The organism is Lysobacter sp. F60174L2, from assembly GCF_052547135.1.
Window position 1 is genome coordinate 225,670 of sequence record NZ_JBQWRA010000001.1, and the last position, 56,295, is coordinate 281,964.

The 56,295-nt window shown below is 69.6% G+C and carries 51 protein-coding genes (1 of these 51 only partly in view); 21 read left to right on the top strand and 30 right to left on the bottom strand.

The genetic code is table 11. From position 1 onward, the window contains the following. A protein-coding gene (gene cls / locus ACT9AS_RS01030; RefSeq protein ID WP_445098258.1) for a cardiolipin synthase crosses the window boundary here: on the bottom strand, positions 1-640 show its beginning. 797 nt of this gene lie to the left of the window's left edge; only the first 640 of its 1,437 coding nucleotides appear in the window; the start codon lies at positions 638-640; the stop codon falls past the left edge of the window. A 70-nt stretch (positions 641-710) separates the two neighbouring features. Here cls and ACT9AS_RS01035 point away from each other — a divergent pair, with 70 nt between their 5' ends. Further along, positions 711-1,799 (top strand): PA0069 family radical SAM protein, encoded by a 1,089-nt coding sequence (locus tag ACT9AS_RS01035; protein ID WP_445098259.1) that lies wholly within the window; start codon positions 711-713, stop codon positions 1,797-1,799. A 204-nt stretch (positions 1,800-2,003) separates the two neighbouring features. On the opposite strand, the gene ACT9AS_RS01040 is transcribed toward ACT9AS_RS01035, so the two are convergent. Beyond that, the gene (locus ACT9AS_RS01040; RefSeq protein WP_445098260.1) at positions 2,004-3,845 is read right to left on the bottom strand and encodes an SLC13 family permease; all 1,842 of its coding nucleotides are present in this window, start codon (positions 3,843-3,845) and stop codon (positions 2,004-2,006) included. Between the two features lie 95 nt (positions 3,846-3,940). Here ACT9AS_RS01040 and ACT9AS_RS01045 point away from each other — a divergent pair, with 95 nt between their 5' ends. Both ACT9AS_RS01045 and ACT9AS_RS01050 read left to right on the top strand, forming a co-directional pair. Further along, on the top strand, positions 3,941-5,104 hold the full coding sequence (locus tag ACT9AS_RS01045) for a PAS domain S-box protein (RefSeq protein ID WP_445098261.1): 1,164 nt from the start codon (positions 3,941-3,943) through the stop codon (positions 5,102-5,104). After that, complete coding sequence (locus ACT9AS_RS01050; RefSeq protein WP_445098262.1) at positions 5,104-5,538, top strand: response regulator; 435 nt, start codon at positions 5,104-5,106, stop codon at positions 5,536-5,538. The genes ACT9AS_RS01045 and ACT9AS_RS01050 overlap by 1 nt, the downstream gene beginning before the upstream one ends. Before the next feature lie 17 nt (positions 5,539-5,555). Here the strand turns inward: ACT9AS_RS01050 and ACT9AS_RS01055 are convergent, their stop codons facing one another. The 6 genes from ACT9AS_RS01055 to ACT9AS_RS01080 all read right to left on the bottom strand — a co-directional run bounded on the left by ACT9AS_RS01055 (position 5,556) and on the right by ACT9AS_RS01080 (position 11,597). Next, positions 5,556-6,296: a 2OG-Fe(II) oxygenase gene (locus tag ACT9AS_RS01055; RefSeq protein ID WP_445098263.1), complete on the bottom strand. Its 741-nt coding sequence runs from the start codon at positions 6,294-6,296 to the stop codon at positions 5,556-5,558. 389 nt (positions 6,297-6,685) lie between these two features. Beyond that, a complete protein-coding gene (locus ACT9AS_RS01060; protein ID WP_445098264.1) occupies positions 6,686-8,041 on the bottom strand; it encodes a sigma 54-interacting transcriptional regulator in 1,356 nt (451 codons plus the stop codon). 90 nt (positions 8,042-8,131) lie between these two features. Next, entirely contained in the window at positions 8,132-9,199 is a 1,068-nt protein-coding gene (locus ACT9AS_RS01065) for a class 1 fructose-bisphosphatase (protein ID WP_445098265.1), read from the bottom strand. A 95-nt stretch (positions 9,200-9,294) separates the two neighbouring features. Further along, the gene (locus ACT9AS_RS01070; RefSeq protein WP_445098266.1) at positions 9,295-9,600 is read right to left on the bottom strand and encodes a hypothetical protein; all 306 of its coding nucleotides are present in this window, start codon (positions 9,598-9,600) and stop codon (positions 9,295-9,297) included. A 123-nt stretch (positions 9,601-9,723) separates the two neighbouring features. Further along, positions 9,724-10,368: a response regulator gene (locus ACT9AS_RS01075; protein WP_445098267.1), complete on the bottom strand. Its 645-nt coding sequence runs from the start codon at positions 10,366-10,368 to the stop codon at positions 9,724-9,726. Beyond that, a complete protein-coding gene (locus ACT9AS_RS01080; protein ID WP_445098268.1) occupies positions 10,365-11,597 on the bottom strand; it encodes a histidine kinase in 1,233 nt (410 codons plus the stop codon). The genes ACT9AS_RS01075 and ACT9AS_RS01080 overlap by 4 nt, the downstream gene beginning before the upstream one ends. 20 nt (positions 11,598-11,617) lie before the next feature. Here ACT9AS_RS01080 and ACT9AS_RS01085 point away from each other — a divergent pair, with 20 nt between their 5' ends. The 3 genes from ACT9AS_RS01085 to ACT9AS_RS01095 all read left to right on the top strand — a co-directional run bounded on the left by ACT9AS_RS01085 (position 11,618) and on the right by ACT9AS_RS01095 (position 15,528). After that, positions 11,618-12,331 (top strand): hypothetical protein, encoded by a 714-nt coding sequence (locus tag ACT9AS_RS01085; protein ID WP_445098269.1) that lies wholly within the window; start codon positions 11,618-11,620, stop codon positions 12,329-12,331. Positions 12,332-12,535: 204 nt separating this feature from the next. Further along, positions 12,536-13,321: an outer membrane protein OmpK gene (locus ACT9AS_RS01090; RefSeq protein WP_445098270.1), complete on the top strand. Its 786-nt coding sequence runs from the start codon at positions 12,536-12,538 to the stop codon at positions 13,319-13,321. An 80-nt stretch (positions 13,322-13,401) separates the two neighbouring features. Then, positions 13,402-15,528, top strand: coding sequence for a methyl-accepting chemotaxis protein (locus ACT9AS_RS01095; protein WP_445098271.1), 2,127 nt, complete (start codon positions 13,402-13,404; stop codon positions 15,526-15,528). On the opposite strand, the gene phhA is transcribed toward ACT9AS_RS01095, so the two are convergent. Then, positions 15,525-16,412 (bottom strand): phenylalanine 4-monooxygenase, encoded by an 888-nt coding sequence (gene phhA, locus ACT9AS_RS01100; protein ID WP_445098272.1) that lies wholly within the window; start codon positions 16,410-16,412, stop codon positions 15,525-15,527. The two genes, ACT9AS_RS01095 and phhA, sit on opposite strands and share 4 nt — an antisense overlap. A gap of 142 nt (positions 16,413-16,554) precedes the next feature. Here phhA and ACT9AS_RS01105 point away from each other — a divergent pair, with 142 nt between their 5' ends. After that, positions 16,555-17,031, top strand: coding sequence for an Lrp/AsnC ligand binding domain-containing protein (locus tag ACT9AS_RS01105; protein ID WP_445098273.1), 477 nt, complete (start codon positions 16,555-16,557; stop codon positions 17,029-17,031). On the opposite strand, the gene ACT9AS_RS01110 is transcribed toward ACT9AS_RS01105, so the two are convergent. The 3 genes from ACT9AS_RS01110 to ACT9AS_RS01120 all read right to left on the bottom strand — a co-directional run bounded on the left by ACT9AS_RS01110 (position 16,994) and on the right by ACT9AS_RS01120 (position 20,276). Beyond that, positions 16,994-18,040 carry a patatin-like phospholipase family protein gene (locus tag ACT9AS_RS01110; protein ID WP_445098274.1) on the bottom strand — a complete coding sequence of 349 codons (1,047 nt, stop codon included), beginning with the start codon at positions 18,038-18,040 and terminating at the stop codon, positions 16,994-16,996. The genes ACT9AS_RS01105 and ACT9AS_RS01110 overlap by 38 nt on opposite strands. A 92-nt stretch (positions 18,041-18,132) precedes the next feature. After that, a complete protein-coding gene (locus ACT9AS_RS01115) occupies positions 18,133-19,158 on the bottom strand; it encodes a TIGR00266 family protein (RefSeq protein WP_445098275.1) in 1,026 nt (341 codons plus the stop codon). A 341-nt stretch (positions 19,159-19,499) separates the two neighbouring features. Next, positions 19,500-20,276 carry a rhomboid family intramembrane serine protease gene (locus ACT9AS_RS01120; protein WP_445098276.1) on the bottom strand — a complete coding sequence of 259 codons (777 nt, stop codon included), beginning with the start codon at positions 20,274-20,276 and terminating at the stop codon, positions 19,500-19,502. A gap of 79 nt (positions 20,277-20,355) precedes the next feature. Between ACT9AS_RS01120 and ACT9AS_RS01125 the strand changes: the two genes are divergently transcribed. Continuing rightward, complete coding sequence (locus ACT9AS_RS01125) at positions 20,356-21,531, top strand: class I SAM-dependent methyltransferase (protein WP_445098277.1); 1,176 nt, start codon at positions 20,356-20,358, stop codon at positions 21,529-21,531. Positions 21,532-21,833: 302 nt separating this feature from the next. Further along, positions 21,834-22,913: a mechanosensitive ion channel domain-containing protein gene (locus ACT9AS_RS01130; protein WP_445098278.1), complete on the top strand. Its 1,080-nt coding sequence runs from the start codon at positions 21,834-21,836 to the stop codon at positions 22,911-22,913. A 3-nt stretch (positions 22,914-22,916) separates the two neighbouring features. Here the strand turns inward: ACT9AS_RS01130 and ACT9AS_RS01135 are convergent, their stop codons facing one another. Beyond that, positions 22,917-23,261 (bottom strand): GFA family protein, encoded by a 345-nt coding sequence (locus ACT9AS_RS01135; protein WP_445098279.1) that lies wholly within the window; start codon positions 23,259-23,261, stop codon positions 22,917-22,919. A gap of 90 nt (positions 23,262-23,351) precedes the next feature. On the opposite strand from ACT9AS_RS01135, the gene rmuC reads away from it, so the two are divergent. After that, positions 23,352-24,737, top strand: coding sequence for a DNA recombination protein RmuC (gene rmuC / locus ACT9AS_RS01140; protein WP_445098280.1), 1,386 nt, complete (start codon positions 23,352-23,354; stop codon positions 24,735-24,737). A 13-nt stretch (positions 24,738-24,750) separates the two neighbouring features. On the opposite strand, the gene ACT9AS_RS01145 is transcribed toward rmuC, so the two are convergent. The 7 genes from ACT9AS_RS01145 to ACT9AS_RS01175 all read right to left on the bottom strand — a co-directional run bounded on the left by ACT9AS_RS01145 (position 24,751) and on the right by ACT9AS_RS01175 (position 29,634). Beyond that, complete coding sequence (locus ACT9AS_RS01145; protein ID WP_445098281.1) at positions 24,751-25,167, bottom strand: hypothetical protein; 417 nt, start codon at positions 25,165-25,167, stop codon at positions 24,751-24,753. Positions 25,168-25,257: 90 nt separating this feature from the next. Next, positions 25,258-26,400 (bottom strand): MlaA family lipoprotein, encoded by a 1,143-nt coding sequence (locus tag ACT9AS_RS01150; protein ID WP_445098282.1) that lies wholly within the window; start codon positions 26,398-26,400, stop codon positions 25,258-25,260. A gap of 67 nt (positions 26,401-26,467) precedes the next feature. Further along, complete coding sequence (locus tag ACT9AS_RS01155) at positions 26,468-26,785, bottom strand: STAS domain-containing protein (RefSeq protein ID WP_445098283.1); 318 nt, start codon at positions 26,783-26,785, stop codon at positions 26,468-26,470. A 2-nt stretch (positions 26,786-26,787) separates the two neighbouring features. Next, positions 26,788-27,435 carry an ABC transporter substrate-binding protein gene (locus tag ACT9AS_RS01160; RefSeq protein WP_445098284.1) on the bottom strand — a complete coding sequence of 216 codons (648 nt, stop codon included), beginning with the start codon at positions 27,433-27,435 and terminating at the stop codon, positions 26,788-26,790. A 5-nt stretch (positions 27,436-27,440) separates the two neighbouring features. Further along, positions 27,441-27,995, bottom strand: coding sequence for an outer membrane lipid asymmetry maintenance protein MlaD (gene mlaD, locus ACT9AS_RS01165; RefSeq protein ID WP_445098285.1), 555 nt, complete (start codon positions 27,993-27,995; stop codon positions 27,441-27,443). Positions 27,996-28,001: 6 nt separating this feature from the next. Continuing rightward, entirely contained in the window at positions 28,002-28,751 is a 750-nt protein-coding gene (locus ACT9AS_RS01170) for an MlaE family lipid ABC transporter permease subunit (RefSeq protein WP_445098286.1), read from the bottom strand. A 94-nt stretch (positions 28,752-28,845) separates the two neighbouring features. After that, positions 28,846-29,634 carry an ATP-binding cassette domain-containing protein gene (locus ACT9AS_RS01175; protein ID WP_445098287.1) on the bottom strand — a complete coding sequence of 263 codons (789 nt, stop codon included), beginning with the start codon at positions 29,632-29,634 and terminating at the stop codon, positions 28,846-28,848. A 157-nt stretch (positions 29,635-29,791) separates the two neighbouring features. Here ACT9AS_RS01175 and recC point away from each other — a divergent pair, with 157 nt between their 5' ends. The 9 genes from recC to ACT9AS_RS01220 all read left to right on the top strand — a co-directional run bounded on the left by recC (position 29,792) and on the right by ACT9AS_RS01220 (position 43,272). Beyond that, the gene (gene recC / locus ACT9AS_RS01180; protein ID WP_445098288.1) at positions 29,792-33,136 is read left to right on the top strand and encodes an exodeoxyribonuclease V subunit gamma; all 3,345 of its coding nucleotides are present in this window, start codon (positions 29,792-29,794) and stop codon (positions 33,134-33,136) included. After that, the gene (locus tag ACT9AS_RS01185; protein WP_445098289.1) at positions 33,133-36,813 is read left to right on the top strand and encodes a UvrD-helicase domain-containing protein; all 3,681 of its coding nucleotides are present in this window, start codon (positions 33,133-33,135) and stop codon (positions 36,811-36,813) included. The genes recC and ACT9AS_RS01185 overlap by 4 nt, the downstream gene beginning before the upstream one ends. Next, entirely contained in the window at positions 36,810-38,609 is a 1,800-nt protein-coding gene (recD, locus tag ACT9AS_RS01190; protein WP_445098290.1) for an exodeoxyribonuclease V subunit alpha, read from the top strand. The genes ACT9AS_RS01185 and recD overlap by 4 nt, the downstream gene beginning before the upstream one ends. 112 nt (positions 38,610-38,721) lie before the next feature. Beyond that, positions 38,722-39,189, top strand: coding sequence for a hypothetical protein (locus ACT9AS_RS01195; protein WP_445098291.1), 468 nt, complete (start codon positions 38,722-38,724; stop codon positions 39,187-39,189). A 109-nt stretch (positions 39,190-39,298) separates the two neighbouring features. After that, a complete protein-coding gene (gene folE, locus ACT9AS_RS01200; RefSeq protein ID WP_445098292.1) occupies positions 39,299-39,889 on the top strand; it encodes a GTP cyclohydrolase I FolE in 591 nt (196 codons plus the stop codon). A gap of 67 nt (positions 39,890-39,956) precedes the next feature. Beyond that, a complete protein-coding gene (gene egtB / locus ACT9AS_RS01205; protein WP_445098293.1) occupies positions 39,957-41,375 on the top strand; it encodes an ergothioneine biosynthesis protein EgtB in 1,419 nt (472 codons plus the stop codon). Next, complete coding sequence (gene egtD, locus ACT9AS_RS01210) at positions 41,372-42,352, top strand: L-histidine N(alpha)-methyltransferase (RefSeq protein ID WP_445098294.1); 981 nt, start codon at positions 41,372-41,374, stop codon at positions 42,350-42,352. The genes egtB and egtD overlap by 4 nt, the downstream gene beginning before the upstream one ends. A 292-nt stretch (positions 42,353-42,644) precedes the next feature. Further along, positions 42,645-42,884 carry a hypothetical protein gene (locus ACT9AS_RS01215; RefSeq protein ID WP_445098295.1) on the top strand — a complete coding sequence of 80 codons (240 nt, stop codon included), beginning with the start codon at positions 42,645-42,647 and terminating at the stop codon, positions 42,882-42,884. A 154-nt stretch (positions 42,885-43,038) separates the two neighbouring features. Continuing rightward, positions 43,039-43,272: a hypothetical protein gene (locus ACT9AS_RS01220; protein WP_445098296.1), complete on the top strand. Its 234-nt coding sequence runs from the start codon at positions 43,039-43,041 to the stop codon at positions 43,270-43,272. Positions 43,273-43,416: 144 nt separating this feature from the next. On the opposite strand, the gene ACT9AS_RS01225 is transcribed toward ACT9AS_RS01220, so the two are convergent. From ACT9AS_RS01225 to ACT9AS_RS01255, 7 genes are all read right to left on the bottom strand, one after another. Beyond that, positions 43,417-43,854: a barstar family protein gene (locus tag ACT9AS_RS01225; protein WP_445098297.1), complete on the bottom strand. Its 438-nt coding sequence runs from the start codon at positions 43,852-43,854 to the stop codon at positions 43,417-43,419. Further along, complete coding sequence (locus ACT9AS_RS01230; protein WP_445098298.1) at positions 43,851-44,372, bottom strand: ribonuclease domain-containing protein; 522 nt, start codon at positions 44,370-44,372, stop codon at positions 43,851-43,853. The genes ACT9AS_RS01225 and ACT9AS_RS01230 overlap by 4 nt, the downstream gene beginning before the upstream one ends. 150 nt (positions 44,373-44,522) lie before the next feature. Then, on the bottom strand, positions 44,523-44,834 hold the full coding sequence (locus ACT9AS_RS01235) for an I78 family peptidase inhibitor (RefSeq protein WP_445098299.1): 312 nt from the start codon (positions 44,832-44,834) through the stop codon (positions 44,523-44,525). Between the two features lie 17 nt (positions 44,835-44,851). Then, complete coding sequence (locus ACT9AS_RS01240; RefSeq protein WP_445098300.1) at positions 44,852-45,862, bottom strand: ribonuclease H-like domain-containing protein; 1,011 nt, start codon at positions 45,860-45,862, stop codon at positions 44,852-44,854. Positions 45,863-45,998: 136 nt separating this feature from the next. Continuing rightward, positions 45,999-48,611, bottom strand: coding sequence for a DEAD/DEAH box helicase (locus ACT9AS_RS01245; protein ID WP_445098301.1), 2,613 nt, complete (start codon positions 48,609-48,611; stop codon positions 45,999-46,001). A 142-nt stretch (positions 48,612-48,753) separates the two neighbouring features. Further along, positions 48,754-50,664: an N-acetylmuramoyl-L-alanine amidase gene (locus ACT9AS_RS01250; RefSeq protein ID WP_445098302.1), complete on the bottom strand. Its 1,911-nt coding sequence runs from the start codon at positions 50,662-50,664 to the stop codon at positions 48,754-48,756. A 244-nt stretch (positions 50,665-50,908) separates the two neighbouring features. Then, positions 50,909-51,490: a hypothetical protein gene (locus tag ACT9AS_RS01255; protein WP_445098303.1), complete on the bottom strand. Its 582-nt coding sequence runs from the start codon at positions 51,488-51,490 to the stop codon at positions 50,909-50,911. 32 nt (positions 51,491-51,522) lie between these two features. Here ACT9AS_RS01255 and ACT9AS_RS01260 point away from each other — a divergent pair, with 32 nt between their 5' ends. Both ACT9AS_RS01260 and ACT9AS_RS01265 read left to right on the top strand, forming a co-directional pair. Continuing rightward, positions 51,523-52,734, top strand: coding sequence for an MFS transporter (locus ACT9AS_RS01260; RefSeq protein ID WP_445098304.1), 1,212 nt, complete (start codon positions 51,523-51,525; stop codon positions 52,732-52,734). 323 nt (positions 52,735-53,057) lie between these two features. Next, positions 53,058-53,681 (top strand): DUF938 domain-containing protein, encoded by a 624-nt coding sequence (locus ACT9AS_RS01265; RefSeq protein ID WP_445098305.1) that lies wholly within the window; start codon positions 53,058-53,060, stop codon positions 53,679-53,681. On the opposite strand, the gene ACT9AS_RS01270 is transcribed toward ACT9AS_RS01265, so the two are convergent. From ACT9AS_RS01270 to ACT9AS_RS01280, 3 genes are all read right to left on the bottom strand, one after another. Beyond that, positions 53,667-54,332 (bottom strand): AAA family ATPase, encoded by a 666-nt coding sequence (locus ACT9AS_RS01270; RefSeq protein ID WP_445098306.1) that lies wholly within the window; start codon positions 54,330-54,332, stop codon positions 53,667-53,669. The genes ACT9AS_RS01265 and ACT9AS_RS01270 overlap by 15 nt on opposite strands. Further along, the gene (locus ACT9AS_RS01275; protein WP_445098307.1) at positions 54,329-54,685 is read right to left on the bottom strand and encodes a type II toxin-antitoxin system prevent-host-death family antitoxin; all 357 of its coding nucleotides are present in this window, start codon (positions 54,683-54,685) and stop codon (positions 54,329-54,331) included. The genes ACT9AS_RS01270 and ACT9AS_RS01275 overlap by 4 nt, the downstream gene beginning before the upstream one ends. Positions 54,686-54,761: 76 nt before the next feature. Further along, positions 54,762-56,243 (bottom strand): MATE family efflux transporter, encoded by a 1,482-nt coding sequence (locus ACT9AS_RS01280; protein ID WP_445098308.1) that lies wholly within the window; start codon positions 56,241-56,243, stop codon positions 54,762-54,764. Positions 56,244-56,295: the final 52 nt, after the last annotated feature.

A 56,295-nucleotide genomic window follows, 5' to 3' on the forward strand; every position in this document is an offset into this window, starting at 1 on the left:
AGAACCAGCGCAGGCGCATCGGGTGGAACCACGCCACTTCGCCGCCGGCATCCAGCAGCGGTTGCAGGAAGCGGCGCGAGACCTTGCCCGAGCCGACCGCGTCGATCAGCAACCGGACCTCGACCCCGGCGCGGGCGCGCTCGACCAGCGCGTCGCGCAACGCGGTGCCGGTGCGATCCGGGAGGTAGATGTAGTACTCCAGGTGCACGTGCTCGCGCGCGTTCGCCACCGCGGCAAGCAGGGCGTCGTAGGTCGCGGCGCCGTCGATCAGCAGCTGCGCCCGGGTGGCGGTGCCTGGAGGCAGGCCGGTGGTCGCCTGCGCCACCCGCGCCAGCTCGATCGCCTCGGCGCTGGGCTCCAGCCCGGCGGGCGGTGCCGGCAACCGTGCCCGGGCGCGCACCCGGCGCAGCCGCTGCCGCCTGATCCGCTGCGGCCCGAAGAAGTAGTAGACCAGGAAGCCGATGTAGGGCAGGGCGGCCAGGCTGATCAACCAGCTCAGGGTGGCGGCCGGCGCCCGTTTCTGCAGCGCGATCCACAGGCCCAGCCACACCACGTAGGCGGCCCAGCCCACGGCCAGGTAGGCGCCGAGATGGCCGATCGAGACAAGGCGGTGCCACAGGTCGAACAGCACGTCGGGCATGCGGCGGAAGTCCCTGAATGATTCAGTGGCGGTCGCTTGCGATGCGACGCGGTCGTCCTAGGCTAAGCCCATGGATGATGCCCGCAAAGCCCAGGCGCCGATCAAGGGTCGCGGCGCGGCCTCGTACGTGAGCGGACGCTATGCGGTGACCGAAGCGGTCGGCGTCGACGACGGCTGGGGTTCGGTCTACGAGGACCTCGCCGAGGCGCCGCGACCGAAGACCGAGGTCACCGAGGAGCGCGCGCGCAGCGTGGTCAGCCGCAACGATTCGCCGGACGTCGGCTTCAGCCAGTCGATCAATCCGTATCGGGGCTGCGAGCACGGTTGCGTCTACTGCTTCGCGCGACCATCGCATGCGTACCTGGAGCTGTCGCCGGGGCTGGATTTCGAGACCCGGCTGTTCGCCAAGACCAACGCGGTCGAGCGCCTGCGGGTGGAGCTGGCGCGACGCGGCTACCGGCCGTCGCCGATCGCGCTGGGCATCAACACCGATGCCTACCAGCCGATCGAACGGCGCTATGCGATCACCCGCGGACTGCTCGAATTGCTGGCCGAATGTCGGCATCCGGTCAGCTTCGTCACCAAGGGCGCGATGATCGAGCGCGACATCGACCTGTTGTCGTCGATGGCGCGCGACCGGCTGGTCAGCGTGTACTTCTCGATCACCACGCTGGACAACCGGCTGGCGTCGCGGATGGAGCCGCGGGCTTCGGCTCCGCACGCGAAGTTGCGGGCAATGCGGGCGCTGGCCGATGCAGGCGTGCCGGTCGGGGTGATGGTCGCCCCGGTGGTGCCGATGATCACCGACAGCGAACTGGAACGCATCCTGGAGGCCGCGCACGCACATGGCGCCCGCGCCGCCGGCTACGTGCTGCTGCGGCTGCCGCACGAGCTCAAGCAGGTGTGGCGCGAATGGCTGGAACTTCACTACCCGGAACGCGCCACGCATGTCATGAGCCTGCTGCGGCAGATGCACGGCGGCAGGGATTACGACGCCGCATTCGGTCGGCGCATGCGCGGCGAGGGACCCTTCGCGGATCTGATCGCGCAGCGGTTCGCCAAGGCCCACAAGCGACTCGGGTTTGGCCGGTTGCCGCCGCTGGACAGCTCCAGGTTCGTCGCGCCAAGAGCGCCGTCGCCGCAGGGTGAGTTGTTCTGAGGGTGACGCAGGACGCGGGGGGGCGGGAATCCAGTGGCTCGTCGAACCTCAGGTCGCCCGGTTCTGCAGGAGCGATCTGTAGGAGCGACGTAAGTCGCGATTTCACTGCTACCCGGAATCGCCGTGCATTCGCGACTTACGTCGCTCCTACAAAAAGCAAAAAGCGGGTGTGTCGCGGCGCGGTGGAAGACAGCCCCATCCACTTCAACCCCCAAACCCCGGCAGCAACGGCCCGCCAAGCCACAACCAGCGCGTCATCCACGCACACACGAAGGCGACCATAACCGTCAGCGGCACGCCGACCCGCACGAAGTCGCCGAAGCGGTACTGCCCCGGCCCGAGGATCAGCAGGTTGCCGTGGTGGCCGATCGGGGTCAGGAACGCGACCACCGCGCCCAGCGCGGTGCACACCACGAACGGTGTCGGCGCCAGCCCCAGCGATTGCGCCAGCTCGACCGCGATCGGTCCCAGCAGCACCGTGGTCGCCGAGTCCGACAGGATCTGGGTCAGCAATGCGGCCATCGTGAACAGCACCAGCAACACCGCCAGCACCGGCCAGCCGGCCACCACCTCGCGCAGGCCCAGCGCCAGCAGTTGCGCGGTGCCGGTCTGCTCCATCGCGATCCCGAGAGGGATCACCCCGGCGATCATCACGAACACCCGCACGTCGATCTCGCGGTAGGCTTGGCCGATGTCGACGCAGCGGGTGGCGATGATCGCGACCGCGCCCAGCATGAAGGCCAGCGGCACCGGCAGCCATTCGGTCACCGCGGCGATGATGGTCAACCCGAGGATCGCCAGCGCCAGCGGTGCGCGCACGCGGCGCTTGGCTTCGCCGGAGAACGGCACCAGCATCAGGAAGCCGTGGTGGGTGGCCAGTTCGGCGAAGCGCTCCGGCTTGCCCCACAGCACCAGCAGGTCGCCCTCGCGCAGGCGCGCATCGGCCAGCCGCGGAGTCATCGCCGCGCCACGCCGCCACAGCCCGGCGATCACCGCCTTGAACTGGCGCGAAAAATCGATCTCGCGAATGCTGCGGCCGATGAATTCCGAACCCGGCGCGACCACCGCCTGCACCAGCTGATAGTCGCCGTCGCCGTCGGTGTCCTCGCCGGTGCGGGCGCCGAACTTGGCGATCGGGTACAGCTCCAGCCCGGTGTCGTCGTGCAGCGAGGCCAGCGCGTCCGCCGAGGCCTCCACCAGCAACACGTCGCCGCTGATCAGCGGACTGCTCGGGCCAAGGTCGGGCCGCATGCGGCCGTCGCGCAGCCAGCCGATCATGCGGAACTTGTCGCCCAGTGCCTTCTGCAATTCGGCCAGCGGCCGGGTGCTCCAGCGCGAGCCTTCGGGCACCACCAGTTCGGTCCGGTAGCGGTCCAGCCGCATGTACTCGTCGTCGCCGGACGTGCCGCTGCGCTTGGGCAGGATCCATCGCGCCAGCAGCATGTAGACGATGCCCAGCACCACCAGCGCGATGCCGATCGGGGTGATCGAGAAGATCCCGAGACCTTCGGCGCCAGTACGCTCCAGCAGGTTGTTGGCCAGCAGGAACGCCGGCGCGCTGACCAGGGTCAGGCAGGTGCCGAGCGACGCCGCCAGCGACATCGGCATCAGCAGCCGCGAGGCTGACAGCCCGTTCTTCTTCGCGAAGCGGGTCAGGATCGGCAGCATCATCGCCGTCACCATCACGTGGTGGGTGAACGACGCCATCGCCGCGACCGCCGGCATCGTCACCGCGATCGCCCGCCCCTCGCTCCTGCCCGACGCGCGTCCGATCCACTGGCCGATGTGTTCGGTGATGCCGGTCGCGGCCAGCCCGCCGGAGATCACGAACACCGCAGCCACGATGATCGCCGGTTCGCTGGCGAAGCCCGACAGCGCCTGGTCCGGGTCCAGCACCCCGGCGATCACCATCGCCAGCAGCACCACCATCGCCGACACGTCGATCCGCAGCCGCTCGCTGATGAACAGATACAGCGCGCCGGCCAGGATCAACAGGAACGTGATCTGGTCGAACGTGATCTGCTGGAGCAGGTGGGGCAGCTGCATGCGGGCATTGTGCAATGGAACCGCGCGCGATTTGCATCCACTGCCCCGTCACGGCGACAACCGCTAGACTTGGACCCAAACCCGGCGCGTCCGCAATGCCCCCAGTTCCCGTCCACCAACCTGGAGACGATTACTTCCGGTTGGCCATGGCCGCCTCCGGGATCGGCATGGCGATCGTGGACATGGATCGCCGCTGGGTCGAGGTCAATCCGGCGTTCGAACGCATGTTCGGTTACAGCGCCGAAGAGCTGGTCGGCCGTGCCGCCGCCGATTTCACCCATCCCGACGACGTCGAGCGGTCGCGACAGGCGCTCGACGACCTCGTGGCCGGCCGGATCGAATTCATCGACGCGCCCAAGCGCTACCTGCACCGCGATGGCAGGACTTTGTGGGCACATGCCAACGTCGCGGTGGTTCGCGATGCCGCCGGCGCGCCGCTGCAACTGCTGGTGCAGGTGCGCGACATCAGCGCCGAGCGCGAGGCCGAAGCGGTGTTGCGCGCCAATGTCGACGCCCGTGCCGATGCCGCGGATGCCTCCGAGCGCCAGTTGCAGATGTTCGCCGACTCGGTCGCCCATGACCTGCGTGCGCCGTTGCGCTCGATCGAGAGCTTCTCGGGCCTGCTGGCCAAGCGCGCCGGCGAGCAGCTCGACGAAACCGGTCGCGACTACCTGGAACGCATCCGCAACGCCGCCTCGCGCATGAGCAGCCTGCTGGCCGCGCTGGCCGACCTGTCGCACGCCACCCGCACCGAACTCAAGCCCGGCCCGGTCGATCTGAGCCTGCTGGCGGACTGGGTGCTTGCCGAGTTGCAGGAGGCCGAACCGGAGCGCACGGTGCGGATGCAGGTACAGCCGGGACTGGTGGCCCATGGCGACGAACGCCTGCTCAAGCTGCTGCTCGGGCAACTGCTGCACAACGCCTGGAAGTTCACGCGCGGGCGCGGCGAGGCGACCATAGAAGTCGGTGGCGACAGCGACGCGCGGGGCTCGCGCCTTTACGTGCGCGACAACGGCAGCGGTTTCGACATGCGTTATGCACACAAGCTGTTCCAGCCGTTCCAGCGGCTTCACGGGCCCGACGAGGGCGGCGGCCACGGCCTCGGCCTGGCGGTTGCGCAGCGCATCGCCGAGCGGCATCGTGGATACTTGCGCGCTGAATCGGAGCCGGACGTCGGCAGCACCTTTCACCTCGACTTGCCGGCCGTCGACGGATCATCCACGCGCACCGAGTCAACAGCGACGGACACTGTCCCGTGATGCACAAGGAAATCCTGCTGGTCGAAGACAACCCCGACGACGTCGAGCTGACCCGGCTCGCGTTCGACGAGGCCAAGATCGCCAACCGCCTGGTGGTGGTCGGCGACGGCGCCGAGGCGCTGGATTACCTCTTCGCCCAGGGGCGGCACGCCGGTCGCGACCCCAACGACCTGCCGTCGATCGTGCTGCTCGACCTCAACCTGCCCAAGGTCGATGGCCGCGAAGTGCTGCAGGCGGTGCGCGCCAACGAGACCACCCGCACCTTGCCGGTGGTGGTGTTGACCACCAGCACCGAGCCGTTCGACGTCGAGGCCAGCTACGCGCTCGGCGTCAACAGCTACATCCAGAAGCCGGTCGATTTCGAGCAGTTCGTCTGGGCGGTCAAGCAGGTCGGGCTGTACTGGCTGGTGCTCAACCACCCGCGCGAGAACTGAGCGCGCAGCGGGCGCGGTTATCCGGCGCCGAACAGGGTTTCCGCACGCTGGAACAACACCCAGCTGGTGGCGATGAACTTGTCGCCGCCAAGCGGCCGGTTGCCACGATGGGTGTGGGTGAACGCCGCCGGCGCGATCAGCACCGAACCGGTGCGCGGCGCGACCTTGCGCTGCTGGTAGAGGAACTCGGTCTCTCCGGCTTCGAAGTCGTCGTTGAGATAGACGGTCCACAGCAGGTGCCGGTGCAGCGTCTCGGCGCGGGGATCGCGTGGATACAGCTCGCAATGCCAGTAGGGGTATCCGCCGCACCCGCCGCTGTAGCCCTGGATATTGATCGCGCCCGGTCGCATCACCGTCTGCACCACCGGCGCGAGCGTGGCGTCGTCCATCGCGCGCAGCCGCTCGGGCGTGAGGCGATGGCGGCGGCCGTCGGCATCGGGGACCTCCAGCATCAACGGGGCGATCAGGGTGTGCGGGTAACGCCGCAGGTAGCCCAGCAGGGCCTTGAACACCGCGGTGTTTAGCGCGGTCTCGACGTCGCGCCACCCGGGCCGGCCGCTGATGGTCAGGTCGCGGCTGTCCTTGAGGTCTCTGTACACGCCGCCGCCAACCTGGCCGGGGCGCGCATCGGGGTTGTCGCGGAAGCGCTGGATCCAGGCCGCGCACAGTGCCGGATCGAGCGCGGCCTCGCTGACCTCGATGAAGTCGCCGTTGGCCGAGGTTTCCGGAGTCGGCTGGAGCAGGGTCGGCTGGGACATGGATCGAGGGGACGCGTCGGCGGGAACGTCGCCATCCTCGCATGCAATCGCGCCTCACCCGTGCGGTGTACCGCAGTCGCGTCGCCGGCGTAGCAATTGCGTTACACCGCGCAGGCCCTGTCATTCCTTCGCCTGCGCATCGCACGGGCTGGCGGGGGGCTGCGGAATGTTCCGCGTCTGCGCCACCATGGGTTGTGTGCGATTGCGGGATGCAGCCTTGGACGCCTGCTGCCACGGCCGTTGCACCGCTTGGCATGGCGCCTGCGTCCGCACAGGAGCGGACACCCGGCATGCGGGTGCCGCAGGGCGCGTCAGGCCGGCCATCCCCATTTGGCCGGTTGCCTGGAAGCCCCGCTCCACCCTTCCCCCGGGAGCGGGGCTTCCATTTTTCAGCGCAGCTCCTCGAGCACCAGCCCGTGTTTCCGGCACAGGCGATAGACCGTGACTCGCGAGACCTTGAGCCGCCGCGCGGCCTCGCTGATGTTGAACCCGCATTCGCGCAGGCAGGCCAGCAGGGCTTGCTGTTCGGCGGCGCCGCGCGCACCGGTCAGGCTGCCGTCCACCTTCGCCGCGGTATCCCCGTCACCCAGCCCCAATGCGGCCGGCCCGATCAGTTCGGCATCGGTGTTGACCGCCGCGCGCTGCACCCGGTTGAGCAGTTCGCGCACGTTGCCGGGCCACGCGTAGGCTTGCATCGCACGGCGGGCGTCGGGATCGAAACCGCGCGCGCGGGTGGCGTGGCGCGCGCGGAACCCGTCGAGGAAATGCCGCGCCAGCAGTTCGATGTCGTCGCCGCGCTCGGCCAGGGGCGGCATGCGCAGGCGCAGCACGTTGAGGCGGTAGTAGAGGTCGCTGCGGAAGCGGCCTTCGGCAATCGCCTTGTCCAGGTCGATGTTGCTGGCGGCCAGCACGCGCACGTCGACCTTGATGGGCTGGTGGCTGCCGACGCGTTCGAGGCTGCCTTCCTGCAGCACCCGCAGCAGGTTGGTCTGGGCTTCCAGCGGCAGGTCGCCGATCTCGTCGAGGAACACGGTGCCGCCGTCGGCCGACTCGAACAGGCCGGCGTGCCGCGCGTGGGCGCCGGTGAACGCACCGCGCTCGTGCCCGAACAGTTCCGACTGCACCAGGTTGGCCGGCAACGCACCACAGTTGATCGCCGCGAACCGCCTGTCGCCACGGGGCGACAACTGGTGCAGCGCGCGCGCGGCGACTTCCTTGCCGGTGCCGGTGTCGCCGATGATGAGCACTGGTAGCTCGACCGGCGCATAGCGACGGATGCCGGCATGGACCTCGCGCATCGCCGGACTGTCGCCGACCAGCGCATCGACACCGTGCGCGGTTGGCGCGTGCGTGGCATGGCCGAGCTCTTCCAGGCAATGGATCAGCCGCGACAGGTCGAGTGGTGTATCGAAAGATTCCACGCACTGGCGCAGCAGCCGGTCCGTCGCGGCACCGTCAGCGGTAGCGGCAGGCGCACCGCGCGTGCCGGGCACGACCGCGACCAGCGCCAGATGGGTGCATTCGGTGGCCAGCCGTTCGAGCGGTTGCGCGCTGGCGGCGCGACGGTCGCGCAGGTCGACCAGTCCGACCACGGTGTCGTCACCGCGCAGGCCGATTCCGGTGGGGTTGCGCGGGTCGGCCACGCGGACCCGCCACCCGGCCGCGGCAAGCGCCTCGCGTTCACGGCGCAGCGGCTTTCCGAACCAGATGACGCACCGCCGCGCCTCCGCCGGGACTGCAGCCATGGCTTCCCCCGAGGCTGAGGAACAGGGTCAGGACATCGACGTTAAACGCCGTGACCGCCCGGCGACGGCCAGCAACCGCGGATGCGCGGCTCAGCCGTTCGCGGCGTCGTGCCGCTGGTGGTAGCCGACCGCGGCCTCGACCTCGGCCTTCGAACCGAGGAACACCGGCACGCGCTGGTGCAGTCCGGTCGGCTGCACCTCCAGCATCCGGCCGCGGCCGGTGCTGGCGCCGCCGCCGGCCTGCTCGACCAGGAAGCTCATCGGGTTGGCCTCGTACATCAGCCGCAGCTTGCCGCCTTGCGCCGCGCACTTGGCATCCAGCGGATAGCTGAAGATGCCGCCACGGGTCAGGATGCGGTGCACGTCGGCGACCATGCTGGCGACCCAGCGCATGTTGAAGTCCTTGCCGCGCGGGCCGGTGGTGCCGGCCAGCAGGTCTGTCACGTAGGCCTGCATCGGCGGCTGCCAGTGGCGCTGGTTGGACATGTTGACCGCGAACTCCTTCGTCTCCTCCGGGATCCGCATGCCGCGCGTGGTCAGCATGAAGCTGCCGACTTCACGGTCAAGGGTGAACGCGTGAGTGCCATGGCCGACGGTCAGCACCAGGGTGGTGTTCGGCCCGTAGGTGCAGTAGCCGGCCGCGACCTGTGCGGTGCCCGGCTGCAGGAAGTGCTCGTCGCCCGGCGTGGTCACGCCCTCCGGGCAGCGCAGCACCGAGAAGATGGTGCCGACCGAGATGTTGACGTCGATGTTGGAGCTGCCGTCGAGGGGGTCGAACAGCAGCAGGTAGTTGCCGCGCGGATAGACATCCGGGATCGGCATGGAGTGGTCCATCTCCTCCGACGCCAGGCCGGCGAGGTGGCCGCCCCAGGCGTTGGCTTCCAGCAGCACGTCGTTGGCGATCACGTCGAGCTTCTTCTGCGCTTCGCCCTGGATGTTGATGCTGGCCACGCCGGGTTCGCCGGCATCGCCCAGCACGCCGCCGAGCGCGCCCTTGCCGACCTCGATCGAGATCCGCTTGCAGGCACGCGCGACCACCTCGATCAGCAGCCGCAGGTCCGGGCCGACGTGGCCGGCACGTTGCTCCTCGATCAGGAAGCGGGTCAGCGAGACGGGCGCGGTCGAACCGGCGGAGCCGGGGCTGGCGGGTGTGGTCATGGATGCGGTGGCAGTGGCGGAAACCGCCATTGTAAGCCGGCCCTCGCAAGCCGGCCTGCCGGTGGGGCGACGGAAGACCCGCGCCCCGCCTCGCGTCAGGCGGCGTCGCGCAGGCGGGACGACCGCCGCGCCACCGCGGCCAGGTTGGTCCGTGCCATTTCCAGCATCAGCAGGGGCGCCGCCGGGTCGGCCGCATCCAGCACGCGCTTGGCGGCGTCGATCGCATCGTCCACCACCACCGCGGCGTCGGCGTCGAGCATCGCCCGGAGGCTGCGGCCGTGGCCGTCGAGCTGGCGCTCCAGTGCCGGGTCGTGACCGCCACCGGCGTGCCGGATCGCGAGCGCAAAGGTGGCCTCGGTGCGCGCCAGTTCCTGTTGCAGCTCGTCGGGGGAGAAGTTCATGGGGCGAAGCGTGGCCAGCATCGGTCGCAGGGGCTGAGATCGGAAGCCGCGCATCATCGCCGCGACCCCGTGACAGAACGGTGCAGGCTGGATGAACCCGCGTTCAGCCCGGCATGTCGCTTCTCAGATGACCCGCAAGGTGATCGCCTTCAGTACCGCGCGGGTGCGGTCGCGGGTATCGAGCTTCTCCAGGATCACCGACACGTAGTTCTTGACCGTGCCCTCGGCGAGGAACATCGCGCGGGCGATCTCCCTGTTGGAGTAACCGCCCGCGAGCAGCCGCAGAATCGCGACCTCGCGCTCGCTGAAACGCTCCTTCGGCGCGTCGTCGGCGTGGTAGCGGTAGCGCGAGCGGATCGGATCGGTGCTGACCGGCTGCAGCAGGCTGGCGCCCCCGGCGACCGCCTCGATCGCCGCGCGCAGGTCCTCCGGCGCGGCGTCCTTGAGCAGGAAACCCTGGGCGCCGGCTTCGGTCGCCTGCAACAGCAGGTCGGGCTCGTCGAAGGTGGTCAGCAGCAGCACCGGGGTGGTGTCGCCACGCGCGCGCAGCCGTCGCAGGGCTTCGATGCCGTCGACGCCAGGCATGCGCACGTCGCTGAGCACGACATCGACCGCCTGGTCCTGAAGTTGCGCCAGCAGCGCCTCGCCGTCGTCGGCTTCGACGGCGGTCGCGATGCCCTGCTGTTGCAGCAGTGCACGCAGGCCGGCGCGGACCAGCGCCTGGTCGTCGGCCAGCGCGACCTGCAATGGCGTCGAGGTCGCGCTCATGCCGGGAGCTCCGCGTCGATCCGCAGCGCGCCTGTGGCGCCGGTCGACACCGCCAGCTGGCCGCCGAGCATCGCCAGCCGTTCGCGCATGCCGGCCAGGCCGTTGCCTTCGCGCAGCGGCCCGCGCAGCTGGCCGTCGTCATCGATCCGCAGGCGCAGGGTGTCGCCGTCGCGACTCAGCGCCACCGTCAGCCGCTCCGCGCCGGCGTGGCGGGCGGTGTTGGTCAGCGCCTCCTGCACGGTGCGCACGATCGCCTCGGCCACGGCCGGGTCGGTCACCCGCACCGCCGGGTCGATCCGCAGTTGCAGCGACGGCTTCGGCAGCGGTGCGGCGAGTGCGTGCAGGGCGGTGGCGAGGTCGAGGCCGTCGTCGTGGCGCATCGCCACGACCAGGTTGCGCAGGTCGCCGAGCAGTTCGCCCGACAGCTGCCGGCAGGTACGCAGCTCCTCGCGCAGGCGCAGCGCCGGATCACCTTCCAGCACCCGCAGGTTGAGGCCGAGCGCGGTCAGCTTGTGGCCGGCGACGTCGTGCAGCTCGCGCGCGACCCGCAACCGCTCGGAGCTGCGCGCGCTGTCGGCGAGCAATGCGCGGGTGGCGAGCAGGTCGGCGTTGACCCGTGCCAGCGCGTCGCGCGAGGCCTCTGCGCTGCGGGCGTAATGCGCGGTCAGCACGGCAAAGGCCTGGAAGCCGAGGTACAGGGTGGTGACCAGCAGCGGCTGCGAGTAGCCGGCGTCGCGCAGCAGCAGGTACAGGGCGATGTTCAATGCCACCACCACCGGAACCATGAATCGCGGTGGCATCGCCACCGGCAGCTGCGCCACCAGGACCACCAGCAGCACCGGCGCGGTTCCGGCGCCCGGGACGTACCAGACCAGCGCCAGTGCGCAGCCGGCCTGCAACGCCAGGCATAGCGGCAACACTGCCCGCTCGAACCGCGGCGGCACCACGTGCGACAGCAGCAGCCCGGCGAGGAATGCCAGCGCCAGCACCCAGATCGGTCCCGCGCGTGCAGACGGCTCCAGCAGCAACCCGAGCACGACCGCCAGCCAGGTGATCACCCCGGCCAGGAGCAGCGGTTGCAGCAGGGCGCGCAGCAGCGACATGCCGGGATGCTCGCCCCGGCGGCTTGGCGGCGCAACAGCGTCGGCGAAGAAAGTGACTTCCGGCAGGTCGATCCGGTGACGGGCGGGACTGCGGCCAGCGCGCGGGGCCGCGCAGTCTGGCCACATCCCCTCAACGGAGTGACGTCATGTCGGGTATCCAGATGATCGCCCTCGTCCACGCAGGCGCCGGGACCATCGCGCTGGCGTCGTTCTGGCTCGCGGCGGCGCTTCGCAAGGGCAGCCCGCGGCATCGCCTGGCCGGGCGGGCCTACCTGCTGTCGATGGCGACCGTAATCGTCAGCGGCGTGCCGCTGGTGCTGGAAAGCTGGTTCGATGGCCATCCTGTCACCGCCAGCTTCCTGGGCTACCTGCTGGTGCTCGTCACGACGACGGTGTGGCTGTCGTGGCGGGCGGTCCGTGACCGGCAGCAGCCGCAGCGCTATCTCGGCGCGGCATACCGGGTGCTGGCGTGGGCCAACCCGGTTGCCGGCGCCGTGGTCCTGGTGCTCGGCCTGGTGCACGGCGTGCCGTTGCTGGTCGGCTTTTCGATGATCGGCCTGTTGACCGGCGTCGACATGCACCGGCGCCGCCGGCTGATCGCCGGGCGCCAGCGCTGGTGGCTGGAGGAGCATTACCGGGCGATGACCGCCAACGGCGCGGCGACCCACATCGCCTTCTTCCTGCTTGGCCTGCCGCGCCTGCTGCCGGGCGTGGGCGAGGGTGCACTGGCGTACGTTGGCTGGTTCGCGCCGGTGGTGCTGGCCGTGGCCGTCCGCTTCTGGCTGGACCGCCGGTACGGCCAGGGAGCCGCGCCGTCCGCTGCCCCCGCGCCGGCCGCGGGCCGGCGGGTGCGCGCCTAGACGGCCAGCCTTCGCCGATACTGCGGTTGTAAACCGTGGCGCCCATGAGCCCGGCCACCCGCGTGATGGCGATCACACGATTCGATACGCGGGGCATCTACACCCGGATATCGACTCAAGCCCGGATAGCCGGGGCCGATAGACGGTTCGCCGGCCGCTGGGCCGTCAACTCCCCTACGAGTCCAAGCAATGAAATCCCCACGCATGCCGGCAGGTCTCCTGCTGGCCGGAGGCATGTTGTCTGCCGTCCCGGCGTTCGCCGGTGAATGGTTGCAATGGCAGGACAACAGTCTGAGTTACCTCGACGGCCGCGACTTCACCGTACAGCCGGCTCGCCAGCAGACGCTCACGCTGGAACATGTCGACGGCTGGAAGTACGGCGACAACTTCCTGTTCGTCGACGTCACCCGCTTCAACGGGGGTACGGATGCCGGCACCGGCGCGAGCGCCTGGTATGGCGAGTTCGCACCGCGCCTGTCGCTGGGCAAGATTGCCGGCCGACCGGTCGGCGTCGGCCCGGTGAAAGACGTGTTGCTGGCCATGGCCTACGAGTTCGGCGAAGGACCGGTGGAGACCTGGCTGGTCGGGCCCGGCATCGATCTCGATATTCCCGGTCTCGACTATCTGCAGCTCAACGTTTACCGCCGCCAGCCCCGCGATGGCCGCGCCGGCGATGGACAGTGGCAGGTCACGCCGGTCTGGGCATGGACGCTGCCGGTGGGTCGGTCGGATGTGCTGGTGGACGGCTTTATCGATTGGGTGGTCGACAACCGCGATGGCAGTCATGCGCACCTGCATTTCAATCCGCAGGTGAAGTACGACCTCGGCAAGGCGTTCGGCTGGGAGGAAAAAACGGTCTACGTGGGCGTCGAGTACGACTACTGGAAGAACAAGTTCGGCATCGACCACGACGGCTATCTGGGCCGCGAGGTGCTGGGCGGCACCGACCAGAACACCGCCAGTCTTTTGTTGAAGGTGCACCTGCCATGAGTCGCACACCCATGGTTCCCGTTCCATCCACGCCGGGTTCCCGCCCCGGCCCCGGTCCAGGCTCTTCGAAGGTGAGCGCAATGCAGTGGTTCAAGGATATGTCCGTCGCCCGCAAGCAGTTGCTGGGGGTGTCGTTGTCGGTGTTGCTGACGGTACTGCTCGGGGTGCTGTCATACACCCAGATCACCGCCTCGAACCAGCAGATCCAGCGCATCACCCAGAACCAGATGCCGTCGGTGCGGGCGATCGCGAACATGTTTGCGTGGATCTCCGAACTGCGTACCAACGAGATGGTGCTGCTGCAGACCCGCGACTACCCGGGTGCGCTGCCGGGTTTCGAGTTCGCGCGCAACGGCGCGAACGAGGCCAACGACCTGTACGCGTCCCTGCTGACCGATGACAGCTCCCGTGCGATGTACCGTGCCATCGCACCGATGTACCAGCGCTACCTCGACGGCAGCCAGGCCTTCCTCGATGCGGCGGCGGCGGGTGACTACGACACGGCTACGTCGCTCGCCATGGACACCCTGCATCCGCTGCGGCTGGAGATGTTCACCGCGCTCAACAAGCTCAAGGACCACGACGACCTCCTGCTGCAGCAGCAACTGGCGGTGTCGGAGGCGGCATTCCGGCGGGCGATCATCTCCATCACCGTGCTTACCATTGCCGCCTCCGTGCTGGCGCTGGCATTCGGCCTGTTGCTCGCGCGCCTGATCGGGCGCGCGTTGGGGCGCGCGACGGCGGTTTCGGCGGCGATCGCGGAAGGCCGGTTCGACAACGACATCGTGGTCGATTCGCGCGACGAGATCGGCCAGTTGCTGGCATCGATGCGCACCATGCAGGACGGCCTGCAGCGTTTCGTCCAGGCCCAGGGCGAAATCCTGCGCCAGCACGACGCCGGTGCGATCGATCACCGCATTGCGGCCACCGGCTTCCCCGGCGCTTACGGCGACATGGCACGCGGCGTCAACGAACTGGTGGATTCGCACATCAGGCTCAATGCCCACGTGGTCGAGGTGGTATCCCGTTACGCCCGTGGCGACCTGTCGATCGACATCGAGCGGATGCCGGGACAGAAGGCCCAGGTTACCCACGCCATCGATGCGGTGAAGGCCGGCATGGTCGCCGCCAACGGCGAGATCGGCCGGCTGGTCGCGGCGGCCGTGGCCGGGGATTTCTCGCAGCGTGGTGAAATCGAGCGGTTCGAGCATGTCTATCGCGACATGATCGGTGCGCTGAACCAATTGATGACGACCTCCGACGACAGCCTCGGCGAGATCGGCCGGCTGCTCGCGGCGGTGGCTGCCGGCGACCTCGGCCAGCGCATCGGGCGCCGTCTAGACGGCCGTTTCGGCGAGGTGGCGGACAATGCCAATGCCACCGTGCACAAGCTCGCGGAGATCGTCCGCCAGATCCGCACCGGTTCGGACGCCATCAACAATGCGGCCCGCGAGATCTCGGCCGGCAACGCCGACCTGTCGGTGCGTACCGAGCGGCAGGCGGCATCGCTCGAGGAGACCGCGGCGTCGATGGAAGAGCTGACCAGCGTGGTCCGGCAGAACGCGGAGAACGCCCGCGAGGCCAACGCGCTGGCGATCGACGCCTCCGACGTCGCGGTGCAGGGCGGCGACGCGGTCGGTCGCGTGGTCACCACGATGAGCGAGATCAATGCCTCGTCGTTGCGCATCGTCGACATCACCGGCGTGATCGACAGCATCGCTTTCCAGACCAACCTGTTGGCGCTCAACGCGGCGGTGGAAGCGGCGCGCGCCGGCGAGCAGGGTCGCGGGTTCGCGGTGGTGGCGTCGGAAGTGCGGACGCTGGCACAGCGTTCCGCCAGCGCCGCCAAGGAGATCAAGCAGCTGATCGACGACTCGGTGCAGAAGGTGCAGTTGGGCGCGGAGCTGGTCGACCGGGCTGGCCAGACCATGCAGGACATCGTCGGTGGCGTGCAGAAGGTCACCCGGTTGATGGCCGAGATCAGCGCGGCCTCGGCCGAGCAGAGTGCCGGCATCGAGCAGGTCAACCAGGTGGTGACGCAGCTCGACGACTCGACCCAGCAGAACGCGGCGCTGGTCGAGGAGGCCAGCGCGGCGGCGCGAAGCCTGGAACAGCAGGCGGGTGGCTTGAGCGAGTCGGTCTCGGTGTTCCGGCTCGGCCACCTCGAGCACGCCGGCGCCGAGCCACGGATGCGCCTCGCGGGCTAGACGTCGGCGTCGGTCGGCCAGCCCTCGCCGGTGCCGCGGTTGTAGACCTTGTCGTTGTCGAGCACGTTGCCGGCCGGGATCGACTCGAGCTGCGCCAGCCTGTCGTAGATCGGCGCGAAGTCCGGGCCGGTCGCGTCCATCAGCTGCTCGAAGCTGTCGATCACGAAGTAGGTCTTCTGGTAGGTATCGATCCGGTAGCGGGTGCGCATGACGCGCTGCAGGTCGAAGCCGAGGCGGTTGGGCGCGTCCGACTCCAGGCAGTGGATCGACTCGCCCTTGCTCGACACGATGCCGCTGCCGTAGATCCGCAGGCCGTCCTCCTGCTTGATCAGGCCGAACTCGACCGTGTACCAGTACAGCCGTGTCAGGTTGACCAGCGCGTCCTCGCCGATGCCGTGCGCCTTCACGCCGCCGCGGCCGTAGGCCTCCATGTAGTCGGCGAACACCGGGTTCATCAGCAGCGGCACGTGGCCGAACAGGTCGTGGAACAGGTCCGGTTCGGACAGGTAATCCATCTGCTCCGGCTTGCGGATCCACCAGGTCACCGGGAAGCGGCGGTTGGCCAGGTGCTCGAAGAACGTCAGCTCCGGCAGCAGGCCCTCGACCCCGATCAGCTCCCAGCCGGTGGCGGCGCGCAGGATCGGGTTGAGGTCGTCGAACTTCGGGATCCGGTCCGGGGTCATCTCCATCGCGGCGAGCGCGGCCAGGAACTCGTCGCTGGCGCGGCCCGGCAGGATCGCCTTCTGGCGCTCGAACAGCTGCGCCCAGACCCGGTGGTCGGTGTCGGTGTAGCTGTCCCACGGCTGCTCGACCACGGCGGTGGTGTAGACCGGCACGTAGCCCTTGTCGGTCAGCTGCGATTCGACGCGGTTGGGCGATTCCATGGCGTGGTTCTCCTGGTGCGAAAGCAACCGAAAGGGTGACCTTCCACTCTAGAGGGGAATTGCCGCAATTGTGTTGCGTTGTTGTTTGAAATACCGGGATTTGCACACGATAATTGCGTCAAATGGAAACAGGGCGCATTCAATGACGACGGCCTCCCTCGATCGCACCGACCTCCTGCTGCTTGCCGAACTGCAGCGCGCCGGCCGCCAGACCAACGCCGAGTTGGCCGAACGGGTCAACCTGTCGCCATCGGCCTGCCTGCGCCGGGTGCAGCGGCTGGAGCGCGACGGGGTGGTTTCCGGCTATCGCGCCGAGGTCGACCCGGAGCGGCTCGGGCTCGGCCTGCAGGCATTCGTGCGGGTGCAACTGCACCGCCATGACAGCGCCTCGGTCCAGGCCTTCAGCGACTTCGTCAACGAGTGGGACGAGGTGGTCACCTGCCATGCGTTGACCGGCGACATGGATTATCTGTTGCAGGTCGCGGTGCGCGACCTCGAGCACTTCTCGCATTTCCTGCTCGACCGCCTGCTCAACCAGGCCGGGGTCGACGACGTCAATTCCAGCTTCGTGCTGCGCACGGTCAAGGCGTTCCAGGGGATGCCGCTGCCGGCGCGCTGAGCGCGTCGCACTCGGACGCGTCGTCGAACCAGCCCCGCGCCTGCCTGCAGCGGGCGACCGCCTCGGCCCGCGCGCTGGCCGCGGCGCGCGCCTTGGCGATGGCCGCGTCGACACGCGCCTGTTGCATGGTCGCCAGCTTCGCGCGGATCCGCGGCAGTGCCGCCTGGGCGGCCTGCTCGCCGGCGAGCAATGCCCGGTGGCGCTGCTCGAAATCCGCCGCGCCGATGTCGTTGACCGCCGGGCTGATCACCACGTCGGCACGCGCCAGTTCCTGCGCGCCGAGCCGGCGGCCCATGATCGTGATCGACTGGTTGACGATGCCAAGCAGGCTGCCGGGCATGGTGCCGCTGGCCTGGCTGGAGATATCCACCGCGATCACGAACTCCGCGCCGAGCTGGCGCGCGGCATCGACCGGCACCGGGCTGACCACGCCGCCATCGACGTAATGCCACTTGCCGATCGCGACCGGCTCGAACACCCCGGGGATGCTCGACGAGGCACGCACCGCCTGGCCGGTGTCGCCGCGCACGAACACGCTGCGCTTGCCGTCCTCCAGCCGGGTCGCGACCGCCGCGAACGGTTTGGCGAACCGGTCGATCGGACGCTGCCGGACCAGCCTGTTGACGTAGTCCTGCAGCAACCGGCCCTCGACCAGCCCGCCGGAGAACAGGCTGACGTCGCGGATCTCGTCTTCGTCCAGCGCGATGGCGTGTTGCTGCAGCTGCAACGGCCCCATGCCACTGGCGTACAGCGCGCCGACCACGCTGCCGGCGCTGGTGCCGGACACCACCACGGGCTCGAAACCGTTGGCCTCCAGCACCTTGATCACGCCGATATGCGCGAAGCCCTTGGCCGCGCCGCCGCCGAGCGCGAGGCCGACCTTGACCGGCGGCACCGCGACCGCCGGCAGGGCCGGCTCCGGCGGGGTCGGCCGCGGCTTGCCGAAGCAGGCACTCAGCAACACGGCGACCGACAACAGCAGCAGGGGACGGAACTGCGCGAATTTCATGGGGAAGCTGCTCTGGAACCGGGGCGGCCTGGACGAAGCGCCGCAGCATAGCCGCGAGCGCTTGAACGGCCGCCTTCGGCAGCGCGTGCCGCCTAGAACCCGCGGTCGCCGCTGATCAGCCCGCCCAGGCCGCCGAGCACCGAGCCCTCGCCCTTGTTCTGGCCGCCGCCGCCGGGCGCCGCCGCCAGCATCCGTCCGGCCATGCGCGAGAACGGCAGCGACTGCAGCCAGACCTTGCCCGGCCCGGTCAGGGTGGCCAGGAACACGCCCTCGCCGCCGAACAGCATGCTCTTGATGCCGCCGACCGCGCGCACGTCCATGTCGACCGTGGGGTGGTAGGCCATCACGCAGCCGGTGTCGACGTCGAGCCGCTCGCCGGCCTTGAGGTCGAGCTCCATCACGGTGCCGCCGGCGTGCACGAACACCCAGCCGTCACCTTCGAGCTTCTGCATGATGAAGCCCTCGCCGCCGAACAGGCCGGTCAGGATCTTCTTCTGGAAGTGGATGCCGACCTGCACGCCGCGCGCGCCGGCCAGGAAGCTGTCCTTCTGGCAGACCAGGCGGCCGCCGTGGTCGGCCAGCTTCATCGCCATCACCGTGCCGGGATAGGGCGCGGCGAACGCGACCCGGGCCTTGCCCTGGCCGGCATGGGTGAACACGGTGGTGAACAGGCTCTCGCCGGTGACCACGCGCTTGCCGGCCGACATCAGCTTGTCCATGAAGCCGCCGCCCTGGCCGGCGTGGCTGCCGTCGCCGAACACGGTGTCCATCTGCACCGCGGCGTCCTTGTACATCAGCGAGCCGGCTTCGGCGATCGCGCTCTCGCCGGGGTCGAGTTCGACTTCGACGAACTGCATGTCGCTGCCGACGATGCGGTAGTCGATTTCGTCATCGCGGCCGCGACCGGAACCGGTGGACGGCATCGCCGGCATGCTCGGCGGACGGGTGCCTGCCACGGCGCCCAGTTCGGCGACGTCGCCGACCGGCTGCCACTGGGCGAAGCCTTCGCGCCAGCAGAAATCCTCGGGGTGTTGCTGCGCATGCGCGCGCGCGGCGTTGTCGTCGAGCGGACCGACCCGCTGGCTGTTGCTGCCGGCGCTGAAATACCAACGTTCCATGCGAATTCCCTGTCGATGTGGGTGAGCGGTCGAGTCTAGACGCTGCGCCGGGTCGTCGCGTATGCCGGAAGTGGCGCGCTTCAGGTTGCGGCCCGGGAAGGGTGCTGGCTTCGGGGGGGCGACGCCCCGGGGCGGGTATGGCTTCCCGGTTCGGTCGGACATCCATGTCCGACTCACCGGACGCGGCCCGCTCCGCGGTCCAGCTCGGCGCAGCGCGCCGAGCGTTCACACAGGCCGCGCGGCAATGCCGCGCAAGCAGCCCGTGCTCACCCATGGCCGCTGTGCGCCACACCCACCCCGGGACGCCGCTTCGCCGCGTGTGGTGCCGACGTGTCGTGAGTTCAGTCGCGTGACGGGAATCGCAACACCACGCCACGCTGTTCGTCGGCGGGCTCGCGCTTCCACAACACCGGCACGTGGTGCGGCGAGGGCGGTTCCAGGCTGTCCCGTTCGGCGTCCGGGCGCGCCTGTTCGGCCGCTTCCTCGATTTCCCAGCTGTAGCGTTTGCGCGGGGCCTGCGGGTCGGCCCGGCGCCACAGCAGGGCCGCGACCGCGCCGCCGAGGGCGCCGCCCATGTGCGCCTGCCACGAAATGCCGGCTTCGCGCGGGAACACCGTCAGCAGCATGCCGCCGTAGAGGAAGAACGCGATCATCGCCGCCGCGATCGCGGGGCGGTCGCGGCGCAGCAGGCCGAGCATGAACACCAGGAACATCAGGCCGTGGGTCAGCCCGCTGGCGCCGAGGTGGCGCGAGCCGGGGTCGCCGAGCAGCCACGCGACCAGGCCGGAGCCCAGCCAGATCACTGGCAGCGCGCGGGGGGTTGCGCGCGGGTACATGCCGCCGGCGAGCGTGCCGAGGATCAGCAGGGAGATCGAATTGGCGGCGAGGTGTTCGATCGAGCCGTGCAGCAGCGGCGCCCCCAGCAGGCCGAGCAGGCCGGCGGTCGACCATGGCTGTACCGTCCAGGCGCCCAGGTCGAACCGGCCCTGGGCCGCGAACACCACCAGCAGCACCAGCACGGAGCCGAGGCTGAGGTTGAACGCCCGCAGCCAGCGCGTGCGGTCGGCCGCGCGCTGGGCCTTGGGATCGAGCGGGTTTTCGTCGACGGGCAGGTGCATGTGCCCGACATGGTGCCGCCGCCGGGCATTCCAATGGTGGCGCCCGTGTTGGCGCGCGGGGGCCGCGTAGAATGGCGCGATGAACGACGCGACCGCCATCCCCACCGTCCACCTCAAGAACGCCTGGAAGTCCTCGCACCCGTGGATCTTCCAGCGGCTGGTCGCCAAGCCGGCGCAGCGCCCGAAGCCCGGCTCGATCGTCGACGTGATCGGGGTCGATGGCGACCTGATCGGCCGCGGTTTCTACAACGGCCATTCGCGGATCGCGCTGCGCATGCTCGACAGCGATCCGAACGCGGTGATCGATGCCGACTGGTTCGCGCGCAGGATCGCCGCGGCGGTGTCGCTGCGGCGCGACCTGCTCAAGCTCGACGAGGTGTCCGATGCCTGGCGCGTGTTCCACAGCGAGGGCGATGGCATCAGCGGGCTGGTGGTCGATCGGTATGCCGACCTGCTGGTGCTGGAGTTCTTTAGCGCGGGCGCGTTCCGCCATCGCGAGTGGATCCAGGTGGCGTTGCGCGAGCAGTTCCCGGGTTGCCGCTTCTACATGTTCGCCGACGAGCATGTGCAGAAGCAGGAGAGTTTCGATTTCCGTGGTACCGAGCCGGTGCAGCCGAGCGTGATCACCGAGTACGGGGTGAAGTTCCGCGCCGACCCGGCCGGTGCGCACAAGACGGGCTTCTTTGCCGACCAGCGCGAGAACCGGCAGTGGTTGAGCCATCAGGTAGAGGGCAAGCGGGTGCTCGATCTGTGCTGCAACACGGGTGGGTTCGCGGTTTATGCGGCGGTGCGCGGGGCGGCGGAGGTGGTCGGGGTCGACATCGATGCGGACGTGATCGAGATCGCCAAGGGCAACGCGAAGCTCAACAACGTGCGTCCGCGTTTCATCCAGGCCGACATTTTTCCGTGGTTGCGTGATGCGGGGAATGCGGGTGAGCAGTACGACGTGGTGATCCTGGATCCGGCCAAGATGACGCGCGATCGGGAGCAGGTGATCCCGGCGCTGAAGAAGTATCTCGACATGAACAAGCTGGCGATGTCGGTGGTGAAGCCGGGCGGGCTGTTCGCGACGTTTTCGTGCACGGGGCTGGTCAGCGAGGAGCAGTTCCTCGACATGCTGCGGCGGGCGGCGTTCTATTCGAATCGCACGGTGCAGGTGTTGAAGGTGGCGGGTGCGGGGCCGGACCATCCGTGGTTGGCTCAGGCCCAGGAGTCGCGGTATTTGAAGGCTGTGTTTTGCCGGGTGCTGGATTAGGTTCGCAACAGCAACAGCAACGGCAACAGCAAACGCAACCGCAACCGCGGCGGGGTGTTTGGTCTCCGGGGAGTAGCGCCGCCCTGTGCGGGTATTGCTACTCGGTTCGGGCGGCCATCCCTGGCCGCACTCACCGCCGTGCGCCATCCATGGCGCACTCTCCGCAATACCCGCACAGGGCGCCGCATCGCGACTTGTGGGCTACTCCTGTTTTCGCGGCCGCAACTTTGTTCACCCGGCGGGGACTGGCTACGTGATCTGCTTCCGGCGTCCCGCCTCGGTGCTGGCGGGTGGGAGTTTCGATGCCGTCCGACCACGTCAACAAGCCAAGACCGACCGGTTCGGCGCGTTCGGGTGATGATCAGGCCGACCCGCTGCAGCGTGCGCTGCAACGGACGGCTACGACGCGTGAGGTGACGCCTCCGGTCGAGCCGCGGCACAAGGTCTGGCTGGGCGGTTACGTGCTGGTGCTGCTCGGGCTGGCGGTGGTCTATTACCTGCTGCGTTTGCACTTCTTCGGTTTTGCCGCGCAGTACGTGCCGTTGCTGCGGCGCATGACGCTGGGGGCGATGGCGGTGGTGCTGGTGCTCGGGCTGGCCAAGGCGATCGAGGCGTATGCGATCGGGCGGGCACAGGAGGCGGTCACGCGCTACAACCTGCAGCGGGTGCTGCGGCTGGCGGTGTACCTGTTGCTGGCGGTGATCGTCATTTCGGTGCTGTTCGCCAACTGGTATGCGGCGGCGGCTTCGCTGGGGTTGATTTCGCTGGTGCTGGGCTTCGCGTTGCAGACGCCGATCACGAGCATGATCGGCTGGGTCTACATCCTCGCGCGCGAACCGTACCGGGTGGGCGACCGGATTCGCATCGGCGAGGCGACCGGCGACGTGATCGATGTCGACTACCTCGACACCACGTTGTGGGAAGTCGGCGGCGAGTACATCTCGACCGACCACCCGAGCGGGCGGCTGGTCAAGTTCCCCAACGCCAACGTGCTGTCGACGGCGGTCTACAACTACTCGTGGCCGGTGTTCCCGTACATCTGGAACGAGATCAGCTTCCAGGTCGGCTACGACAGCGATCTGGAGTTCGTCGACCGGGTCATGCGGGAGACGGTTGAGGAGGCGCTCGGCGAGGCAATGATCGAGCGGGTGCGGACGTTCCGCGAGATCCTCGCGCAGACGCCGGTCGACCAGGTCGAGGTCAACGAGCGGCCGTCGGTGCTGTTCCGGGTCAGCAGCAACACCTGGGTCGAGGCGACCGTGCGCTACGTGATCGAACCCAAGCGCGCCGGCTCGGTCAAGACCCGGCTGATCGTGGAGATGCTGCGGCGGCTCAATGCCGAGCCGCAGCGCGTGCGCTTCCCCAAGGGCGACAGCCGCTGAGCGCTACCTCGAACGACCGTCGTAGTGCTGGACCGGAACGGATTCCAGGTCGATGCCCTCCAGGCAGCGGATGTTGACCGCCGCCACCGCATTGCCCTTCGGGTCGGTGCCCTCGCCATACGGGTGCATGCCGCAGGTCGCGCAGAAGCGGTGCTGAATCACGTGCTTGTTGAAGGTGTAGCTCGACAGCGCGTCCTCGCCCTCGACGCGCAGGCTGTCGCGCGGCACGAACCACAGCAGCGAGCCCTTGCGCTGGCAGATCGAGCAGTTGCACGACACCGCGGTGCCGATTTCGCCGTCGACCTCGAACGTCACCTTGCCGCAATGGCAGCTTCCCTTGTGGGTCATCGCAATCTCCGTCGGTGGATGGTGGGTGGGGTGACGATACTCCGGTCGCGCGGTCGCAACCGCTGCGACCGCGACGGCTACACTGGCGGCATGTCCGAATCCGCGCTTCTCGTTGTCCTTTTGGTCGCCGTCCTCGTTGCGATCGTGTTGCTCGTGCTGCTGTTGCTGCGCAAGCCCGATGCCGCGCTGGAGGCGCATCGCGGCCGGCTGGAGCAGGCCCTGCGTGACGAGCAGCGCAGTGGCCGCGCCGAACTGCGACAGCAACTCGACAGCCTGTCGGGCCAGCAGGAAACCCGCATCGACGGTTTCGGCCGCAACCTCGCCGAATTGACCGCACGCACCGACCAGCGCCTCGACCTGTTGCGCGAGGCGCTGATCGAGGACGCCCGCAAGGCGCGCGCCGAGGGCGCCGAATTGCAGCAGCGCTCCAGCGATGCGATCGGCCAGCGCCTGAGCGAGCTGACCCAGCGCAACGAGCAACGCATCGGCGAGATGCGCGCCACGCTCGAACAGAAACTGCGTGAACTGCAGGCCGACAACGCCGCCAGGCTCGAACAGATGCGCGCGACGGTCGACGAGAAGCTGCACGCCACCCTGGAAACGCGCCTGACCGAGAGCTTCGGCAACGTCACCACCATGCTGGCCAAGGTCCACCAGGGCCTGGGCGACATGACCAAGCTGGCGGCCGATGTCGGCGGCCTGCAGCGGGTGCTGAGCAACGTCAAGTCACGCGGCGTGTTCGGCGAGGTGCAGTTGGCTGGCCTGCTGGAGCAGGTGTTCGCCCCGGACCAGTACGCCGCCAACGTGGCGACGGTGCCGGGCAGCAACGAGCGTGTCGAGTTCGCGGTGCGCTTCCCCGGCTCCAGCGGTGAGGCACCGGTGTGGCTGCCGATCGATGCCAAGTTCCCGCGCGAGGATTACGAGCGCCTGCTCGACGCGCAGGAGCGTGGCGAGGTCGAGTCCGCGCGCGCCGCCAGCGACGCGCTGGAGCGTGCGGTGCGCAAGGAGGCCGCGCGCATCCGCGAAAAGTACTTGTGCGCGCCGCACACTACCGAGTTCGGCATCCTGTTCCTGCCGACCGAGGGCCTGTACGCGGAAGTGCTGCGTCGCCCGGGACTGGTCGACGCGCTGCAACGCGACCAGCGCATCGCGGTCGCCGGTCCGACCACGCTGCTGGCGCTGATGACGAGCTTCCAGATGGGGTTCCGGACCTTGGCGATCCAGGAGCGTTCCAGCGAGGTGTGGCGCACCCTCGGCGCGGTCAAGACCGAGTTCGGCAAGTTCGGCGACGTGCTGGCCGGGGTCAAGAAGAAGCTGGTCGAGGCCGGCAACAAGATCGACGACACCGAGCGCCGTACCCGGGTATTGACCCGCAAGCTGCGCGATGTCGAATCGTTGCCGGCCGACGAGAGCCGGCACCTGCTCGGTGCCGGCCCCCAGGGTGACGACAGCGAGAGTGACGACAGCGAGGGGTGACGACAGCGAGTGATCAGGCGCCCGCGGTCGCGGGTGCCGTGGCCACGCAGCTGGGTGGGAGATGGTCGGCCAGCAGGGTCGCGTGGCTGGCATGCAGCACGCCGTCGTAGCCCACGGGCACGCCTTCGGCCGGCGGCGTTTCCAGCCCGCCGCTGACTTCCGCGTAGACGCCTTGGTGGGGCTGCCCCAACGCCATGGAGCGCGCTTCCGAGCGGGTGCGCACGGGTTCGAGCACGGCATCGGAGCCGGTGATCCAGTGGATGTCCGCGGCACCGCAGGGGCGCAGCGTCTGTGCACCGTCCTGCGACACGTAGAGACCGCGCACGGTGGTCTGCGGCAGGTCCGCATACGGGGTCGCCGAGGTGCAGGCGGATACGCCGAGCAACGACAGCAGGCCGAACACGGGGATGGACGAACGGGGGATACGCATCGGGCAAACTCCTTTTGGACGACTGTCGGGATTGCAGACCCGGTGAGCCTATCCCCGAGGCGTGACGCGTTCCACCGAGGCCGTCCCGGTTCAGCCGTCGGTCGGCATCACCGGCACCGCGCCGGCGGGCACGATCGGCAGGCTGTCGTCGCGCAGGTAGTCGGGCAGCGCGACTTCGTCTTCCTCGTCCCTGCGGTCGCCGAATATCTGGTAATCGCGGCGCTGCATCCACGCATCGCGGACCAGCGCGTAATCGTCGGCGACGCCCTCGCGCAGGCTGTCGGTCGCCAGCAGCTGGGTGCGCACGTCGACCAGTTGCAGGCCCTGCAGCGGGATCCGGGTGGCGTCGTCATTGACCTGGCGCAGCGGGCTCAGCGGCGCGTCGCCGACCATCCCGAACACGTCGCGCACGGTGCGCGGGCCGAACAGCGGCAACTCGACGTAACGCGACTTTTCCCAGCCCCAGATGCCCAGGGTCTGGCCGAAGTCCTCGCTGCGCCGCGACAGCCTGGCGTCGCTGGCGGGGTCGAAGATGCCGCCGATGCCGAGGGTGGAATTGAGCGCGAAGCGGCCGATCGCCTGCGCGGCCTGCTTGGGCTTGCCCTGCAGCAGCGCGTTGACCGCCGATACCGGCTGGCCGAGGTTGCTGAAGAAGTTGCGCACGCCGAGCCGGATCGGTCGCGGCACCACCGCGACGTAGGCGCGTGCCAGCGGCCGGGCGATGGTGCGGTCGACCGCGTTGTTGAAGCGGTGCATTTTGCGGTTGTACGACTCCCACGGGTCATAACCGCCGCTCATCTGTGCGGGTGCCGGCAGGGTGGGGTCGGCCACCGGGTTGTAGCTGTCCTGCCCGCCGTAGATCGCGGCGTAGTCGATCTCGGCCTGGGTGCGCGGGTCTTCCGCCGGTGCGGGCGTCGGCGCCGGGGCCACGGTCGAGGCCGGAGCCGCTGAAACCGGCGCCTGGAGTGCCGCGTCCGCCTGCATGCCCGCGCCTGCGGTTTGCGACGCCGTTGCATCGGCGGGCATCGGCGCAGTGGCGATCGGGGTCTCCATTCCCGTCGCGGAGGCGGAAGGCAACGCAGCGGGTGCCGGCGACGGTGACGGGCTCGACCCGGTGGATGCGCAACCGGCGGCGGCCAGCGACAACGCCAGCGTCGTAGTGGTCAGCAGGCCGCGGACACGGGTCGTGCGGCCGGCAAGCGGGGCCAACGGAGTGGGGGCGTGGGGGCGCATAAGAGGGGCAGTTTAGGGCGCAGTGGCGACGAGGGCCATGCGCGGGGTCGCAACACCGCGTTGCGGATCAGCGGCCGCTGCCGAATCCGAGGTCCGGACCCAGCCGATAGGCGGCGCGCAATTCGGACAGGCCGGGCGGCTCGCCTTCGACCACGATCCCCGGCGCGCGGGCGGCCAGTTCGGCCAGCAGGGCGAGTCCGGCGCTGTCGATCGACCCGGCCGCGCCGAGCGCGATCCGCCGGCTGCCGGCCAGCAGCGGCTGCGCCTGTTTCCACAGTGCCGGCGCCGCGGCGCGGTCGATCGCGCCGCGGAACACCAGCGCGTCGCCCTCGCGGACGACGCTGGCGGCTGCGGCTGCGGCTGCGGCGGCCGGCGCGACGGTCATGGTTACTCGCCGGCCTTGAGCTTGCCGGCCTTGAGGTCGGCGGCGACCTCGGCGATCGACTTGCGCGACAGCGGGCCGTCGAACTGGTTGCGGAACGTCTGCACGAAGCTCACGCCCTCGACCATCACGTCGAACACCTTCCAGTCGTCGCCGACCTTGCGCATCAGGTAGTCGACCGGGATCGGCTCGCCGCCCTCGCGCAGGAACTCGCTGGAGACCTTGACCATCGAACCGCCGCGCAGCGGGGTCTCGGACTTCATCCGCACCCGCAGCTTGCTGTTGAAGTCCAGCAGCGAGGAGCCGTAGCGCTGCATCAGGTTCTCGGCCAGGGCGTCGGCGAACAGCTTGACGTCGGCATCGGAGGCGCCGCGGCCGTGGCGGCCCAGCACCAGCCGGCCGGCGTAGGTGCGGTCGAACATCTGGTTGAACTCGCTGGCGACGAAGTCCTGCAAGGCCCCGCGGTCGGCCTTGAACTCGTCGCGGCGGGCTTCCAGCGTGGTCAGGATGCGGGTCGAGTTGTCCAGCACCATCTTGCTCGGCGAGCTGGCGGTGGTGGTGGCGCTCGCGGCCTGCGGGGCGGCGAGGACGGTGGCCGGAACGCCGGCCAGCAGCGCGGCGGCGATGACGGTGGCGATGAGGTTGCGCTTCATGAGCTTCATTCCGTGGGGGATGCGGGGTCGCTTTCCTGCAGGTAGGCGGGCACGTCGGTGGCCGGGGCCTCGTCCGCGCCCGCAGGTTCGGCGCCATTGTCCGGGCCGCCGCTGAACATGTACTTGCCGACCATCTGGATCAGGTCGACCGAGGACTGGGTCAGGAAGATCGCATCGCCTTCCTTCAGCGGTTCCGGGTCGCCGCCGGGCTGCAGGCCGACGTAGCTCTCGCCGAGCAGGCCGGAGGTCAGGATCGCCGCGCTGGTGTCGGCCGGCAGGTCGTCGTAGCGGTCGTCGATCGCCAGCGTCACCACCGAATCGAGCTTGACCGGGTCCAGCGCGATGCCGGACACGTGGCCGATCGCGACCCCGCCGATCTTGACCGGCGCGTTGGCGCGCAGCGGCCCGAGGTTGGTGAAGCGCGCGGTGATCTCGTAGTGGTCGCCACCGAAGCCGAACTTGCCGTTGGTGGAGGCGATTGCCAGCACCAGCAGCGAGGCCAGCGCCAGCAGCAGGAAGGCGCCGACGGCAAACTCAATACGTGGGGCACGGGAGGACATAAGTAGTTACCTGAAAAGCAACGCGGACATGACGAAGTTGAACATCAGCACCAGCAGCGAAGCGTTGACCACTGCCTTGGTGGTCGCCACCGAGGTGCCCTCGATGGTCGGTTCGGCGTTGAAGCCGACGTACGACGCGACCAGCGCCGCGACCGCGCCGAACACCGCCGACTTGACCAGCGCCATGCCGAAGTCGTCGACGAAATCGACGCTGTCCTTCAGCACCTGCCAGTAGATCCCCGAGTCGATGCCGATCACGTGGACCGCCTCGAAGTAGCTGGCGCTGATCGCCAGGCTGCAGAAGAAGCCGGTCAGCAGCGGCACGCACAGCACCGCCGCCCAGAACCTTGGGGCGACCACCTTGCCGACCGGGTTGATCGCCATCAGCCCGAGCGCGGTGATCTGGTCGGTGGCGCGCATCAGGCCGAGTTCGGCGGCGATCGACGACCCGGCGCGGCCGATGAACAGCAGCGCGGTCAGCACCGGGCCGAGTTCGCGGTAGATGCCGAGGCCGAGGATTGCGCTGACCTGGTTGGACGCGCCGTAGGTGTCGAGCGCGCGATAGCCCAGCAGCGTCACCGAAAGTCCGACGAACGCGCCGCCAACAGCGATGATCGGCAGCGAACGCGCGCCGATCTTGTAGATCTCGCGGACGAACTCGCGGAACAGGTCGACACTCGGCTTCGACGCCGACAGCACCGACAGCGTGAACAGGCCGGCGCGGCCGACCGAACGGGTGGCGGCAACGAACGGCATCAACAAACTCCCGCGAAAAACTCCCTCTCCCGCTTGCGGGAGAGGGCTGGGGTGAGGGCCCGAGGCGCGCAGCGCCGAGGCAGGGCGCTGGACATCATGCGGCTTCCTCATGCCGCGGCGCGGCGTCAAAGGGAATCGGCCCATCCGGCTCGCCATCCAGGAACTGCCGCACCAGCGGATCGCGGCTCTCCTGCAACGCCTGCGGCGTCCCGGAGAACACGATCCCCCCATTGGCGATCACGATCGCGTGGTCGGCCACCGGCAGGGTCTCATGCACGTGATGGGTGACCACGATGCTGGTCAGCCCGAGGCTGTCGTTGAGCCGGCGCACCAGGTCCATCACCACCCCGGACGCAATCGGGTCGAGCCCGGTCAGCGGTTCGTCGTAGATCATCAGCGGCGGGTCCAGCGCCAGCGCCCGGGCCAGCGCGACCCGACGCGCCATGCCGCCGGACAGCTCGCGCGGAAACGCGTCGGCAGCAGCGCGCAGCCCGACCGCGTTGAGCTTCATCGCCACCAGTCGTGCGATCACCGGCTTCGGCAGCTTTGTATGCGTGCGCAGAGGCAGCGCGACGTTCTCGGCCGCGGTCAGGTCGGTCAGCAAACCGTTGCCCTGCAGCAGCACGCCGATGCCCTTGCGCAGCTCCAGCAACGCGCGCGGGTTGCGCGGCACCGGCTGGCCGAGCACCTCGACCGACCCGGCCGCCGGTTCCAGCTCGCCGGTCAGCGCCGCCAGCAGGGTCGACTTGCCGCTGCCCGACGGGCCGAGCACGGCGACCACCTGCCCGCGCGGCACCACCAGGTCGATATCGCGCAGCACGGCGCGACCACCGCGCTCGAGACGCAGGCCGGTAAGGCGGACGATGGGGTCGGAATCGGTCATCGGGACGATATGCCAGCCAGCATTGCAATCGCGCAGCTTGGCGACAGGAACCTGAACAATGGATTGGCGGCATTGTCGCAGGGCCCGGACCGGCGCGCACGCGGCTGGCTGCCGGGGTGTCTCGCACGCTGCGACACCGCTGCGGCAAGATGACCGCATGCCCGACGCGCCCGACTTCCGCCTTTACCACTCCAATTCGCTGGAAGTGCTGGCGGCCCTGCTCGCCGAGGCGTTGCGCGCCCCCGCTCCCGGGCAGCCGCTGCTGGCGCCGGACATCGTGCTGATCCCGCAGGTGGCGATGCGGCGCTGGCTGCAGGCGACCTTGGCGCAGGCGCACGGGATTGCCGCCAACCTCGAGTTCCTGACTCCCGGCGAGCTGGTCCGGCGGGCGCTGGATGCCAACGTGCCGGGCGCCGGCGACGATCTCGACGCCGCCGCGCTGCAGTGGCGCCTGCATGCGACGCTGACCGACCAGGCGACCCTGCGCGAGCCGGCGCTGCAACCGCTGCGGCGTTATCTCGATGGCAACGATCCGCTCAAGCCGTGGACGCTGGCGGGCGAGCTGGCCGCGGTGTTCGAGAAATACCAGGCCTGGCGTCGCGACTGGCTGCTCGGCTGGGAGGCCGGCGAGGCCCCGCGCGACCCGCAGGCGGCGCTGTGGCGCAAGGTCGGCAGTGGCCGCGCCCACCGCGCGCGTCGCATCGACGATTACCTGCGGCGGTTCGCCGGCCCCGACGCGCCGCTGCCGGCGGGGTTGCCGACGCGGCTGTTCGCGTTCGCCACGCTCAACATCTCGCCCGACGTCTTGCGCGTGGTCGCCACCCAGGCCCGCGTCGGCGAGCTGCACTTCTACATGCCGAGCCCGACCCGTTCGTACTGGGGCGACCTGCAGACCCTCGCCGAGCGGTTGCGTGCGCAACAGGCCGATCCGTTCGCCGGCGGTGGCGAGGAAAACCCGCTGTTGCAGCAATGGGGCGAGGCCGGCCGCGATTTCGTCGCGGTGCTCGGCAGCTACGAGGTGGTGCACCCCTCCGGCGAGGTCGCCGCCTACGACGACCCGGAAACCCGGCCCGACGACGACCCCGCCAGCGACACCCTGCTGCAACGCCTGCAGCGCGATCTGCTGCATCGGCGCGCACCGCCGCCGACGCCGTGGCGCGCCGCGGTCGACCTCGCCGACCACAGCCTGCAGGTCCACGCCTGCCACACCCGGCTGCGCGAGGTGCAGGTGCTGCACGACCGGTTGCGCGGCCTGCTGGAAGACAGCCGTTTCGACCCGCCACTGCAGCCTCGCGAAATCGCGGTGCTGGCGCCGGACATCGACCCCTACGCGCCGTACATCGACGCGGTGTTTGGCGGCCGCGCCGGCCACGACGACTTCATCCCGTACGCACTGGCCGATGCCAGCCCGTTGGCCGGCGAGCCGCTGGCCGAGGTGTTCCTGCGACTGCTGGCGCTGCCGGTGTCGCGCTTCGGCCTCAATGAAATCCTCGACCTGCTGTCGACCCCGGTGATCGCCGACGCGGCCGGCTTCGACCCGCCGGCATTGCAGCGCCTGCACCACTGGCTGCAGGCGGCGGGCGCGCGCTGGGGCATCGACGCGGCCCATCGCGAACGCAGCCAGGCCCCGCGCGACGACGCCTGCACCTGGGCGTTCGCACTCGACCGCCTGTTGCTCGGCCACGCCAGCGGCGACGACGCCGACATCGCCGGCGTCGCCCCGTACAGCGAACTGGAAGGCAGCGGCCTGGACGCGCTCGACGCGCTGATCCGGCTGCTGCGGGTGCTGGCCCGGCACGAACGCATGCTGGCCGGCGCGATTCCCCCGAACCAGTGGCGCGCCCGCCTGCTCGGCCTGCTCGACGCGCTGCTGCCGACGCCGCCGCAACGGCCCGGCGACCAGCGCGCACTGGATCGCCTGCGGGTCCTGATCGGCGAGTTCGCCGATGGCGCGGCCGCGGCCGGCTTCGACGCGCCGGTGGCGTCGGAGGTGGTGCGCGCGCACTTTGGCGCGGTGCTGGCCGAGGCCGACACCCGCGCGCCGCTGCTGACCGGCGGGATCAGTTTCGGGCGGATGGTGCCGATGCGGCTGCTGCCGTTCCGCGCGATCTGCGTGCTCGGCATGAACGACGGCGACTACCCGCGACGCGACCCGGCCGGCGGCCTCAACCAGCTCACTGCCGAACTCGGCACCGACAGGCGCCGACGCGGTGACCGCTCGTTGCGCGACGACGACCGTTTCCTGTTCCTGCAGTTGCTGGCCTCGGCGGGCGACGTGTTCTACCTGAGCTTTCTCGGCGCCGATGCGCGCGACGGCAGCGCACGCGAGCCGTCGGTGCTGGTGTCGGAACTGCTGGACGTCGCCGCCAGTTACCACGCCGACCCGGCAACCGCGCACGAAGCCCTGGTGCTGCGGCACCCGTTGCAGCCGTTCTCGCCGGCCGCGTTCGGTGCCGGTAGCGACCCGCGCCACTATAGCTACCGCAGTGAATGGCACCCGGCGGCCGACCGCGCCGGTGGCGGCCGCAAACCGCTGGCGCCGTGGAGTGGCACCGTGCTGGCGGCGCCGGCCGCGGTGGAGGATGAAATCGGCATCGCCGAGTTGCGCCGGTTCCTGCGCGACCCGGCCGGCGAGTACCTGCGCCGGCGCCTGGCGATGCGGCTGCCGGATCCGGTCGAGTCGGTCGAGGACGTGGAGCCGTTGCTGCTTCCCGCGCGCGGGCTCGAACGCGTGGCGCTGCAGGACGCGGTATTGCGCGCCACCCTCGATGGCGACACCGCCGATCTTGCGACCCGCCTGCGCGCCCGCGGCCTGGTTCCGACCGGACCGCTGGCCGAGGTCCAGCTGGCGGAGCTGCGGCGCGGGTTCAACGAGTACGTGCGGCTGTTCGAACAGTGGCGTGGCGATGCGCCGGAAACGCGGCTGCCGATCGACCTGCAACTCGACGGCGTGCGCATCCACGGCCATGTCGAGGGTGTCTGGGGCAACGGGCTCGGGCGCATCCGCCCCGGCGAACCGGGTGCCGGCGCGCAGCTCCGCGACGGCCTCGACTGGCTGCTGGCCAACGCCAGCGGCCAGCCGCACGCCCTGGTGCGGTTCCACGATGTCGGTAACGGCCCGGAAGTTTGCGAGCGTGCGCCGCTCGACCCGGCGGCCGCACGGGACGCACTGCGCGCGCTGCTGCAGCTGCGCCAGCAGGGCCTGAACGAGCCACTGCCGTGGGGCCCCTACACCGGCTGGACCTACTACAACGAAGACCGGCCCGATGCCGCCCGGCGCAAGGCGCGCGAACGCTGGGAGGGCGGCCACGAGCGCTGGGGCGAGCGAGACGGCGAAGCGTTCCGGCTGACCCTGCGCGGGCGCGACCTGTTCGACGACGCCGCGGTCTTCCAGCGGTTCGAGGAGGTCAACACGCGGATCTTCCGCGCGCTGGTCGAAGGCCGGGCATTCGACGGCTTCGCCGACGACACCGCGGCCGGCCGCAGCGAGGCCACGGCATGAGCGCCACGAGCCTGCACGACACCGGTCCCGTCGACACCGCCGTCGACCCCTACCTGGAACTACCGCTCGACGGCCTGCACCTGATCGAGGCCAGCGCCGGCACCGGCAAGACCTTCACCCTCGCCACGCTGGTCACCCGGCTGGTCGTGGAGCGTGGACTGCGCATTGGCCAGGTGCTGGCGGTGACTTTCACCGAAGCGGCTACGCAGGAACTGCGCAGCCGCATCCGTGAGCGACTGGAGCTGGCGGCGAAGGTCGTGGCGTCGCCCGACGGTGACCATGGCGACGCCGAGGCCGCGCTGAGCCGGGCGATCGTCGAACGTCACCTCGCCGATGGCGACGAAACCCGCGTGCAACTCGCACATCGGCTGCAACAGGCGGCGTGGGAGGTCGACCTCGCGGCGATCTTCACCATCCACGGCTTCTGCGCCCGCGTGCTGCGCGAGCACGCGCTCGAAAGCGGCCGCGCATTCGACGCCCCGACCCTGCTCACCAGCGACGCCGCGCTGCGCGAGGAACTGGCGGCCGACCTGTGGCGCGTATTCGCCGCCGACCCCGACAGCGCACTGTTGCTGCCGCGGCTGTGGACGAGCCCCGGGCAGCTGCAGGCGGACCTCGGCGCACTGCTGTCGCGCGCGCCCCTGCTGCCCGCGCCGGAGGCGATCGCGAACGATCCGCTGCCGCAACTAACCGCGGCGGCGGAACACCTGCGCGAGGCCTTCGGTGATCACGCCCGCGAACTGCGCGAGGCGCTCGACGCCGCCGTCGCCGGCAAGCTCATCAACGCGACCATGTACAAGGTGGCCACGCTCGACACCTGCTGGCAGGCCCTGCAGCGCTGGTGCGACCGCGCCGAACCGGCCGCCGGGTTCGACGACCGGCTTGCGCGGCTCGGTACGCGGGTTCTGCTCGACAAGACCAACAAGGCCGGGCAGGGCCGCACGCCGCAGTCGCCGCTGTGCGACGCGATCGATGCATTCCTCGACGCCCGCGCCCACTACGAATCATGGCTCGATGCGCGCGGCACCGTGTTGCTGCATCGCGTCCGCGCCGAGGCGCGCACGCGCCTGGCCGAACTCAAGCGCGTGCGCCGGCTGCAGACCTACGACGACCTGATCGACGGCGTCGCCGATGCACTCGACGGCCCGCGCGGCGACGAGCTGGTCGCCGCGCTGCGCAGGCAGTACGCGGTTGCGCTGGTCGACGAGTTCCAGGACACCGACCCGCGCCAGTGGGCGATCTTCCGGCGCGTGTTCGGGCAGCCATCCAGCGACGCGGGCGAGCCACTGGATGCCCGACGGCACCCGGCTTCGCTGTACCTGATCGGCGATCCCAAGCAGGCGATCTACGGCTTCCGTGGCGGCGACGTGCACACCTACCTGCAGGCCCGGGATGCCGCCGCGCCCGCGCCGCCGCTCGACCGCAACTTCCGTTCCCGTCCCGGCCTGCTCGACGCGATCGCGACGCTGTACGCGGCCGCGGACCAGGCGCATGCCGCCGACCCCGCGATCGCGCCGCCGTTTGTGGACGACCGCATCCGCTTCCATCCGATGCAGGCCGGCGGCCGCCGCCGTGACGACGACTTCCTGCGCGGCGGCGTGGCGGCCCCGGCACTGACCGTGCGCGTCATCGAGGATCCCGACGACCCGTCGAATCCGAAGATCAGCGCCGACCGCTCGCGCGAACTGGCCGCCCGCGCCTGCGTCGCCACGATCCACGCGCTGTTGCTCGAAGGCCGCGCCGGCACCGCCACCCTCGACGGCCGGCCGGTCGAGCCCGGCGACATCGCGGTGCTCGTGCGCACCCACACCGAGGCCACCCGAATGCAGCTGGCGCTGGCCGCCGCCGGCATTCCCGCGGTCGCCGCCGGCAAGCAGAGCCTGTTCGCGACCGCCGAGGCGCGCGAGTTGCTGGCGGTGTTCGAGGCGCTGATGCAGCCGGCCGACGACAGCCGCCTGCGCGCCGCCTTGGCGACCCTGCTGGTCGGCATCGACGCGGCCGGCATCGCGGCGCTGGACGACGACGGCGGCGCCCGTTCGAGCGTGTTGCAGCAGCAGGCGCAGGGCTGGCGCGAGCGCTGGCAGCGCAACGGCCCGCTGGCGCTGGTCGCCGACCTGTGCGCGACCGCCGGCGAGCGCCTGCTCGGCCTGCTCGATGGCGAGCGCCGGTTGACCAACTACCTGCAACTGGGCGAGCTGATGCAGGACGCGCAAGCGGCCGCCGCCGGCCTGCACGGCCAGCTTGACTGGCTGCGCGCGGCCATCGCCGGTGCCGACAGCAGCGACGAGGCGCAACTGCTGCGGCTGGAGTCGGATGCGCGCCGGGTGCAGATCGTGACCCTGCACAAGAGCAAGGGCCTGGAGTACCCGCTGGTGTTCATGCCGTTCATCGGCATCGGCGGCAAGGGTCGCAACGATGTCCGCCATTGCATCGTGCACGACGGCGAGCAACGCGTGCTGCACTGGAAGGTCGACAGGGAATCCGCGGCCTGGAAGGCGGCCTGCGCCGAACACACCGTTGAAGAGCAGGCCGAGCAGGCACGCCTGCTCTACGTCGGGCTGACCCGCGCGCGCCATGCGCTCTGGCTCGCCACCGGGCCGTTCTACAACCACGGCAGGACCCGCCTCGCGCCGATGCTCGGCGACCTCGACCGCCTGCGCGCGAATCCGGTGATCGCCATCGATGCCACCCCGCTGGCGGCGCCACCTGCGCCGTTGTCGCCGCAAGCCGAGACCATCGTGCCGGCCGCGCGCCGCAGCCGCCGCGTGATCGACCGCGACTGGTGGGTCTACAGCTTCACCCAGCTCGCGCATGCCGAAGGCGGCGAAGCCACTCCGATGACCGGCGCCGACGAGCGCGCGGCCAGCGACGAGCCGCTGCTGCCGGAAGCGGAGGCCGCCACCGCCGACATTGCGACCACCGGCTTCGACCGCCGCTTCAGCGGCAGCCGGTTCGGCAACGTGCTGCACGACGGGCTCGAACACGTCGACTTCGCCGCGTGGTCGGACTGGCATGGCGGCGGTGCGATCCCGGCCGGCCAGGACGCCGCACTGCGCAACGCTTTGCGCACCGAGGGCTACACCGATGACGACCTCGAAGACGGCATCGCCGAGCTGGCGCCACTGGTCGGCCGGACGCTGACCGTGCCGCTGCCCGAGGGCGGCCGCCTGTGCGACCTGCCGCCCGCGGCACGCCGCGCCGAACTGGAGTTCCACTTTGCGATGCAGCCGACCGCGGTCGACCGGCTGCTGGCCGTCCTGCACGACCACGGCGTGGTCCGCACGCGCAACGCATTCGGCGCGCGCCGCCGGCTCGAAGGCCTGATGACCGGCAAGATCGACCTGACCTACGGCGCCGGGGGCCGCTGGTACCTGCTCGACTACAAATCCAACCGCCTGCCCGCCTACGACCGCGCCAGCCTCGACGCGGCGATGGCGCACAGCGAGTACGACCTGCAGGCGCTGATCTACACCGTCGCGCTGCACCGCTGGCTGCGGTTCCGGCTCGGCGACGGATACGACTACGCGCGCGACTTCGGCGGCGTGCGCTACCTGTTCTGCCGCGGGCTCGATCCGGATGCCGGCGCGACCGCCGGCGACGCTCCCGGCGTCCACGCGCACGTGCCGCCGCCGGCGCTGGTGCACGCGCTGGACGCGTTGTTCGGAGGTCGCGCATGAGCCTGTTCGATGCGCTGTGGAAAGCCGGTGCGCTGCGGCCGCTCGACCACGCGTTCGCGCAGAGCCTGCGCCGGCTCGATGGCGATGATGCGACGCCCGCGCTGGTGCTGGCCGGCGCCGCCCTGGCCTCGCTCGCGGTGAGCCAGGGGCATGCCGGCTTCGACCCGGCCCGGCCGCGGCTGCTGCTCGGCAACGAGGCCCTCGCGGCGGTCGACTGGCCTTCGGCCGAAGAATGGAACGCCGCGCTGGCCGGCTCGCGCTGGATCAGTCGCCCCGGCGATGGCGACGACGCACCGGCGACCGCACCGCTGGTGTTCGAGTCCGGCCTGCTCTACCTGCGCCGCTATCGCCAATACGAGCACCGCCTGGCGCAACGCCTGCGCCGACTGGCCGCGCAAGCGCCGGCCACGGTCGAACGGGATGCACTGGCGCCGCTGCTCGCGGCGCTATTCCCCGCGTCCGCGACCGGAACAACCCCCGGCGCCGATGGCCAGGCGCGTGCGGCCGTCGTCGCCCTGGAACGTTCGCTGCTGCTGGTCACCGGTGGCCCCGGCACCGGCAAGACCACCACCATCACCCGGCTGCTGTTGCTGCTGGCGGCGCAGGCCCGCCATGCCGGCCACCCGCCGCCGCGGATCGCGCTGGCCGCACCGACCGGGCGCGCCGCAGAGCGCATGGCCGAAAGCCTGGGCAAGGCGCTCGCCGCGCTGCAGGGTGTCGCAGGTATCGACCCGGACCTGTTCGCGACGATGCCGGCCGGCGCCAGCACGCTGCACCGCCTGCTCGGAACGATCCCCGACAGCCCGCGTTTCCGCTGCGACGCCGACAACCCGTTGCCGTTCGACGTGGTCGTGGTCGACGAGGCCTCGATGGTCGACCTGCCGCTGATGTGCAAACTCGCCGAAGCCGTGCCCGAGGGTGCGCGGCTGGTGCTGCTCGGCGATCCCGACCAGCTGCCCTCGGTCGAGGCCGGCGACGTGCTTGCCGCGATCGTCGAAGCCACCGCGGACGATGCAGGTGCGGCCGCGACCGGCGCACCCCTCGCCGGCCACCGCGTGCACCTGCAGCGCGGCTACCGTCAGGACGAGGGTTTCGAGCTGGCGCCGCTGGCGTCGGCGGTGCGCGCCGGCGACGCCGACACCGTGCTCGGGCTGCTGCGTGGCGGCGGATTGTCCGGCGTGCATTTCCACGAGAACCGGCTCGACCCGCTCGACGGCGCCGGCCGCGACGCGCTGTTCGACCACTGGCGCCAGCTGGCCGTCGCGACCGATCCGGCAACCGCGCTGGCACACGCCGCACGCCTGCGCCTGCTGACCGCCCTGCGCGAAGGGCCGCAGGGCGCGGGTGGGCTCAACGCGCGCAGCGAGGACGCGCTGGCCGGCGCCCGCCGTGGTGACCAGGCCTACTTCCAGGGCCGCTTGCTGCTGGTGACCGAAAACAGCCATCGCCAGCAACTGTTCAACGGCGACATCGGGGTGTGCCTGCGCGATGCCGACGGGATGCGGGCCTGGTTTCCCGGCGTCGATGGCGGCGTGCGCGGCTTCCATCCGGGCGCCCTGCCGGCGCACGACAGCGCCTTCGCGATGACCGTGCACAAGGCCCAGGGCTCGGAGTTCGACACCGTCTGGCTGCAACTGCCGCGCGCCGACGGTCGCGGCCTGTCGCGCGAACTGCTGTACACCGCGATCACCCGCGCGCGTCGCGAACTGCATGTCTGCGCCAGCGAGGCGGTGCTGCGCGGCGCGCTCGCCCGCCACGTCGAGCGCGCCTCCGGACTCGCCGGCCGCCTGCGCTGAACGGACCCGGGTGCAGGCCACGTCAATTCACTCCGGCTGGACCGGGGCACGCCTAGGGTCGGGTGACCGGCACATGTGGCCGGTTCCCCCCACGTCCCTACGGAGCAACCCCATGAACGATGTCAAGAAAGACCACAGTATCGGTGCAGGCACCGGCGCAGTCGCCGGCGCGGTGACGGGCGCGGCGGTCGGCGCGGTCGGCGGCCCGGTCGGCAGCGCCGTCGGTGCGGTTGCCGGTGGCGTGATCGGCGCCAAGGCCGGCGATTCGATCGCCGAGGCGGTCAACCCGACCGAGTACCGCGAGCATTTCAAGGCCGAATACAGGAATGCGCCGTACTACTCCGCCGAGCGCGACTGGAACGACTACGAGCCGGCCTACGACTACGGCTACCAGACCTACGGCCAGTACCGCGGCCAGCGGTTCGAGGATGCCGAACCGGAACTGCAGCGCAACTGGGATGAAACCCGTGCTCAGGCCAACTCGCGGCTGGAATGGAACGACGCCAAACACGCCGTGCGCGACGGCTGGCATCACATCGAGCGCGCCATGCCCGGCGACGCCGACCGCGACGGCCGCTGAGCCACACAAGCCAATAACAACAAGCAGCATCGCATTGACGGGGCCGCATTGCGGCCCCGTTTTTCCGGCCCTGCAGTAGCATGGGCATCCCCCGCAACAGGTCCGTCCGATGGCCGATGCCAGCAAACCCACACGCGAAGAAGCCGAATCCGCCGTCCGCACCCTGCTTGCCTGGGCCGGAGAGGACCCGACCCGCGAAGGCCTGATCGACACCCCGAAGCGGGTCGCCAAGGCGTATTCCGACTGGTTCAGCGGCTACGGCCTGGACCCCGACGAGTACCTCGCGCGCACCTTCGAGGAAGTCTGTGGCTACGACGAGCTGATCGTGCTGCGCGACATCCAGTTCGAGAGCCACTGCGAGCACCACATGGCGCCGATCATCGGCCGCGCGCATGTCGGCTACCTGCCCGACGGCAAGGTGGTCGGCATCAGCAAGCTGGCGCGCGTGGTCGAGGCCTACTCGCGGCGCTTCCAGGTGCAGGAGAAGATGACCTCGCAGATCGCCGACTGCATCCAGCGCGTGCTGCAGCCGCGCGGCGTCGGCGTGGTGATCGAGGGCGCGCACGAGTGCATGACCACCCGCGGCGTGCACAAGCGCGGGGTCAGCATGATCACCTCGAAGATGCTCGGCAGTTTCCGTGAGGACGCGCGCACCCGCGCTGAGTTCCTGCAGTTCATCGACGTCGGCCCGGGTCGCTGAACGGTTGACCCCCGATCGGCGACCGCGGTCACCGGGCAGTAGCGGCGCGGACGGTATGCTGGCACCGATGTCGACGACCGTCGCCACCGCCGCGAACGCTGGCGCCGCACCCGCGGCCACGCTCCGCGCGCGCTATCGCACGGTCCGCGCCCGCAGCCTCGCACTCGCCGCGCCGCTGTCGGCCGAGGATGCGATGGTGCAGTCGATGCCAGACGCCAGTCCCGCCAAGTGGCACCTGGCGCACACCACCTGGTTCTTCGAGCGCTTCGTGCTCGGCGCGCGCGATGGCTACCGGCCGGTCGACCCGTCGTGGGACTACCTGTTCAACAGCTACTACCAGAGCGTCGGGCCGATGCACGCGCGGCCACAGCGCGGCCTGTTGTCGCGGCCGACGCTGGCGCAGGTGCTGGATTACCGCGCACGCGTCGACGAGCGGATCGAGCAGGCGTTCGGGCGGGACGAACTGGATGAGGAGTCGCAACGGCGCATCGTGCTCGGCCTGCAGCACGAGCAGCAGCACCAGGAATTGCTGCTGACCGACATCAAGCACGCGTTCTGGTGCAACCCGCTGAAGCCGGCCTATCGCAACGATCTGCGCGTGTCGCCGGGAGGCGTGGCCACGCCCTTGGACTGGTGCCGCCAGGACGAGGCGATCATCGAGGTTGGCGCGGCCGCCTGGCCCGACGCGGGCGAGGCGTTCGCCTATGACAACGAATCGCCGCGCCACCGCGTGCTGCTGCCGGCGCACGCGCTGGCCAGCCGGCCGGTGAGCAACGCCGAGTACCGTGCTTTCATCGACGACGGCGGCTATCGCACCGCCACCCTGTGGCTCAGCGACGGGTGGGCACGGATCAACGACGAAGGCTGGAGCCGTCCGCTGTACTGGGACGAGGCGCTGGAGCACGAGTTCACCCTCGGCGGCATGCGCGCGATCGATCCGAACGCACCGGCCTGCCACCTGAGCCATTACGAAGCCGACGCCTTCGCGCGCTGGGCCGGCGCGCGGCTGCCGACCGAGTTCGAGTGGGAACACGCCGCGGCGCAGGTGCCGGTGCAGGGCAACTTCGTCGAGGACGACCTGCTGCACCCGGCGCCCGGCGCCACCCCGTGTTCCGCTCCATGTAGGAGCGACGTAAGTCGCGATCGCACGACGCAATCGGACATCAGTGAAATCGCGACTCACGTCGCTCCTACATCGGAGCCTGTTTTTCCTGTTCGCGATCCGTCGCCGTCCGACCACCCCCGCCAACTATTCGGCGACATCTGGGAATGGACCGCCAGCGCCTACACCGCCTACCCCGGCTTCCGCGAGATGCCTGGCGCGCTCGGCGAGTACAACGGCAAGTTCATGAGCGCCCAGCAGGTCCTGCGCGGCGGCAGCTGCGCGAGCGCGCGCGACCACCTGCGCGCGAGCTACCGCAACTTCTTCCACGCACCCGATCGCTGGCAGTTTTCCGGCCTGCGACTGGCCCGGGACCACCGATGACGCCGCACACGATCGACATGCCAATCACCGACCTGCATCCATCCCCCGACGACATCATCGGTGACACCGTCGCCGGACTGTCGTCGACGCCGAAGTGGCTGTCGTCGAAATACTTCTACGACGCGCGCGGCTCGCAACTGTTCGAGCAGATCACCCGCCAGCCCGAGTACTACCTGACCCGGATCGAGCTTGAGCTGCTGGAATCGTCGATGCCGGCGATCAACGACGCGGTCGCGTCCTTCGCGCACGTGGTCGAGTACGGCAGCGGCAGCGGCCGCAAGACCCACCTGCTGCTGGAAGGACTCGATGATCCGGTCGCCTACACCCCGATCGAGATCTCGCGCACCGCGCTGGTCGCGAGTGTCGAGCGCCTGGCCGAAGCGTTCCCGCGGATCGAGATGTTGCCGGTCTGCGCCGACTTCACCCAGCCCGTGCCGCTGCCGCGACCGGCGCGCGAGACCGGCCATACGCTGGTGTTCTTTCCCGGCTCGACCCTCGGCAACTTCGCCGAGGCCGATGCGTTGCGGCTGCTGTGCTCGATGCGCGCGACCATGGGCCCGCGCGGCCAGGCGCTGGTCGGGATCGACCTGGAGAAGGACGTCGCCCTGCTCGAAGCCGCCTACAACGACGCCGCCGGCGTCACCGCCGAGTTCACCCTCAACCTGCTGACCCGGCTCAACCGCGAGATCGGCAGCGACTTCGACCTCGACGGCTTCCGCCACCGCGCCGTCTACTCGCGCGAGCGCGGCCGCATCGAAACCCACCTGGTCAGCCAGCGCGCGCAGGATGTGCACCTCGACGGTCGCACGTTCCACTTCGCCGAGGGGGAGGCCATGCAGGTGGAGTACAGCCACAAGTACACCGATGCGCGTTTCGAAGCGCTCGCCGCACGCGCCGGCCTGCAGGTCGTGCAGCGCTGGAATGAACCGCGCGACTGGTTCGGGTTGCGGTTGCTGCAGCCGGAGCCGGTGGGGTGAGTTTCCGCGATCGGGCGGAGCCTGCACCGACCCGATCGCCGTATTGCTTCGATGTAGGAGCGACGTAAGTCGCGATTTCACTGCTGCCCGGGATCGCCGTGAAATCGCGACTTACGTCGCTCCTACACGAAGGGACCGCATCGCGTGCGCGAAGAAACCCCGCATTTTGCGTATGCGAAGGGACCCGTCATAGAACCCGCAAAGCCCCGGCACCGTTTACACCCACCGCCCGGCATCGCGGCAACAGCTTCTCGATGCATACTCCAGCCATCACACCCACAAGGAGCCCGCCATGCGTCCGACCTCCCTCGCACTGATCGCCGCCCTCACCGCCACCGGCCTGCTGACGGCCTGCGGCAGCATGGAATACCGCGACACCAATGCCGCGGTTGATGCCCGTCCGGAATGCGATGGCAGCATCGGCCGCCCCGGCGAGCCCGTGCCGGCGTGGTGCGATCGCACCCGGGAAGCCACCTGGTCGAGCGAGTCGGAATCGGCCGGGATCGATTTCGGCGTGGGCGACGACGACTGAGGTCCAGCCCGACCGGACGACTGGCCGGGGCGATGCATCGGCATGCCGGCCAGCTGTCCCCTTCAGTTGTCCAGTCAAGGCCAGCCGGTCTTCACTGTCGCTGATCACCGCCCGCGCGACACTCGCCCGCACCTTCCCCGAACCGAGGTGCACCATGGCGACCTGCGATGTCTGCGGCAACGATTACGACAAGGCCTTTACCGTGAAGGCGCACAACGGCAGCGGCACGTTCGATTCGTTCGAATGCGCGATCCATGCGCTGGCTCCCACGTGCGCGCACTGCCAGTGCAGGATCATCGGCCACGGTGCGGAGCATGACGGCACGTTCTATTGCTGCGCGCACTGTGCGAAGCAGGCGGGTGTCAGTGGGATTGATGATCGGGCTTAAGTGGAGACGACTGGGCGCTTGGCATTTTGCGGGGGCGGTATTTTCCGGGCCGCCTTGTGTGGGGAGTAGGCATGTGTCGTTGCGTTGCATGCCGGAATCGTGGTGCGTTCGCGACTTACCGGTGGCCGCATGCGGCCACCGCTCCTACATCTGCAGCTCCGCTAGGCGGGTTTCGGGTAGGGGCAGCAGGGCCCAGAATGCGACGTTGCGCTCGCGCCAGTCGGCGGCGGCTTCGTTGAGGATCGCCAGCAGGGTGTCGAATGCCTCGCCGTCGGCATCGCGCCAGTCGGCGGCGTTTTCGACCAGCAGCAGATAGCCCGGTCCCGGCAGCCATGACAGGTCGCCGAGGCTGTCGGCCAGCGCATCCCAGTTGCCACCGAACCATTGGGGGAAGCCCAGCGCCCGGGCGAGCTCGGAAAGGACCGCGGGCTTGTCTTCGCAGCCGGCCAGGTTGGCCCGGGCCACCGCGAAATCCAGTGCCGCACCGGACTCGGCCATCGCCGTGGTATTGCGGTCATCGATGAAGTAGGCGCCGGCCTGCAGCGGGTCGGCGAGCAGGGCGCGCAGGTCGAGGGCGTTCATCGATGTTCCCCGGCGAGCTCGAAGCGACGGAAGCTGCGGTAATGGTCGTCGGTGTAGAAATACTCCACCGGCGGGTCGCCGCCGGTCACGATGCGTCGCGCACCGCGGTCGCGCGAGCCGGGCGTCTCCACCGTGAACTCGTGGTAATAGCCGCGCGGACGGCTGGGGAGCAGGCGTTCGCGGTTCTGGAACACGCCGCCATCCTGGCGGTATTCGTAGGGTCCGCCATCGGCGATCGCGTCGAGTACCGCGTGTGCCTCGGCCGGCAGGAACGCCGGATAGGTCGTGGATGCGGTGGCTCCGGTCGATCTGTCGCGATCATTGCCGCCATGCCGGGTGGAGGCGCGAGTCTCGCTGCGCCCGGCGTCGCCGGAATCCGGCAGCGCGACCGGTGCGTTGATGCCGGGCGTGGAACCCGGCGGCGCGTGCAACGTGCCGTTGTCGGTCTGCCGGGTCCACGCCCACAACCCGATCAGAACGATCGCGGCCACCACCCAGAGCGAACGGTTGCGACGCATGGTTGCCCCTTGGTTCATCCGGAATCCGGATTCTCCCACGCCGGTTCACGTAGGAGCGACGTAAGTCGCGATCACACGGCGGTCCCGGTTAGCAGTCAAATCGCGACTTACGTCGCTCCTACACAAGGCGGGACATGGAACGTCCGGGACTTACCCGCACTTCAACCCGGTAATCGCACCACGCTCGTTGACGCTGATGTTCAACCGGTCCGGGTTGAAGTCCATCGTCACCGGCTGGCCCGGTTCGATCACCCGCACGTCGGTGCTGTGGCTCTCGGCGCGCGCGCGTTCCACCACCTCGGGGGTCGCGGCGCGGCCGATCGACCACGAGGCCGCATCGGCCACGCAGGGTCCGTCGGCCATCGGGGGCGCATCGACCGGCGGCATCGTGGTGCAGGCGACCATCGACAGCAGCAGCACGGAGACGGGGAGGATGGCGGGGTGGATGACGGCACGGCTCATGGCGGTGACTCCTCGGGTTATCGGTGGCAGCCTGCCGGCGGGGCCGTGTGCGTCGCGTAAACACTGGCTTCGTGCTCGACCGCGACCAGTCGCAGCATCAACCGCGCCAGCGTCACCACGTCCTGGTGGTTGTGCGCGCAGACCCGGCGCAGCAACGACGACGCGCCGCCGCGCAGGTACGACAGCCATGCAGCCGGTGCCTGCGAGCCGGGCAGGTCGTCCTCGCGCACGATTCCCAGCAACTCGCGCTCGATCGTCGCCAGCCGGCAGTTCTCCCATACCCCGCGGTAGCGCCGGCGGGTCGGGAACAGCAGGTCGACGTGGTCGAGCGGGGTGATCGGGCACGGCAGCCGGGCCAGTCGGTAGCGCGTCTTCAGCAGTGGCGCGTCGTAGCAGCGGCCGTTGTAGCTCGACAGCACGGTGGACGGTGACAGCCAGCGCGCGAACTCGCGCAGCATCGTGGTCTCGGCGGCCAGCGTGGTGATCAGCAACTGGCGCACGCGCAGGCCGTCGCCGTGCAGTGGGTGCACATGCCAGTCGGCCGCGCCGATCTGGAACGCGCGGGTGCCGGTGCCGCCGGCGAGGCCGGTGGTCTCGGTGTCGAAGAACAGCAGGTCGCGCGGGTCGACCATGTCGTCGCGCCTGGCGAACGCCAGCGGCAGCGCATCGGCGGGTGCGGGGAACGGCAGCCAGTCCTCGAGCAGGCGCAGGCCCGGCGCGATCTCGTCGCCAGGCAGCGAACGGTCGACCGGGCCGCGCGCGGCGGCCGGGTACGCGGGCGCGCGTTCGCGCACGCCGAGCAGGCGACGCAGGGTGTCGATCGAGGTGGAGGCGGGCGCAGTTGCGTGGGCGTCGGCCGGGTTGGCGGACCGAACCGGCACCGATGACGGGAGTCGTGGCCCGGGAGTGGGCGGCGATCTCCCGTGCGAAGGCTGCGGAGCGCCGGGCGGTGCGGGTTGCGATCGCGCACCGGCCGGTCCGCCGGCTTCGCGCTTGAGTGCGCGCAGGCGCTCGAGGGTGACGCTCATGGTTGGTTCCGTCGCGGAAGCGAACGCGCCGGCGTAGGAGCGACGTGAGTCGCGATTTCACTGATACCCGGTTTCGCCGTGCGTTCGCGACTGACGTCGCTCCTACAATGGCCTCGAGGTGCGCGAACGGAACGGATCACCCCGCCACCTCCGTCAGCAAACCCAGCACCCGCCGCGCCAGCGATTTCGGGGTGGCGCCGTCGCCGTCCTCGTCGCTAGCCAGCACGGGGCCGACGCAGGCCGGGCAGCCGGCCTTGCAGTCGCAGCGCTCGACCAGTTCGGCCGCGCGTGCGACAAGTTCCGATTGCCGCGTCCACAGCGGCTCGCTGAGGCCGACGCCGCCGGGGAAGTTGTCGTAGAGGTAGATGGTCGGAACGAATTGCTGCATTTCGACTTCGCCGCCGCTCGCCGGTAGCGCGGTGTGTGCGGATGACGTGGCGCCGTGCGCGGTGCCGGCGGAGCCATGGCCATCGCCGGCGTGCATCGCGACGAATTCGTCGTGCGCCTGCAGTGGCAACCGTGCGCGCGCACCGGGCGCAATCGACAAACTCTCGACCGGCGCCTCGACCCCGCGCAGCTGCCCGCGCCCCTTCGCGTCGGCGGTCGCGAACCACGCGCCGTCGCCGTTGCCGACCGCCTTCTGCAGGTCGCGCGCGTCGGCCATCACTGCCACCGTCGCCACCACGTGCAGCGCGTATCCGGCGCCGAGGAAACCGTCGAGCGCGTCCTGGCGCGAGGCGAACCACGCCAGCAGGGTCGCCTGCGGCAACTGCCACCAGACCGCGGTGGTGTGCAGCTCCTGGTCGGGCAGGTTGACCGGGCCGTAGCCGATGTTCTCGTGGGTGTAGTAGCGGATCTTCTTGTAGCCGGCGACGCGGCGGACCACGTGCACCTCGCCGTGGCCGCAGTCGCCCTGTCCCGCGTCGATGCCGTCGAAGCGCTCGAGCACCTTCAATTTCGAGTAGTCGATCGAGTCGGTGTAGTAGTCGACATGGGTGCGGGTGACGTAGGCCTTGCGGCCGTCCCAGTCGAGCCGCTCGACCTGGTACGGCGTGCTCTGCACCATGTGGATCGCGCCTTCGTACAAGGTCAGCGCGGCGGCGGAGTAGTCGACCTCGGCGATGATCTGCTGCTTGCCGCCGCTGCGGTCGACCACGACGAAGTTGCCGTCGGCGACCGAACGCAGCGACACCGCGTTGGCCGGGTAGCTGTCGGCGATCCATTCCCAGCGATCGCCTTCGCGGTGGACGACTTCGGTTTCGGCCAGCGCTTCGAGATACACCTCCGGCTCGATCGGGCCAAACGCCTCATCGACTACGAACGGCAACTCGAACGCGGCGCAGCGGATGTGGTCGAACAGGATCAGCGGCTGGTCCGGTGCGGTGCGCGCGTGCTCGGGCGAGGCGTCGGCGAAGAAGTCGGGATGGCGCACGACGTACTGGTCGAGTGGCTGCGAGTTGGCGACCAGCACGCCGAGTGACGGTTGCTGGCGGCGGCCGGCGCGGCCGAAGCGTTGCCACGTCGCCGCGACCGAGCCCGGGTAGCCGTTGAGCACGACCACGTCGAGCGATCCGATGTCGACGCCGAGCTCCAGCGCCGAGGTCGAGATGATCCCGTCGATGTGGCCCGCGCGCATGTCACGCTCGGCCGCGCGGCGCTCGGTCGGCAGGTAACCGCCGCGGTAGGCGCGGATGCGCGGCGGCCGGCGCGGGTCGGCGTCGAACACGTCCTTGAGGTACTTGGTCAGCACCTCGACCATCAGCCGGGTCTGCGCGAACACCAGCGTCTTCAGCCCGGCCTTGATCGCGATGCGGGCGATGCGGTTGGCCTGCGACCGCGCCGACGCGCGCAGGCCGAGGTCGGGGTTGATTACCGGCGGGTTCCACAGCAGCACGTGCCTGTCGCCGGTCGGCGCGCCGGACTCGGTAATCGCGTGCACGTCGGCCTCGATCAGCGCGCGCGCGTGCTCGGCCGGGTTGCCGATCGTCGCCGAGCACAGGATGAACTGCGGGCTGACACCGTAGAACGCGCAGATGCGCTTGAGCCGGCGCAGCACGTTGGTGACGTGGCTGCCGAACACGCCACGGTACGTGTGGATCTCGTCGATCACGACGTAGCGCAGGTTCTCGAAGAACTGCGCCCACTTGGTGTGGTGCGGCAGCATCGCCTGGTGGAGCATGTCGGGATTCGACACGACGATGTCGCCGTGCAGGCGGATCGCCTGGCGCGCGTCGCCGGGGGTGTCGCCGTCGAAGGTGAAGGCCTTGACCCCGAGGTCGCCGGCACGGTTGAGCTCCAGCAGCTCGGCGACCTGGTCCTGCGCCAGTGCTTTGGTCGGAAACAGGTAGAGCGCCTTGGCATTGCCCTGCATCGCCGCGCTGACCACCGGCAGCGTGTAGCATAGCGACTTGCCCGAGGCGGTCGGGGTGACGATGGCGACGTTTTCGCCACGTTGCGCGGCGTGCCAGGCATCGGCCTGGTGGCGGTAGAGCTGCTCGACGCCGCGCGCGCGCAGGGCGGAGGCCAGCGCGGCCGGAACGTCATCGGGGATCGGTGCGTAATCGCCGTCACGGCCTGGAATCGTGAAGTGGCCGGTGATGCGGTCGGCGTAGCGCTTCGACAGCGCCCGGGTCAGCGCGGCGCCGTCGCCATGGCGGCGCTGGCTGCGTACCGGCAGGGTGGTGTCGGGATCGAGTGGGTCCGTCGTTGCGCTTCGCTCCGCGTCCCGCCGCACCAGTGCCTGCGCCATGTCCCGCCCCGCAAAAGGGGGCAGTAGGGCAGCACGCCGTCGCACACGGTGAGACGGCACATGAATGCTTCAGCCCCGGCCGCCGGCACCCGCAGGCTGACCGGTGGGACCCCCGCCACGCACCGGCGGGGGCCCGGCCCCGTCAGCGGTTGATCTGCACGTCGTCGATGTAGATGTTGACGTCGTAGGCGGTCTGCGCGCGGTACAGCCACACCGCGTCGAGTTTCACCGTCGCGGCGGTGATCGCACCGTTGCCGCCGACCCAGGCGTTCCACTGCCCGGCGTCGGTGAGCGACCACGACACGTAGGTCCAGCTGTTGGCAGCCAACGACCGGGTGACCGAACGTTCGGTGCCGTCGCTGTCATCGATGCCCAGACCCACCTTCATGCCGCTGCCGCCGGCGTACACCCAGAACCCGACGCTGCCGCCGGCCCGGGTCAGCGGTGTATTGCTGCCGGGACTGCCGGTACCCGACAGCAACCGCACCGCCCAGTTCGCCGAAGACCCGCTGTTGTCCTTCAGCAGAACCCGCAGCGAACAGTTGCCATTGCGGCGCGTGTTGCAGGTGCGGGTCGCGCTGGACGCGGTGGAGATGCCGGTGGTGCTGCCCGAATAGGTCGGGCTGGTATTGAAGTGGCCGACGCTGCCCTCGAAGCTGTCGAGGATGGTGGTGCCGCCACCGCCGCCACCGGGATTGAGCAGATCGTAGTAGCGGCCCCAGTTCCAGTTGATGCCGGGGTCGGTATGGGTCTGGCTGCTGTAGTGCTGGTGGCCCTTGACGTCGATCGCGGTCGACAGCACCACCACGCCGCTGTGGGCGGGGCCGTCGTAGGCGTTGGCGCAGGTGATGGCCGAGTACTTGCCGCAGAAGTCGCGCACCAGCGCGGCGGAGCTGTTGTACATCGCGGTGGTATACCAGGAGCTGTTGTTGACGTAGCCCTCGTGCTCGATGCCGAGCGTGGTGTTGTTGTGCACCCCGACGTGGTGGGCGGCACGCGAGTTGCGCACCATCTGGGTGACCTGGCCGTCGGAGCTGCGGATCACGTAATGCGCGCTGACGCTGTACGGGTTGCTCTGGAACCACGAGATGGTGCCGCCGTAACTGCCCTGCGCGGTGTGGATGGTCACCGAACTGTAGGAACTGCGCGCGTGGTGGTACGGCGAGGCGACCCACAACGCGGGGCCGTAGTCGGTGCTCATTGCACCCATGTCCTGACCGTTGCCATCCGCGTTTGCGGTCGCCCGCGCCGGCGCCTTGGCCTTCAGCGTTTCGGTGACCGGGTCGATCGCGTAGCCGGCGGTCTCGATGCGGTCGTTGGCGACGTCCAGCCGCACGAACGGTGCCCGCAGCCTGACCAGCTGCTCGATGTCGAACGCCTGTTCCCACTCGATCGGGCGCTCCGGCACCTTGATGCCGCGGTCGTCGACGCCACGGTCCTGCGCCAGCAACACGTCGTAGGCGAAGGACGTGCGGGCGTAGTCGGCGATCTCGCTGTCGGCCGTGGCCTGCGCGGAGGCGAAGCCGGCGTAACGCATCAGCGCCGGCCGTATCGACTCGGGCCTGCGATCCTCACGCTGGATGCTCGGGTTGTCGCTGCGGATTTCGCGATCCAGCAACGCCGCCGCGGCCAGCACGTTCAGGCGTGCATCGCGACGCACGCGTCCGGGCGTCGTCCCGAGCAGGCGTGCGCCCTCGGCGACCTGGTCGGCGAAACCTTCACCCGCGTACAGGCCCATCGGCCCGTACGCGGCCGGCATGTGGTGGTGACGCTCCCCCGGCATCCGTTTCGGATCCGGCTGCAGGTCCATCCAGCGGGTCTGGACGTACGCGATCGCCTCCAGCGTGCCGGCGGGAATCGCCGGGTAGCGTGCATAGGCCTGCCGGAAATATCCCTGCAACGCCTGCCGCTGCGGTCGCAGCCTGGCTTCTTCGACATCCAGTCGCGCCTGCAGCGCGGTCTCGTTCGACACGAGCGTCTGGGCGGAGACCGCCGGCGACACGAGCAGCGCGGCGGTTACGGCGGACAGCAGGACAACGGTCTTTCGATTCATTCCGTGAACCCCTCTGGTTCGCTAACCCCCTGCGCCGCCGTTTCTACATGCCGACGGTGGCTGGGATACGCGAAAGCAGACCGCGTGGGCGAACCTGTGACGGTCGTTGTGAACCGGCGTCGTTTTGTTGCCGTTCATCCCGTGGTTGTGAGTGGCTTGTTAAGCGCGATGGCGCGACGCATCGATACTTTGCGCTACGCATCCGTATGGACCGGCCGTTGTGCAGGGCGGATCGGTTGCGACGTCAGCCGGATAATTCCGCCGCCGCGACCGCGCGCACTTGCAGGGCCCGCAAGGCGGCGTCGCTCGCCACGCCGATGCCGCGAGGGCGGCCCGCAACGAAAAGGGTCACGTGCGGCGGCGGCACCGGCAGCTCGCGGCCGAGCAGGACGCCGAGGCGGTGGTGGAATGGCGCCATGGCCGGCAGTTCGATCCGTTCGATGATCGAGTGGGCCACGCCCCGGCCGGCGATCGGCTTGCGAAGCAGCAGGTAATGGCAGGTGCGATCGAAGTGCCAGTCGTGTTCGTCGTAAGCGGTCGTGACCGCCGTGCGGGTCCGCGAATCGCCAAACGTTGCGCGCAATTCCCGCATGAGCTCGCCACCGATCAGGGTGATGTGCAGCTCGCGCTTGGGGTCCAGGTGGATGCCGCCGACGCTGACCGCCGTGGTCGGCGGCGACCACTGGCCGGGCGGAACCGGCAAGATCAGGGTGCTGTCGACGACGGGACGCATCCGGGGAGTGTGCGCGATGTCGGATCGCCGCGCGAAGCCCGCAACGCGTTGTTTCACCGCCGTTACCGCAGGCGCGCCTGCTGCGGCGCACAATAGGCGGCTCGTTTTCCCTCAAGGACTCCGGCTTGTCGGACGCCTCCTCCCTGACCGCCCACCAGCACAACCGGCGCAACTACGCGCTGATCCTGTTCGCGCTGGCGATAGGCGGGTTCGCGATCGGCACCAGCGAGTTCGCGATGATGGGCCTGATGCCGAGCCTGGTCGACGGCTTCGGCATCACCGAGCCGCAGGTCGGCCACCTGATCAGTGCCTACGCGCTCGGGGTCGTGGTCGGCGCGCCGTTGCTGGCGATCCTCGGCGCGCGGCTGCCGCGGCGTTCGCTGCTGCTGGCGTTGATGGGCTTCTACGCGCTGGCCAACCTGGCGACCGCGTTCGCCCCCGGCTACCACTCGATGCTGGCGTTCCGCTTCATCGCCGGCCTGCCGCACGGGGCCTACTTCGGCGTGGCGATGCTGGTCGCCGCGTCGATCAGCGGCCCGGCCCAGCGCGGCGCGGCGATCAGCCGGGTGATGCTGGGGCTGTCGATCGCAATCCTGGTCGGCAACCCGCTCGCCACCTGGCTGGGGCAGGAATTGAGCTGGCGCTACACGTTCGCGCTGGTCGCGGCGGTCGCGGTGCTGACGGTTGCGCTGGTCGCGCGCTGGCTGGCGCACGATCCGTCCGAGCCGCGGCAGACGCCGCTGCGCGAGATGCGCGCGTTCAACACCTCGCAGGTCTGGTTGACGCTGCTGATCGGGGCGATCGGATTCGCCGGCATGTTCTGCGCCTTCAGTTACCTCGCGCCGACGCTGACGGCCGTCACCGGCACGTCCGACGGCTGGATTCCGATCGCGATGGGTGTGTTCGGGGTCGGCTCGATCATCGGCAACCTCGCCGGCGGCTGGCTGGTCGACCGGCTGCAGTTCCGCGCCGCGGCGGTGATCCTGTCGTGGTCGGCGCTGGTGCTGCTGGTCTATCCGGTCGCCGCGGGCTCGCTGTGGACGATGCTGCCGGTGGTGGTCGCGGTCGGCACGATGGGTGCGCTGGCGCCGGTGCTGCAGACGCGGTTGATGGATGTCGCGGGTGAGGCGCAGACGCTTGCGGCGGCTTCCAACCATGCGGCGTTCAATGCGGCCAATGCGCTGGGGCCGTGGCTCGGCGGGCTGGCGATCAGCGCGGGGTTCGGCTGGACCTCGACCGGGTACGTCGGTGCGGCGACAGCGGTTGGTGGGTTGCTGGTCTATGCGTGGGCGCGGTGGGACGAGCGGCGGGTGATGGTGGTGGCGGAAGAAGGCTGACGCGAGTCGGGGTGGGGTTCGGGCGCGGGTGCGGGTGCGGGCTTCGGGTGGGGTGCGGGCTTCGTGTGGGGCGACGACCTGCCGGGGTGTTGTCTCCGCCCCCTCCGTCGGGCCATCCATGGCCCGAGTCGGGGGACGTGCGCCATCCATGGCGCACTCTCCGCAACACCCCGGCAGGTCGCCGCTTCGGCGTATGAAGTCAGCCGAGGTTGGGCCGGAGTAGGCGTCCGCAGAGTTGCGCATCGGCCAGTGCACTTTTAGGAGCGGGTTTAGTCGCCATCTGGAGTCGGCGACACTGGAGTCCCGCCGTCGCTACCCATCCCATGACCGCCGACAAACCGTTTTCACCCGCCTGCGAACGCAACCGCGAACCGATTCTTGCGGTGCTGCGCGAGCACTTTGCCGACACGCGGCATGTGCTCGAGATCGGCAGCGGCACCGGCCAGCACGCGGTGCATTTCGCGGCGGCGATGCCGTGGCTGTCGTGGCAGTGCAGTGATCGGGCGGAGCACCTGCCGGGCATCCGCGCGTGGCTCGACGAGGCGGCGCTGCCGAACACGCCGTCGCCGCTGGAACTCGATGTCGATGCCGGGCCGTGGCCGCGTGCGGGGGGTGGCAGACGGTTCGACGGGGTGTTCAGCGCCAACACCCTGCACATCATGGGCTGGCCGTCGGTGCAGCGGTTCTTTGCGGGCATCGATGAAGTGTTGTCGCCCGGTGGAGCGCTGGCGGTGTATGGGCCGTTCAATTACGGCGGGCATTTCAGCAGCGACAGCAATCGCGAATTCGACGGCTGGCTGCGCGCACGGGACCCGGCTTCGGGTATTCGCGACTTCGAAGCGGTCAACACGCTGGCGCGCGACGTCGGGCTGGCGTTGCAGGCCGACGTGGCGATGCCGGCGAACAATCGTTGCCTGGTTTGGTGTAGGCGTTTAGCCGCGGTGTGAGCGAGCGGTTTCCACATTGATCCCGGAAAGCAGCGCGGCCTCCACCAACGGTTTGGCCCAGTCCGGTGTCCGCGCGAGTGACGCGGGGTCGATCGGGTGGACGCAGCGGCCCGCGACCATCTGGAGGACCAGTCGGGGATCGCCGATCGCTTCACCCGGAACCACGTCGACGCTGTTGTCGTAGACCTGCAGGTGGGCGAGGTGTGGCATCAAGGCAATCAGATTCGCGCGCGAAGCATCCCATCGCGCGCGGATTTTTGCCTCGGGAATGTCATGGCCGCCCGACGCAACGCGGGTCCGGACACGGGCCAGGTGCTGTTCCGGCGATGCGAGGCCGCAGAACCAGATCATGACGTCGTGGCTGTGGCTGGCTTCGCGGATCCGTTGCGGCACGGTCCGGCCGCCCAGGGTGGTCTCGAACGCGTAATGGCGGCCTTCGTCGATGGCGATGTCCAGGCGTCGCATGCCCTCATGCCAGGCGGCGGCGTTGGCCTCGACCTGGTCGCAGCCGGTGGAGGCGACCAGTTCGCGGGCGAACGTGTCGGGGTTGAACCAGCCCAGTCCGGCGCGTTGCAGCAGGTGACCGCCGATTGAGCTCTTGCCCGCACCGTTGACCCCGGCGAGAACGTAGAGGACCGGCCGGGCCGTCAATGCCCGGTCCCGGCCCTGACTTCGCCACGCAGGCGGGCGGGTCCGTCCATCAGCCTGCGCAGGCGATCACCGGCATCATCGTCCTGTAGCGACGCCAGCCGCGCGTCGAAACGATGACGCAGTGCGTCCAGCGCGTCGCCGTCCTTCGCCGCAGCTTGCTGCAGCGCGCGCAGGATCAGGTCGTACTCCGCCGCCGACAGGATCACCGCCTCGGGCTGGTTGTGGTTGGTGACCACCACCTTGCCGATGCTGCCGAGCGACTTCATCACGCCGCGCCAGCCGAGCTTCTTGACGTCGGAGGCCGGAGTGCGGGGCAGGTCGTCGAGTGGATCGAGGTACAGGGGCAGGGCCATCGCGCACGCCTCGTTCGGAGAAAGGTCCAATATACCCAATTTTCACCAAAAAGGGTATAAGGCTGCTGGAGGCGCCTTACCGTGGCATCGCCACCGCCTCGCTCCCGTTTTGTTCAACCCGCGCGCCCTCGTCCGCCACCGGCGAGGGCGCCTGCGCCGGCACCTCCGACGGGATCGCGATCGCATCCGGATCGACCGGCAGCATCCGCGCCTGGCGCCAGCGGCCCCAGCGGTAGTAGGCCAGCGACAGCACCATCGACACGAACGCACTGACCGGGAAACTCCACCAGATCGCGTCGACCCCGAGCTGCGGCTGCAGCCAGTTGGCGAATGGCACCCGCACGCCCCACAGCGCCAGCCCGAGGATCACCAGCGGCGGCACCACCGCGCCGGTCGAGCGCACCACGCCGGCCACCACGAAGGTCACGCCGAAGAACAGGAACGACCACACCGCGATGTGGTTGAGGTGGCGCGCGATCTCCAGCGCGTCGCTGCCGGCCGGCATGAACATCGACAGGGTGAAGCGGTCGAGCAGGATCAGCGGCGCGATCAGCGCGCCGGTCAGCAGGAAGTTGAAGCCGACCCCGGCGCGCGTGGTCGCCTCCACCCGCGGCCAGTTGCCGGCGCCGACGTTCTGCGCCGCCATCGACGAGCACGCCGCGCCGATCGCCATCGCCGGCATCTGCACGTAGGTCCACAACTGCAGCGCGGCGCCGTAGGCGGCGGTGGTGTGGGTGCCATAGGCATTCACCATGGTGATCATCGCGATCATGGCCATCGAGATCAGCACCATCTGCAGGCCCATCGGCACGCCCTTGGTGACAAGCGTGCGCACGATGGTCCAGTCGGGCACGAACATGTGGCGCTCGTGGCGGCCGATCCACAGCGGGTGCCGCTTGTGGCGCAGCCAGAACAGCATCGCCGCCAGCGCAATCATGTTGGCCACCAGCGTCGCCATCGCACTGCCGGCCATGCCCATCTCCGGCAGCGGGCCGACGCCGAACATCAGCAGCGGCACCAGCCCGATGTCGAGTGCGACCGCCAGCAGCAGGAACAGGAACGGCGTGCGGGTGTCGCCGGCGCCGCGCAGGATCGCCGACAGGAACGCGAACGCGTACAGGAACGGCAGTGCCAGGAAGATCACCTTGAGGTAGGCGTCGGCCAGCGGCAGCGCGGCTTCGGGCGTGCTCATCCACACCAGCACGTGGCGCGACAGCGGCAGGCCGATCGCCGCCAGCAGCACCGAGATGCCGAGGAAGAACGTCGCCGCGCTGCCGATCACCCTGCGCGCGCCGGGCAGGTCGCGCCGCCCCATCGCCTGCCCGACCAGGATCGTCGAGGCCATGCCGAAGCCGAACACCCCGCCGAGCAGCAGGAACATGATGTTGTTGGCATTGGCGATCGCGCCCAGCGCCTCCTCGCCGAGGAAGCGGCCGACCCAGATGGCATTGACCGAGCCGTTGAGCGACTGCAGCACGTTGCCGCCGAGGATCGGCAGGGCGAACACGAACAGGGTGCGGGCGATCGGGCCCTCGGTGAGGCTGCGTTGCTGGGTCATCGCGGTTCCTCGGCAGGCCGCCAGCCTAGCGGAGCGCGGTGGACATGGCGCG

Coding starts and splice junctions, on each gene's coding strand:
- ACT9AS_RS01085 (WP_445098269.1), top strand. CDS start 11,618: ATGTCGGGTATCCAGATGATCGCCCTCGTCCACGCAGGCGCCGGGACC.
- ACT9AS_RS01230 (WP_445098298.1), bottom strand. CDS start 44,372: ATGCGTCGCAACCGTTCGCTCTGGGTGGTGGCCGCGATCGTTCTGATC.
- mlaD (WP_445098285.1), bottom strand. CDS start 27,995: ATGTCCTCCCGTGCCCCACGTATTGAGTTTGCCGTCGGCGCCTTCCTG.
- rmuC (WP_445098280.1), top strand. CDS start 23,352: ATGTCCGAATCCGCGCTTCTCGTTGTCCTTTTGGTCGCCGTCCTCGTT.
- ACT9AS_RS01095 (WP_445098271.1), top strand. CDS start 13,402: ATGCAGTGGTTCAAGGATATGTCCGTCGCCCGCAAGCAGTTGCTGGGG.
- ACT9AS_RS01080 (WP_445098268.1), bottom strand. CDS start 11,597: ATGTGGCCAGACTGCGCGGCCCCGCGCGCTGGCCGCAGTCCCGCCCGT.
- ACT9AS_RS01045 (WP_445098261.1), top strand. CDS start 3,941: ATGCCCCCAGTTCCCGTCCACCAACCTGGAGACGATTACTTCCGGTTG.
- ACT9AS_RS01220 (WP_445098296.1), top strand. CDS start 43,039: ATGGCGACCTGCGATGTCTGCGGCAACGATTACGACAAGGCCTTTACC.
- ACT9AS_RS01065 (WP_445098265.1), bottom strand. CDS start 9,199: ATGACCACACCCGCCAGCCCCGGCTCCGCCGGTTCGACCGCGCCCGTC.
- ACT9AS_RS01185 (WP_445098289.1), top strand. CDS start 33,133: ATGAGCGCCACGAGCCTGCACGACACCGGTCCCGTCGACACCGCCGTC.
- ACT9AS_RS01040 (WP_445098260.1), bottom strand. CDS start 3,845: ATGCAGCTGCCCCACCTGCTCCAGCAGATCACGTTCGACCAGATCACG.
- ACT9AS_RS01090 (WP_445098270.1), top strand. CDS start 12,536: ATGCCGGCAGGTCTCCTGCTGGCCGGAGGCATGTTGTCTGCCGTCCCG.
- ACT9AS_RS01155 (WP_445098283.1), bottom strand. CDS start 26,785: ATGACCGTCGCGCCGGCCGCCGCAGCCGCAGCCGCAGCCGCCAGCGTC.
- ACT9AS_RS01035 (WP_445098259.1), top strand. CDS start 711: ATGGATGATGCCCGCAAAGCCCAGGCGCCGATCAAGGGTCGCGGCGCG.
- ACT9AS_RS01175 (WP_445098287.1), bottom strand. CDS start 29,634: ATGACCGATTCCGACCCCATCGTCCGCCTTACCGGCCTGCGTCTCGAG.
- ACT9AS_RS01275 (WP_445098307.1), bottom strand. CDS start 54,685: ATGGCCCTGCCCCTGTACCTCGATCCACTCGACGACCTGCCCCGCACT.
- recD (WP_445098290.1), top strand. CDS start 36,810: ATGAGCCTGTTCGATGCGCTGTGGAAAGCCGGTGCGCTGCGGCCGCTC.
- ACT9AS_RS01170 (WP_445098286.1), bottom strand. CDS start 28,751: ATGCCGTTCGTTGCCGCCACCCGTTCGGTCGGCCGCGCCGGCCTGTTC.
- ACT9AS_RS01235 (WP_445098299.1), bottom strand. CDS start 44,834: ATGAGCCGTGCCGTCATCCACCCCGCCATCCTCCCCGTCTCCGTGCTG.
- ACT9AS_RS01215 (WP_445098295.1), top strand. CDS start 42,645: ATGCGTCCGACCTCCCTCGCACTGATCGCCGCCCTCACCGCCACCGGC.
- ACT9AS_RS01245 (WP_445098301.1), bottom strand. CDS start 48,611: ATGGCGCAGGCACTGGTGCGGCGGGACGCGGAGCGAAGCGCAACGACG.
- ACT9AS_RS01145 (WP_445098281.1), bottom strand. CDS start 25,167: ATGCGTATCCCCCGTTCGTCCATCCCCGTGTTCGGCCTGCTGTCGTTG.
- egtB (WP_445098293.1), top strand. CDS start 39,957: ATGTCGACGACCGTCGCCACCGCCGCGAACGCTGGCGCCGCACCCGCG.
- ACT9AS_RS01250 (WP_445098302.1), bottom strand. CDS start 50,664: ATGAATCGAAAGACCGTTGTCCTGCTGTCCGCCGTAACCGCCGCGCTG.
- recC (WP_445098288.1), top strand. CDS start 29,792: ATGCCCGACGCGCCCGACTTCCGCCTTTACCACTCCAATTCGCTGGAA.
- folE (WP_445098292.1), top strand. CDS start 39,299: ATGGCCGATGCCAGCAAACCCACACGCGAAGAAGCCGAATCCGCCGTC.
- ACT9AS_RS01150 (WP_445098282.1), bottom strand. CDS start 26,400: ATGCGCCCCCACGCCCCCACTCCGTTGGCCCCGCTTGCCGGCCGCACG.
- ACT9AS_RS01120 (WP_445098276.1), bottom strand. CDS start 20,276: ATGCACCTGCCCGTCGACGAAAACCCGCTCGATCCCAAGGCCCAGCGC.
- ACT9AS_RS01070 (WP_445098266.1), bottom strand. CDS start 9,600: ATGAACTTCTCCCCCGACGAGCTGCAACAGGAACTGGCGCGCACCGAG.
- ACT9AS_RS01075 (WP_445098267.1), bottom strand. CDS start 10,368: ATGAGCGCGACCTCGACGCCATTGCAGGTCGCGCTGGCCGACGACCAG.
- ACT9AS_RS01115 (WP_445098275.1), bottom strand. CDS start 19,158: ATGGAACGTTGGTATTTCAGCGCCGGCAGCAACAGCCAGCGGGTCGGT.
- ACT9AS_RS01135 (WP_445098279.1), bottom strand. CDS start 23,261: ATGACCCACAAGGGAAGCTGCCATTGCGGCAAGGTGACGTTCGAGGTC.
- ACT9AS_RS01050 (WP_445098262.1), top strand. CDS start 5,104: ATGCACAAGGAAATCCTGCTGGTCGAAGACAACCCCGACGACGTCGAG.
- ACT9AS_RS01110 (WP_445098274.1), bottom strand. CDS start 18,040: ATGAAATTCGCGCAGTTCCGTCCCCTGCTGCTGTTGTCGGTCGCCGTG.
- egtD (WP_445098294.1), top strand. CDS start 41,372: ATGACGCCGCACACGATCGACATGCCAATCACCGACCTGCATCCATCC.
- ACT9AS_RS01160 (WP_445098284.1), bottom strand. CDS start 27,435: ATGAAGCGCAACCTCATCGCCACCGTCATCGCCGCCGCGCTGCTGGCC.
- ACT9AS_RS01195 (WP_445098291.1), top strand. CDS start 38,722: ATGAACGATGTCAAGAAAGACCACAGTATCGGTGCAGGCACCGGCGCA.
- ACT9AS_RS01265 (WP_445098305.1), top strand. CDS start 53,058: ATGACCGCCGACAAACCGTTTTCACCCGCCTGCGAACGCAACCGCGAA.
- ACT9AS_RS01060 (WP_445098264.1), bottom strand. CDS start 8,041: ATGGCTGCAGTCCCGGCGGAGGCGCGGCGGTGCGTCATCTGGTTCGGA.
- ACT9AS_RS01125 (WP_445098277.1), top strand. CDS start 20,356: ATGAACGACGCGACCGCCATCCCCACCGTCCACCTCAAGAACGCCTGG.
- ACT9AS_RS01105 (WP_445098273.1), top strand. CDS start 16,555: ATGACGACGGCCTCCCTCGATCGCACCGACCTCCTGCTGCTTGCCGAA.
- ACT9AS_RS01240 (WP_445098300.1), bottom strand. CDS start 45,862: ATGAGCGTCACCCTCGAGCGCCTGCGCGCACTCAAGCGCGAAGCCGGC.
- phhA (WP_445098272.1), bottom strand. CDS start 16,412: ATGGAATCGCCCAACCGCGTCGAATCGCAGCTGACCGACAAGGGCTAC.
- ACT9AS_RS01130 (WP_445098278.1), top strand. CDS start 21,834: ATGCCGTCCGACCACGTCAACAAGCCAAGACCGACCGGTTCGGCGCGT.
- ACT9AS_RS01055 (WP_445098263.1), bottom strand. CDS start 6,296: ATGTCCCAGCCGACCCTGCTCCAGCCGACTCCGGAAACCTCGGCCAAC.
- ACT9AS_RS01225 (WP_445098297.1), bottom strand. CDS start 43,854: ATGAACGCCCTCGACCTGCGCGCCCTGCTCGCCGACCCGCTGCAGGCC.
- ACT9AS_RS01280 (WP_445098308.1), bottom strand. CDS start 56,243: ATGACCCAGCAACGCAGCCTCACCGAGGGCCCGATCGCCCGCACCCTG.